The 57,671-nt window shown below is 40.0% G+C and carries 55 protein-coding genes, 3 tRNA genes, 1 rRNA gene, 1 pseudogene and 1 other annotated feature; of the genes and pseudogenes, 39 read left to right on the top strand and 21 right to left on the bottom strand.

Annotated features, from left to right (window positions below):
- Positions 1-73: 73 nt before the first annotated feature.
- The 6 genes from HFK82_RS07970 to mnmA all read right to left on the bottom strand — a co-directional run bounded on the left by HFK82_RS07970 (position 74) and on the right by mnmA (position 7,570).
- A complete protein-coding gene (locus tag HFK82_RS07970; RefSeq protein ID WP_154455094.1) occupies positions 74-346 on the bottom strand; it encodes a Veg family protein in 273 nt (90 codons plus the stop codon).
- A gap of 27 nt (positions 347-373) precedes the next feature.
- Entirely contained in the window at positions 374-1,738 is a 1,365-nt protein-coding gene (gene dnaB, locus HFK82_RS07965; protein WP_154455093.1) for a replicative DNA helicase, read from the bottom strand.
- Positions 1,739-1,774: 36 nt separating this feature from the next.
- The gene (rplI, locus tag HFK82_RS07960) at positions 1,775-2,227 is read right to left on the bottom strand and encodes a 50S ribosomal protein L9 (RefSeq protein ID WP_154455092.1); all 453 of its coding nucleotides are present in this window, start codon (positions 2,225-2,227) and stop codon (positions 1,775-1,777) included.
- The gene (locus HFK82_RS07955; protein WP_168261384.1) at positions 2,224-4,203 is read right to left on the bottom strand and encodes a DHH family phosphoesterase; all 1,980 of its coding nucleotides are present in this window, start codon (positions 4,201-4,203) and stop codon (positions 2,224-2,226) included. Before HFK82_RS07955 ends, rplI begins: the two co-directional genes overlap by 4 nt.
- A gap of 84 nt (positions 4,204-4,287) precedes the next feature.
- The gene (mnmG, locus tag HFK82_RS07950) at positions 4,288-6,192 is read right to left on the bottom strand and encodes a tRNA uridine-5-carboxymethylaminomethyl(34) synthesis enzyme MnmG (RefSeq protein WP_168261383.1); all 1,905 of its coding nucleotides are present in this window, start codon (positions 6,190-6,192) and stop codon (positions 4,288-4,290) included.
- Positions 6,193-6,448: 256 nt separating this feature from the next.
- A complete protein-coding gene (mnmA, locus tag HFK82_RS07945; RefSeq protein WP_154455089.1) occupies positions 6,449-7,570 on the bottom strand; it encodes a tRNA 2-thiouridine(34) synthase MnmA in 1,122 nt (373 codons plus the stop codon).
- A gap of 237 nt (positions 7,571-7,807) precedes the next feature.
- Here mnmA and sdaAB point away from each other — a divergent pair, with 237 nt between their 5' ends.
- The 3 genes from sdaAB (at position 7,808) to HFK82_RS07930 (ending at position 10,089) form a co-directional block, all read left to right on the top strand.
- A complete protein-coding gene (gene sdaAB, locus HFK82_RS07940) occupies positions 7,808-8,479 on the top strand; it encodes an L-serine ammonia-lyase, iron-sulfur-dependent subunit beta (RefSeq protein ID WP_154455088.1) in 672 nt (223 codons plus the stop codon).
- A gap of 11 nt (positions 8,480-8,490) precedes the next feature.
- Entirely contained in the window at positions 8,491-9,363 is an 873-nt protein-coding gene (gene sdaAA, locus HFK82_RS07935) for an L-serine ammonia-lyase, iron-sulfur-dependent, subunit alpha (protein ID WP_154455087.1), read from the top strand.
- Positions 9,364-9,450: 87 nt separating this feature from the next.
- Complete coding sequence (locus HFK82_RS07930) at positions 9,451-10,089, top strand: HAD hydrolase-like protein (RefSeq protein WP_154455086.1); 639 nt, start codon at positions 9,451-9,453, stop codon at positions 10,087-10,089.
- A gap of 104 nt (positions 10,090-10,193) precedes the next feature.
- Here the strand turns inward: HFK82_RS07930 and apf are convergent, their stop codons facing one another.
- Complete coding sequence (gene apf, locus HFK82_RS07925; protein WP_154455085.1) at positions 10,194-10,760, bottom strand: aggregation-promoting factor; 567 nt, start codon at positions 10,758-10,760, stop codon at positions 10,194-10,196.
- A 155-nt stretch (positions 10,761-10,915) separates the two neighbouring features.
- Here apf and HFK82_RS07920 point away from each other — a divergent pair, with 155 nt between their 5' ends.
- The 12 genes from HFK82_RS07920 (at position 10,916) to HFK82_RS07870 (ending at position 19,762) form a co-directional block, all read left to right on the top strand.
- Entirely contained in the window at positions 10,916-11,701 is a 786-nt protein-coding gene (locus tag HFK82_RS07920; protein ID WP_168261387.1) for a phage/plasmid primase, P4 family, read from the top strand.
- Positions 11,702-12,001: 300 nt separating this feature from the next.
- Positions 12,002-12,196 carry a hypothetical protein gene (locus tag HFK82_RS07915; protein ID WP_168261382.1) on the top strand — a complete coding sequence of 65 codons (195 nt, stop codon included), beginning with the start codon at positions 12,002-12,004 and terminating at the stop codon, positions 12,194-12,196.
- A gap of 178 nt (positions 12,197-12,374) precedes the next feature.
- Positions 12,375-12,857 (top strand): hypothetical protein, encoded by a 483-nt coding sequence (locus HFK82_RS08770; protein ID WP_206151171.1) that lies wholly within the window; start codon positions 12,375-12,377, stop codon positions 12,855-12,857.
- Positions 12,858-12,881: 24 nt separating this feature from the next.
- Entirely contained in the window at positions 12,882-13,664 is a 783-nt protein-coding gene (locus tag HFK82_RS08765) for a ParB/RepB/Spo0J family partition protein (RefSeq protein WP_204984884.1), read from the top strand.
- Between the two features lie 247 nt (positions 13,665-13,911).
- Positions 13,912-14,199: an ArsR/SmtB family transcription factor gene (locus HFK82_RS07905; RefSeq protein WP_168261381.1), complete on the top strand. Its 288-nt coding sequence runs from the start codon at positions 13,912-13,914 to the stop codon at positions 14,197-14,199.
- Between the two features lie 121 nt (positions 14,200-14,320).
- A complete protein-coding gene (locus HFK82_RS07900) occupies positions 14,321-15,322 on the top strand; it encodes a permease (RefSeq protein ID WP_168261380.1) in 1,002 nt (333 codons plus the stop codon).
- A 17-nt stretch (positions 15,323-15,339) separates the two neighbouring features.
- Positions 15,340-15,684, top strand: a complete 345-nt coding sequence (locus HFK82_RS07895; protein ID WP_168261379.1) for a thioredoxin family protein — start codon at positions 15,340-15,342, stop codon at positions 15,682-15,684.
- Positions 15,685-15,687: 3 nt separating this feature from the next.
- A complete protein-coding gene (locus HFK82_RS07890; RefSeq protein ID WP_168261378.1) occupies positions 15,688-16,095 on the top strand; it encodes an arsenate reductase ArsC in 408 nt (135 codons plus the stop codon).
- 142 nt (positions 16,096-16,237) lie between these two features.
- On the top strand, positions 16,238-17,746 hold the full coding sequence (locus tag HFK82_RS07885) for a recombinase family protein (protein WP_168261377.1): 1,509 nt from the start codon (positions 16,238-16,240) through the stop codon (positions 17,744-17,746).
- Between the two features lie 64 nt (positions 17,747-17,810).
- Positions 17,811-18,287 (top strand): hypothetical protein, encoded by a 477-nt coding sequence (locus HFK82_RS07880; RefSeq protein WP_239472551.1) that lies wholly within the window; start codon positions 17,811-17,813, stop codon positions 18,285-18,287.
- 199 nt (positions 18,288-18,486) lie between these two features.
- Positions 18,487-18,690 (top strand): cold-shock protein, encoded by a 204-nt coding sequence (locus tag HFK82_RS07875; protein WP_154454453.1) that lies wholly within the window; start codon positions 18,487-18,489, stop codon positions 18,688-18,690.
- A gap of 523 nt (positions 18,691-19,213) precedes the next feature.
- Positions 19,214-19,762 (top strand): hypothetical protein, encoded by a 549-nt coding sequence (locus tag HFK82_RS07870; RefSeq protein WP_239472550.1) that lies wholly within the window; start codon positions 19,214-19,216, stop codon positions 19,760-19,762.
- 21 nt (positions 19,763-19,783) lie between these two features.
- Here the strand turns inward: HFK82_RS07870 and HFK82_RS07865 are convergent.
- Positions 19,784-20,305: pseudogene (locus HFK82_RS07865) on the bottom strand (IS3 family transposase); the annotation flags it as partial.
- Between the two features lie 29 nt (positions 20,306-20,334).
- On the opposite strand from HFK82_RS07865, the gene HFK82_RS09210 reads away from it, so the two are divergent.
- Complete coding sequence (locus HFK82_RS09210) at positions 20,335-20,655, top strand: restriction endonuclease subunit S (protein WP_168261386.1); 321 nt, start codon at positions 20,335-20,337, stop codon at positions 20,653-20,655.
- Between the two features lie 460 nt (positions 20,656-21,115).
- On the opposite strand, the gene HFK82_RS07855 is transcribed toward HFK82_RS09210, so the two are convergent.
- From HFK82_RS07855 to yfmF, 7 genes are all read right to left on the bottom strand, one after another.
- Complete coding sequence (locus tag HFK82_RS07855; RefSeq protein ID WP_168261376.1) at positions 21,116-21,910, bottom strand: energy-coupling factor transporter transmembrane component T family protein; 795 nt, start codon at positions 21,908-21,910, stop codon at positions 21,116-21,118.
- Positions 21,903-22,745 carry an energy-coupling factor transporter ATPase gene (locus HFK82_RS07850; RefSeq protein WP_168261375.1) on the bottom strand — a complete coding sequence of 281 codons (843 nt, stop codon included), beginning with the start codon at positions 22,743-22,745 and terminating at the stop codon, positions 21,903-21,905. The genes HFK82_RS07855 and HFK82_RS07850 overlap by 8 nt, the downstream gene beginning before the upstream one ends.
- Complete coding sequence (locus tag HFK82_RS07845; protein ID WP_168261374.1) at positions 22,721-23,563, bottom strand: energy-coupling factor ABC transporter ATP-binding protein; 843 nt, start codon at positions 23,561-23,563, stop codon at positions 22,721-22,723. The genes HFK82_RS07850 and HFK82_RS07845 overlap by 25 nt, the downstream gene beginning before the upstream one ends.
- A complete protein-coding gene (pgsA, locus tag HFK82_RS07840) occupies positions 23,560-24,102 on the bottom strand; it encodes a CDP-diacylglycerol--glycerol-3-phosphate 3-phosphatidyltransferase (RefSeq protein WP_154455081.1) in 543 nt (180 codons plus the stop codon). Before pgsA ends, HFK82_RS07845 begins: the two co-directional genes overlap by 4 nt.
- A gap of 13 nt (positions 24,103-24,115) precedes the next feature.
- Positions 24,116-25,060 (bottom strand): helix-turn-helix domain-containing protein, encoded by a 945-nt coding sequence (locus HFK82_RS07835; RefSeq protein ID WP_168261373.1) that lies wholly within the window; start codon positions 25,058-25,060, stop codon positions 24,116-24,118.
- A 67-nt stretch (positions 25,061-25,127) separates the two neighbouring features.
- Complete coding sequence (gene yfmH, locus HFK82_RS07830; protein ID WP_168261372.1) at positions 25,128-26,420, bottom strand: EF-P 5-aminopentanol modification-associated protein YfmH; 1,293 nt, start codon at positions 26,418-26,420, stop codon at positions 25,128-25,130.
- Positions 26,421-27,665 carry an EF-P 5-aminopentanol modification-associated protein YfmF gene (gene yfmF / locus HFK82_RS07825; RefSeq protein WP_168261371.1) on the bottom strand — a complete coding sequence of 415 codons (1,245 nt, stop codon included), beginning with the start codon at positions 27,663-27,665 and terminating at the stop codon, positions 26,421-26,423.
- An 87-nt stretch (positions 27,666-27,752) separates the two neighbouring features.
- Here yfmF and yaaA point away from each other — a divergent pair, with 87 nt between their 5' ends.
- The gene (yaaA, locus tag HFK82_RS07820) at positions 27,753-28,124 is read left to right on the top strand and encodes a S4 domain-containing protein YaaA (RefSeq protein WP_154455077.1); all 372 of its coding nucleotides are present in this window, start codon (positions 27,753-27,755) and stop codon (positions 28,122-28,124) included.
- A gap of 1 nt (position 28,125) precedes the next feature.
- Positions 28,126-29,229, top strand: a complete 1,104-nt coding sequence (recF, locus tag HFK82_RS07815; RefSeq protein ID WP_154455076.1) for a DNA replication/repair protein RecF — start codon at positions 28,126-28,128, stop codon at positions 29,227-29,229.
- A gap of 43 nt (positions 29,230-29,272) precedes the next feature.
- On the opposite strand, the gene HFK82_RS07810 is transcribed toward recF, so the two are convergent.
- The 3 genes from HFK82_RS07810 to trpS all read right to left on the bottom strand — a co-directional run bounded on the left by HFK82_RS07810 (position 29,273) and on the right by trpS (position 33,073).
- Positions 29,273-30,139 carry a GRP family sugar transporter gene (locus HFK82_RS07810; RefSeq protein ID WP_168261370.1) on the bottom strand — a complete coding sequence of 289 codons (867 nt, stop codon included), beginning with the start codon at positions 30,137-30,139 and terminating at the stop codon, positions 29,273-29,275.
- 200 nt (positions 30,140-30,339) lie between these two features.
- Positions 30,340-31,821 (bottom strand): IMP dehydrogenase, encoded by a 1,482-nt coding sequence (guaB, locus tag HFK82_RS07805; RefSeq protein ID WP_168261369.1) that lies wholly within the window; start codon positions 31,819-31,821, stop codon positions 30,340-30,342.
- 229 nt (positions 31,822-32,050) lie between these two features.
- Entirely contained in the window at positions 32,051-33,073 is a 1,023-nt protein-coding gene (gene trpS, locus HFK82_RS07800; RefSeq protein WP_168261368.1) for a tryptophan--tRNA ligase, read from the bottom strand.
- Between the two features lie 55 nt (positions 33,074-33,128).
- Positions 33,129-33,329 (bottom strand) — a binding site (T-box leader).
- 161 nt (positions 33,330-33,490) lie between these two features.
- Between trpS and HFK82_RS07795 the strand changes: the two genes are divergently transcribed.
- From HFK82_RS07795 to HFK82_RS07785, 3 genes are all read left to right on the top strand, one after another.
- Positions 33,491-34,363, top strand: coding sequence for a YitT family protein (locus HFK82_RS07795; RefSeq protein WP_154455072.1), 873 nt, complete (start codon positions 33,491-33,493; stop codon positions 34,361-34,363).
- Between the two features lie 83 nt (positions 34,364-34,446).
- Entirely contained in the window at positions 34,447-36,069 is a 1,623-nt protein-coding gene (locus HFK82_RS07790; RefSeq protein ID WP_154455071.1) for an ATP-binding cassette domain-containing protein, read from the top strand.
- An 81-nt stretch (positions 36,070-36,150) separates the two neighbouring features.
- Positions 36,151-38,742, top strand: coding sequence for a YfhO family protein (locus tag HFK82_RS07785; RefSeq protein ID WP_168261367.1), 2,592 nt, complete (start codon positions 36,151-36,153; stop codon positions 38,740-38,742).
- 104 nt (positions 38,743-38,846) lie between these two features.
- On the opposite strand, the gene HFK82_RS07780 is transcribed toward HFK82_RS07785, so the two are convergent.
- Positions 38,847-38,920: transfer RNA gene (locus tag HFK82_RS07780), tRNA-Asn, on the bottom strand.
- A 26-nt stretch (positions 38,921-38,946) separates the two neighbouring features.
- Positions 38,947-39,018: transfer RNA gene (locus HFK82_RS07775), tRNA-Glu, on the bottom strand.
- Positions 39,019-39,180: 162 nt separating this feature from the next.
- On the opposite strand from HFK82_RS07775, the gene HFK82_RS07770 reads away from it, so the two are divergent.
- Positions 39,181-39,254, top strand: a tRNA-Arg gene (locus HFK82_RS07770).
- Between the two features lie 41 nt (positions 39,255-39,295).
- Here the strand turns inward: HFK82_RS07770 and rlmH are convergent.
- The gene (gene rlmH / locus HFK82_RS07765) at positions 39,296-39,775 is read right to left on the bottom strand and encodes a 23S rRNA (pseudouridine(1915)-N(3))-methyltransferase RlmH (RefSeq protein ID WP_154455338.1); all 480 of its coding nucleotides are present in this window, start codon (positions 39,773-39,775) and stop codon (positions 39,296-39,298) included.
- Between the two features lie 225 nt (positions 39,776-40,000).
- Here rlmH and HFK82_RS07760 point away from each other — a divergent pair, with 225 nt between their 5' ends.
- The 17 genes from HFK82_RS07760 to HFK82_RS07680 all read left to right on the top strand — a co-directional run.
- On the top strand, positions 40,001-41,227 hold the full coding sequence (locus HFK82_RS07760; protein WP_206151178.1) for a S1C family serine protease: 1,227 nt from the start codon (positions 40,001-40,003) through the stop codon (positions 41,225-41,227).
- A 75-nt stretch (positions 41,228-41,302) separates the two neighbouring features.
- Entirely contained in the window at positions 41,303-42,085 is a 783-nt protein-coding gene (locus HFK82_RS07755) for a ParB/RepB/Spo0J family partition protein (RefSeq protein WP_168261365.1), read from the top strand.
- Positions 42,086-42,316: 231 nt separating this feature from the next.
- A complete protein-coding gene (gene dnaA, locus HFK82_RS07750) occupies positions 42,317-43,669 on the top strand; it encodes a chromosomal replication initiator protein DnaA (protein WP_154455340.1) in 1,353 nt (450 codons plus the stop codon).
- Between the two features lie 155 nt (positions 43,670-43,824).
- On the top strand, positions 43,825-44,961 hold the full coding sequence (gene dnaN, locus HFK82_RS07745; protein ID WP_168261364.1) for a DNA polymerase III subunit beta: 1,137 nt from the start codon (positions 43,825-43,827) through the stop codon (positions 44,959-44,961).
- A gap of 84 nt (positions 44,962-45,045) precedes the next feature.
- A complete protein-coding gene (locus tag HFK82_RS07740) occupies positions 45,046-45,243 on the top strand; it encodes a DUF951 domain-containing protein (RefSeq protein WP_168261363.1) in 198 nt (65 codons plus the stop codon).
- A gap of 130 nt (positions 45,244-45,373) precedes the next feature.
- A complete protein-coding gene (locus HFK82_RS07735) occupies positions 45,374-45,727 on the top strand; it encodes a helix-turn-helix domain-containing protein (protein WP_168261362.1) in 354 nt (117 codons plus the stop codon).
- Between the two features lie 82 nt (positions 45,728-45,809).
- The gene (ychF, locus tag HFK82_RS07730; RefSeq protein ID WP_168261361.1) at positions 45,810-46,925 is read left to right on the top strand and encodes a redox-regulated ATPase YchF; all 1,116 of its coding nucleotides are present in this window, start codon (positions 45,810-45,812) and stop codon (positions 46,923-46,925) included.
- Positions 46,926-46,993: 68 nt separating this feature from the next.
- Positions 46,994-47,563: an aminoacyl-tRNA hydrolase gene (gene pth, locus HFK82_RS07725; RefSeq protein ID WP_154455345.1), complete on the top strand. Its 570-nt coding sequence runs from the start codon at positions 46,994-46,996 to the stop codon at positions 47,561-47,563.
- Between the two features lie 4 nt (positions 47,564-47,567).
- Positions 47,568-51,065 (top strand): transcription-repair coupling factor, encoded by a 3,498-nt coding sequence (gene mfd / locus HFK82_RS07720; RefSeq protein WP_168261360.1) that lies wholly within the window; start codon positions 47,568-47,570, stop codon positions 51,063-51,065.
- A gap of 119 nt (positions 51,066-51,184) precedes the next feature.
- Positions 51,185-51,457 (top strand): RNA-binding S4 domain-containing protein, encoded by a 273-nt coding sequence (locus tag HFK82_RS07715; RefSeq protein ID WP_154455347.1) that lies wholly within the window; start codon positions 51,185-51,187, stop codon positions 51,455-51,457.
- A complete protein-coding gene (locus tag HFK82_RS07710; protein WP_154455348.1) occupies positions 51,444-51,815 on the top strand; it encodes an FtsB family cell division protein in 372 nt (123 codons plus the stop codon). Before HFK82_RS07715 ends, HFK82_RS07710 begins: the two co-directional genes overlap by 14 nt.
- A 3-nt stretch (positions 51,816-51,818) precedes the next feature.
- Positions 51,819-51,938: an SP_0009 family protein gene (locus tag HFK82_RS07705; protein ID WP_168261359.1), complete on the top strand. Its 120-nt coding sequence runs from the start codon at positions 51,819-51,821 to the stop codon at positions 51,936-51,938.
- A gap of 18 nt (positions 51,939-51,956) precedes the next feature.
- The gene (locus HFK82_RS07700) at positions 51,957-53,243 is read left to right on the top strand and encodes a serine hydrolase (protein WP_168261358.1); all 1,287 of its coding nucleotides are present in this window, start codon (positions 51,957-51,959) and stop codon (positions 53,241-53,243) included.
- Position 53,244: 1 nt separating this feature from the next.
- Positions 53,245-54,513: a tRNA lysidine(34) synthetase TilS gene (gene tilS / locus HFK82_RS07695; RefSeq protein WP_168261357.1), complete on the top strand. Its 1,269-nt coding sequence runs from the start codon at positions 53,245-53,247 to the stop codon at positions 54,511-54,513.
- 4 nt (positions 54,514-54,517) lie between these two features.
- Entirely contained in the window at positions 54,518-55,063 is a 546-nt protein-coding gene (hpt, locus tag HFK82_RS07690) for a hypoxanthine phosphoribosyltransferase (protein WP_154455354.1), read from the top strand.
- A gap of 17 nt (positions 55,064-55,080) precedes the next feature.
- Positions 55,081-57,060, top strand: a complete 1,980-nt coding sequence (ftsH, locus tag HFK82_RS07685) for an ATP-dependent zinc metalloprotease FtsH (protein WP_168261356.1) — start codon at positions 55,081-55,083, stop codon at positions 57,058-57,060.
- Positions 57,061-57,395: 335 nt separating this feature from the next.
- Positions 57,396-57,671 (top strand): 16S ribosomal RNA (locus HFK82_RS07680); the annotation flags it as partial.

Below are 57,671 nucleotides of genomic sequence, written 5' to 3'. Positions count from 1 at the left end.
CTTCTCCTGTTCTCCTACGTTTAGCTATGAAGGCTAATTCTAAAAACTCTTACCACTTACTAACTATCAATGATTAATCAAAATAATGAATCAATGTTTTTTCGGTCAGAATATCTGAGTAGGTGTATGATTCAACGTAAGAATTGTTGATGGCACCTGGAACATCTGAGTTTTCATTGTATTCCACGATGAACAACGATGGGTAAACTTCTGTCAAACGACCGATTTTATTTTTTTCACGTTTGCGACCATTTTCTAGTGTCAATTCAACCAATTGACCTTCATGGGCTTTGATTTCTTCTTTGATTTTTTTCATTTTGGCTACATCTGCAAATGCATCACTCATTTTATTACCATACTCCTTTTAAATGGTTTAATTGCGTTCCTCAAATGGTGCAATACTCGAAAATTTATTGTATTCCTTTTGGAAGATTAGTTTGACTGTTCCACGTGCACCTGAGCGGTTTTTCTCTAGGATAACCTCGATGGTGTTATCCTCAACAGCATCATCTTGCTCTTCCCCTTCACGACGGTAGTAATCATCACGATAAAGGAAAGCCACGATATCAGCATCTTGCTCGATAGAACCAGATTCTCGAATGTCTGACAAAACAGGACGTTTGTCTTGACGTTGCTCAACACCACGAGATAACTGACTCAAGGCAATAACAGGAACTTTTAATTCTTTTGCTAAAATCTTCAATTGACGTGAGATGTCAGAAACCTCTTGTTGTCTGTTTTCAGGACGAGTTCCTGTGATGAGCTGTAGGTAGTCAATGACAATCAAGCCCAGCCCCTCATCAAATTCTTGCGCCAATTTTCTAGCACGCGCCCTGATTTCAGTGATTTTAATCCCTGGTGTGTCGTCAATATAAATAGGTGCCTCGGCTAAAGCACCTTGAGCAATCGTTAGGTTATTCCACTCTTGATCAGTGAGTTGCCCAGTTCTTAGATGGTGTGAATCGACCATGCCTTCTGCTGCTAGCATACGATCGACCAAGCTTTCAGCTCCCATTTCCAAGGAGAAAATAGCAACTGGCTTTTCTTGTTTCGTTCCAACATTTTGAGCGATATTCAAGGCAAAAGCCGTTTTCCCCACCGCAGGACGAGCCGCTAAAATGACCAGTTGATCTGGATGTAAACCTGTTGTAATCTTATCCAAATCACGAAAACCTGTTGGCAAGCCCGTCACCTCGCTAGTCTGATGCGAACGCGCTTCAAGGTTTTCATAATTCACCTTCAAAACCTCTGAAATACGTCGGAAACCACTGCGATTGCTATGCTCATTGATATCAACCAAGGCTTTCTCAGCTCCAGCAATAAGTTCTTCCGAATCAGTCGTTCCATCATAAGCAAGGTTTACAGTTTCTGTCAAGCGTGCGATGATATTACGCAAAGTGGCTTTTTCAGCCACAATCTTTGCATAATATTCCGCATTGGCACTGGTCGGTACACTATTGACCAACTCAACAATGTAGGATAAGCCACCGATATTTTGCAAGTCCCCTTGATTGTCTAAAATCGTCCGAACGGTTGTCGCATCAATGGCTTCATTGCGATCAGAAAGAGCAATCATGGCTTTAAAAATAATCTTATGGGCGTACTTGTAAAAGTCATCTGGGCTCACATACTCACGAACGGTAATCAGTTTGTCTGGAGAAATAAAAATGGAACCTAAAACCGATTGTTCTGCCAGTAAATCTTGTGGCTGAACCCTTAATTCAAGATTCTCCGCCAATGTTTTTCACCTCCCCGTGCCTTTTTCAACAACCGATTACATTTCTTTGATGTTCAATTTGATATCTGCACTGACTTCTTTGTGCAATTTAACAGGAACTTCGATCATGCCAATCGCACGAATTGGGTGGTCTAATGCAATAGCACGTTTGTTAACTTTCAGACCGTATTGTTTTGCCAATTCTTCAACGATTTTTTTAGCTGTGATAGAACCAAAAGTGCGTCCGTCAGGACCAACTTTTTCAGAAAATTGCACGACTGTGCTTTCTTTTTCAAGTTCGACTTTCAAAGCTTTGGCTTCTGCTAAAATTTCAGCTTGCGCTTTTTCTTCTGATTTTTGTTTGCCTTTTAATTCGCCAATGGCTTGGTTTGTTGCTTCTTTAGCAAGGTTCTTTTTAATCAAAAAGTTTTGAGCATAGCCTGTTGGTACTTCTTTGATTTCCCCTTTTTTCCCTTTTCCTTTAACGTCTGCTAGAAAAATAACTTTCATCTTGCAACCTCCATATTTTCTTTTAAATCATTATCAATAACGGTAATCAACGATTGCTCGGCTTGAGCAACCGTAACATCTGACAGTTGACAGGCAGCTAGGGTAAAGTGACCTCCGCCCCCCAATTCTTCCATCATGCGTTGCACATTAATCTTGCTCCGACTGCGGGCTGAAATAGCAACCTTGTCAGGTGCAACTTTTACAATCACAAAAGTGGCTTCAATACCAGCCAAGGATAACATGGTATCTGCAGCTTTACTAGCTGTAACCTTACTGTAAATCGTTCCCTCTTCACCACTTGCAATGATGATATTATCATACAACTTACGCCCTCGAAGAATCAATTCATTTACCAAACGATATTCTTCAAAATCAGTTTGAGAGATGTTTTGAATTTCGACGGTATCGCTACCTTGAGATCTGAGGTAACTAGCCACATCAAAGGTTCGGCTGGTTACGCTAGCTGAAAAATTCTTCGTATCTAACATGATACCAGCCATTAAGATACTAGCTTGAAACTTACTAAGTCGTCTCTTTGAATTCTGAAATTGAATCAGCTCACTCACCAATTCACTCGCGCTGCTTGCACCACTTTCAATGAAAGATAGTATCGCATTCTCTGGGAAATTACTATCTCTGCGGTGATGGTCCACAACAATCACATCTGTAAACTTCTTGTAAAGTCTATCTGACAAGGTCAAATCTACTTTGGAGTGATCCACCATGATTAGAAGGGACTTTTCCGTTACCATGTGAAGAGCCTGATCCACAGTCACCAATTTCGTTCTACCCTCTTCCTGCAGCCGTTTAATGGCACGCTTGATGTCGGGGCTCATCTCGTTGGGATCGTAAACTACGTAAGCCTCTTCGATGATATTGCTGGCAAAAAATTGCATCCCAACAGCAGCTCCAAGAGCGTCCATGTCCAAGTTTTTATGCCCCACTGTAAACACACGGTCAACACCTTTAATCTGATCAGAAATAGCAGTCATCATGGCACGTGTCCGTGTCCGTGTTCGCTTAACTGTTGATACCGAACCACCTCCAAAATAAAGGGGTTTTTTATATTCACCATTTTCGCAAACAACAACTTGGTCACCCCCACGAACAAGGGCCGTATTAAGATTTTGAAGGGCTATTCTACCGATTTGCTCATGGTTATCATCTCCATAAGAAACCCCCATACTCAAGGTCAGAGGCAATTTATACGATTCTTTTACCTGCTTTCGAAAATCTTCTAAGACGGTAAATTTGTCTTCAATTAAACTGCTCAAAACAGCATAATCTGTAAAGAAATAAAAGCGGTCCATATCCACTCGACGGTAAAAGATATTCTTTGTCTTTGTAAAATTCGATATGAAATTAACGATAAAACTATTGATTTGTGACGTTTCGGCATCTGATAAATCATCCGTCACATCATCATAGTTATCAATCGAAATAATCCCAATTACAGGACGCAACAAAGCAGCATCCCCCAACTGGCGATTTCCCATCGAACTGTCAAAAAAGTAAAAAATACCAGACGACGAATCGATATAAGAAGAATACTTGTTACCATTAAGCTCAAAGGTTTGACTGGCATCTCCTTCACGTTTGTTGCTGATAATCTCTTGAATGAGATCTGCCTCAAACTCCCCTTCCTCACTAGTAAAAATCAACTCAGAATAGGGATTAAACCACTCCACCTCATTGGTTTCTTGGTCAAATTGAACCACACCAACAGGCATTTGTTCCAACAAATTCTTTAAATTGACCTCAGTCTGGTCATTTAATAGCTCAACTTGTTCCAACTCTGAAAACTCATAGCTTTCTTTTTGGTAATACAAAAGCGCAACAAGTGAAAGCACGACCAAAAAACTAGCGAGCAAAATAGGTGTTTGTGTATGAGCAAGCCTAATGCAAATCGCTAAAATACTAAATAAAATGAAGCCTATCATCACCAAATGAATGGTTGCAAATCGAAATCTTTTCATTGAATAACCTCTTAGTATGTTATTATACCATAAAACAGCCCTATTTAGTAGAGCTGTTAGGCTAAGAGATTGAAAAATATAGTCTTAATTTTGTGAGTGTTTATAGCGTTTTTGTTTGCCTTCCAGATATACCATCAAAATAGAAATATCAGCTGGATTCACCCCTGAAATACGACTAGCTTGACCGATGGTTTCTGGATTGATTTTCTTGAATTTTTGACGGGCTTCTGTCGCAATAGAATCAATGTCATCCCAATCAATATTGGCTGGAATGCGTTTTTCTTCCATTCGTTTCATCTTTTCGACTTGGTCGAGAGCTTTATTGATGTAACCTTCATACTTGATTTCAGTTTCTAACAGTTCAATAACTTTGCTATCCAATTCTTCCTCAGCTGGTCCGACAAAGCTTGTGGCAATGTCATAAGTGATTTCAGGACGACGCATGAATTCTTTGGCTGTTAAGGCATCTGTTAAAGGTTTAAATCCTAATGCTTCAATGCGTTCGTTGGTTTCTTTGATAGGTTTTAATTTAACAGTTGACAATCTTGTCAACTCGTTGTCAAATTGACGTTTACGCTCTTGGAAACGTTGGTAACGGTCATAATCTACCAATCCAACACGATGACCGATTTCTGTCAAACGCATATCAGCATTATCATGACGCAAAATCAAGCGGTATTCTGCACGGCTAGTCAACAAACGGTAAGGTTCCAAAGTCCCTTTTGTAACCAAATCATCAATCATAACGCCAATGTAGGCGTCACTGCGTTTCAAAATCAATTCTGGTTTTCCTTGGACTTTCAAGGCAGCATTGATACCAGCTACAATTCCTTGCCCAGCGGCTTCTTCATAACCAGATGTTCCGTTAGTTTGACCTGCTGTAAACAAACCTGAAATGGTCTTTGTTTCAAGGGTTGCACGTAATTGGTGTGGCAAAACAATATCGTACTCAATCGCATAACCCGTGCGCATCATTTCTGCATTTTCAAGACCTTTGATAGAATGCACCAAATCCTTTTGAACATCTTCAGGCAGACTGGTTGACAAGCCTTGAATATACACTTCCTCTGTTTCACGACCTTCTGGTTCTAAGAATAACTGATGGCGTTCTTTATCCGCAAAACGCACAATCTTATCTTCAATAGATGGGCAATAACGAGGTCCCACCCCTTTGACAATTCCTGAGAACATCGGTGCACGATAAAGGTTTTTATTGATAATATCGTGACTGTCTTGGTTGGTGTAGGTCAACCAGCAAGGAATTTGGTCTTTCAGGTAATTTTCATCCTTAGACATAAATGAGAAATGATTTGGGTTCTCATCTCCAGGTTGAATCTCGGTTTCATCGTAATTAATAGAACTTGCCTTCACACGCGGTGGTGTTCCTGTTTTGAAACGTCCAATTTCAAGCCCAAGTTCTTTCAAATTATCCGCCAACCCAACAGAAGCCAAGCTATTATTTGGACCAGATGAATATTTCAACTCTCCTAAAATAATTTCCCCACGAAGAGCAGTTCCTGTTGTGATGATCACAGCCTTAGCTGAAAATTTCTGATTTGTCGCTGTACGCACCCCAACAACTTTGCCATCTTCAACCAAAATTTCCTCAATCATCGATTGACGCAATGTCAAGTTTTCTTGTTGCTCAACGGTATGTTTCATTGTTTGAGAGTAAAGAGCTTTGTCCGCTTGGGCACGAAGGGCACGCACAGCAGGACCTTTACCTGTGTTGAGCATTTTCATCTGAATATAGGTTTTATCAATATTTCGTCCCATTTCACCGCCAAGAGCGTCAATTTCACGGACGACAATCCCTTTTGCAGAGCCACCAATGGCAGGGTTACATGGCATAAAAGCCAACATCTCTAGGTTAATGGTCGCTAGCAGGGTTTTACACCCCATACGAGCTGATGCCAAACTCGCTTCAACACCAGCATGCCCAGCACCAACAACAATTACATCATAATGTTCAGAAAATTCATGTGTCATGGTTCACCACAATATCACGTAAACATCCTTCAGCAATGTTTACAAAAAGCTTTCCTTTCCAACTAAAATCAAATGACTAAAAACACAAAAAACAGCCAAAGCCTCGAAAATCGCACGTCAAAAAACGTACCATTCTCATGAGCTTTGACCATCATGAATATTGTTATGGTTATTGTATCAAATCAGTTTCAAATGTCAAATATCTTGCTGATTATTTTAACCATTTTGTTAGCAACTTACTTTACAGACTTGTCAACTAAATGTATTGGCAAGCAACGCCATTTTTATAGGCCATATCAATGATACCGCCGCCTAGGCATTCTTCACCGTCATAGAAAACAACGGCTTGGCCTGGTGTGATGGCACGTTGTGGTTCAGCAAAGACAACTTCTGCCTTGTCCCCTTTTACATGAACCGTCACTTTTGAGTCTGGTTGACGGTAACGGAATTTGGCCGTCACTTCCATTGTAAATTCTTCAGGCATTTCACGTGTAAAATGAACGCTTGAAGCGTCAAGGCTAGTTGACATGAGTGATTCATGGTAGAAACCTTGACCAACGTAAAGAATGTTTTGTGACAAATCTTTTCCGACAACAAACCAAGGTTGGTTATCGCCACCTTGTTGTCCACCGATACCAAGGCCGCCACGTTGACCAATAGTATAGTACATCAAACCAGCGTGTTCGCCCATATCACGACCATCAACTGTCATCATACAACCTTTTTGCGCTGGCAAATAATGACTAAGGAATTCTTTGAAGTTCTTTTCACCGATAAAACAAATGCCTGTTGAATCTTTTTTCTTGGCTGTGGCAAGTCCTGCACGTTCTGCAATTTTACGAACTTCAGGTTTTTCCAAATGCCCAAGAGGGAACATCACTTTTTGCAATTGTTCTTGTGATAATTGACTCAAGAAGTAAGTTTGGTCTTTGTTATTATCGGCCCCACGTAGCATATGAACAGTACCGTCTTCATCACGAGAAACTTGGGCATAATGTCCAGTTGCTACATAATCAGCTCCAAGCGTCATGGCATAATCAAGAAAGGCCTTAAATTTAATTTCCTTGTTACACATCACGTCTGGATTTGGTGTGCGTCCTGCTCGGTATTCTGCTAAGAAATACTCGAAAACGCGATCCCAATACTCTTTTTCAAAGTTTACAGAGTAGTAAGGAATGCCGATTTGGTCAGCAACAGCTGCTACGTCTTTGTAATCTTCGGTTGCCGTACAGACACCGAATTCGTCTGTGTCGTCCCAGTTTTTCATGAAAACACCAATAACATCATAACCTTGCTCTTTTAAAAGCAAAGCTGTCACTGACGAATCAACGCCTCCACTCATACCGACAACAACACGTGTTTTTGAATTATCTGTCATGATAATCCTCCCATCAAGATATTTTTTTCCAACATAGGCTTGAAGGGCCCAGTTTTTCAAAAATCGATTTGAAGGTCGATTTTGAATGCGTGAAACCACGCAACTTCTATTATACCATGAAATAGTATTTCTGTAAGTCTTTTGCCCTTAATGACAAAGCTTTTCTCTTTTAACATCGTTTACCCTTTTTCATTCCTCTGTTATAATAAGAAAGCATAGATTAACAAAGGAGTTCGCATGAAAAACCTTAAATTCCAATCTGTATTTGATATTATTGGTCCTGTGATGATTGGTCCTTCAAGTAGCCACACGGCTGGGGCTGTTCGTATTGGAAAAGTCGTCAACTCGATTTTTGGAGAAATTCCTGACACAGTGACCTTTCATCTGTACAATTCATTTGCCAAAACCTACCGTGGACACGGAACAGATAAAGCTTTAGTAGCAGGTATTCTTGGAATGGATACCGACAATCCTGACATTAAAAACTCACTAGAGATTGCGCATCAAAAAGGTATCCGCATTTATTGGGATATTCTCAAAGATAGCAATGCGCCACACCCCAACACAGCGAAAATCACTGTGGAAAAAGGCGATAAAACCATGAGTATTACGGGTGTATCCATCGGCGGAGGAAATATCGAGGTCACCGAGCTAAATGGTTTTTCGGTATCTCTGAAGATGAACACACCAACCTTGATTATTGTTCACCAAGACATTCCTGGAATGATTGCCAAGGTTACCGATATTCTCTCAGCCTATCATATCAATATTGCTCAAATGAACGTGACGCGTGAAAGTGCGGGAGAAAAAGCTATTATGATTATTGAAGTGGACTCACGCGACTGTCATGAAGCCGTTGAGAAGATTCAACAAATTCCACATTTACACAATGTTAATTTCTTTGATTAAAAAGGAGAGGTATGTTTTATTCTATAAAAGAACTGGTCGAACAAGCTAACAGTCGTTTCGACGGTCATATTGCCGAATTGATGATTGCTACGGAAATGGAATTGAGCGGTCGCAGTCGTGACGAAATTTTGCATATCATGACACGCAACCTCGAAGTCATGAAACAATCTGTCATCGACGGCTTAACGCCAAGCAAATCCATCAGCGGATTAACTGGGGGAGATGCCGTCAAAATGGACGCCTATCTCAAATCTGGTAAAACTCTATCTGACACCACTGTTCTGACAGCCGTTCGCAATGCCATTGCCGTTAATGAACTGAATGCCAAAATGGGACTGGTTTGTGCCACACCGACTGCGGGGTCTGCTGGTTGTTTACCAGCTGTTTTAACAACAGCGATTGACAAACTCAATCTTTCTGAAAAAGAGCAGCTAGACTTCTTGTTTACGGCTGGAGCTTTTGGCCTTGTTATTGGAAATAACGCTTCTATTTCAGGTGCCGAAGGAGGGTGTCAAGCGGAAGTTGGCTCTGCCTCTGCCATGAGTGCGGCTGCCTTGGTTCAAGCTGCTGGTGGTTCTGCCTTTCAAGCCAGCCAAGCGGTTGCCTTTGTCATTAAGAATATGCTTGGGCTTATTTGTGACCCTGTTGCTGGTCTGGTAGAGGTTCCTTGTGTCAAACGTAATGCTCTAGGTTCTAGTTTTGCCCTCGTTGCCGCTGATATGGCCTTGGCTGGTATCGAATCACAAATTCCAGTGGATGAAGTTGTCGATGCCATGTATCAAGTTGGTTCAAGCCTACCGACAGCTTTCCGTGAAACTGCAGAAGGCGGTCTAGCAGCCACACCAACTGGACGACGCTTACAAGCTCAGATTTTTGGGGATTAAGTTAGATATTTTAGTATTTCGATACCAAAACATCTAACTTGACATAGTTGTCAATACAAAGTTGACACAGTTTACAAAGGAGTAAATATGACATCTGTTTTATTCGACCTCGATGGAACATTGGTAAATTCTAGTCCTGGCATTCTTGCTGCCTTTCATTTTGCTTTTGAACGATTACAGCTTCCTTTACTAACAGATAAAGAATTGTCAACATTTATTGGTCCACCTTTGGAAGTCACTTTTGCCCAATATTTCACAGAAAAAGATGATATTGACCGTGCCATACAAACGTTTCGTGAGTACTATAATCAAAAAGGTGTCCACCAAGTTTCACTTTATCCTGGGATTGCTGACTTGTTGGAGGAATTAAATCGCCTAGGCTACTCCTTATACGTCACAACCAGTAAGCATGAACCCATGGCCCAACTCATGTTGACAGAACTTGGCATTATGAAGTATTTCAAACAAGTTTATGGCTCTACGCCTGAACATTTTCATAAAGCTGATGTGATTGCAACCTGCCTCAAAGACCACCAACTCCCACTTGATACAACGGCTATTATCGGGGATACCAAATTTGATATGATTGGTGGAAAAGAAACAGGTATCCGTACTATTGGGGTAACTTGGGGCTTTGGTAGTAGCGAGAGTTTGAAAGAACATGATGCAGAAACCATCTGCCAAACGCCACAAGATGTGCCAAAAGCTCTTCAAGATTTACAATAATAGTTAAAAGCAACCTTTTCTTAGGTTGCTTTTTTGTAACATTATCAATAGCAAAAAAAGAAGGTTGCAATAACCTTCTTTTTGATTTATCTATGATACTTATCTTAGTACCAACCGTTAGCATTCCAGAAAGCCAAGGCTGCTGACCATGAACCGTAGCGGCTTGCTACATAAGCGTCTGCAACGCGTTCTTGGTTTTCAGGTGAAAGGTCACCGTTAAGATAAGATGAAGTCAATTGGTAACGACCATAGTATTGTCCGTTTTGTGCTGTGTAGCTACCGCTTGATTCACGTTGTGCGATTGTTTCTTTCGCTGCTGCATCTGATGAGCTAAGTGATGATGAGTAGCTTGAAGTTGTTGTAGTTGCTGCAGGTGCAGATGCTTCAACAGCAGGTGTTTCGCTAGCTGTTTGTGCAGGCGCTGCTGCTGCGTCCAATTCAATTGTTTGACCAACAGTGATGAAGTGGATATCAGAAATACCGTTTACTGATGCCAAGTAGTCAACTGTTGTGTTGTGTGCTGAGGCAATCTTAGAAAGAGTATCTCCTGATTGAACAGTATAAGAATCAGCTTTAGCTACTGATGGGGCCAATAAAGCCGCTGCGAATGCTGCACCAGCAACTCCTAACTTAACTGATTTAGATTTTGTTTTTAAAATATTGTTTTGCATTATATGCTCCTTTTGATTTCTAACTTAGTACAGGATATATAATACAGGGTTTATGTTACCTCCGTTTTAGTCTTTTGTTAAGAATGTTACAAAAAGATTGATATAACATAAAGAAAACGCATTCAAAAACAGGTTTTAGCTTTACTTAAGGAAAAATAGCTAGTTATAAAATTGATGAAAAGAATGGGCGCTTTGATACTTCTATTCTTATTGGTAAGTCTGTAGTTATTGGTGATGACGTTCAAAGAGACGTGATTATAAAAGATACTTCTATTGTGTTCAGTCTTGCAACAGGTGACCCGATTAGGATAGAGGATAAAGGGAAAAGACCATATACCACGCGCTTGAAAATGACCGTTGTCCAGTCATCTAATGGTTTTCCAAGAATGAACGCAGATAAAAACGCCATTGACAGACGTTTTAGAGTGTTGTCATTTAGCGAACTAAAAGGGAAACCAGATAAGAGAATTAAGAATAATTATATTAATCGCCCCGAAGTGTTAGAATACCTTGTCAAGCTTGCTATTGAAACACCATTTAAAGACATTGAGCCCCAAAGGTCAATAGATTTTCTTAACGAAGAATACAAAGAAATGAACCCAGTGGCGGACTTTGTAGATAGATTTTTCAATGATGACGTTATTCAATGCAAGTATGTACCTAATGGATATGTTTTTGAATGCTTTAAAGCGTATTGTAAACAACACCAAAACAGTAAGTACTTTCTAAACGAAGTCTCTTTACATAAACAGATAAAAACATTGTTACCTAAGTCCTTTAGACCCAAAGAGGTAACTATCCCCAAAGAAAAAAAATTTCATAATGATTTTAACCCTAAGTTGGTTTTAAACCCTTGGCATTTTGGGGAGTATTACAATGGTAGAGAGCACGAAAAAAACCGAAAGAAAAGTAAAAAAGAGCGCGGGTATGGAAGGGTTTAATTTTAGCACGGTTCTAGCACAGGTTTAGTACAGTATAAAAAATTAAAAAGCCTTTAATATCGATACTTTAGTACACTTAGCACAGTTAGTACACTAAAAAATAATATTAATACATAAAAATAAAATAAATAAAAAAAGTATGCGGGAAAAACTTTTTGAAAAAAAGTGTGTTTTTCGTGCTAACCGTGCTAAACCCTTGATACATCAGCGTTTATTTTTTAGTACAGTAGTTTTACAAGTGGGCTAACCGTGCTAAAAATACTAAAAAAGAATAAATACAAACAGAAAGGACAAAAACAAATGAAAATCAAACTATTCAAACATGAGGTAATCTCTGAGGGTTTTTACAGCAATGGCATAGCAAAATCTAGAAGAGAAAATAATGAGGAACTAGAAGTCAGAGTAAATGAGTTCATGGCTGACAAGAAAGTGAGCAGTGTACAAGCTTATGGTGATAATATCATGGTTACATATGAGGAGGTAAGCAACGGTTGACAAGGGCATACACGATAAATTTACAAAAATTGAACTGCCAACCTTATACAAAGTACCGCCCAAACGAGACTACGGGCGGTATTTTTGTATCTTGGTAAGAAAGGAGGAACTACCCCACCGGGGCCTGATGAAAAGTCAGGTCCCTTTTTTCATGCCCAAAATCAGGAGGTAAACGTGTATGCCAGATGATAAAACCACAAAAGCCCCGGAGACGGCAACGCCTGACACCGGGTCGGACAAGCCCCCGGAACAGGCTCCCGTCAAGGAACCTGTGAAAGCTGAACCGCTCACCCCGGAACAGAAGCCTCCGGAGCAGGCCGCAGACAAATCCACCCCACCAAAGGGGAAGGTGGCTTCCACTCCCGAGAAAGCAGGTGCAGAGAAAGGCCCAAATGTTTCCATCTACAACTTTTCGGAAATTATGGCCGAGAAAAAGGCGGCGGAAAAAGGAAAAACGCCGGATAAGTCGGCCCCTGTCCTGGATAAGGGAAAGGAACCCGAAAATCCAGATAAGGCTGTAAAGAAGGAGCCTGACAAAACAGCGGAGCCGCCGAAGCGCAGGGGCCGTCCTCCGAAGGAGGCACAAGCGAAAGCTCCGGCGGACAAGAAAAAGGCCGCTCCGGCAAAAGAGCCTGCGGACAAGAAGAAAACTTCCATCTGAAAGGAACCGGCGGACAAGACCGCCGTGGGCAAGGAAAAAGCCCCGAAAGCTGCCGCTCCGAAAAAGGCAACGGACAAGGGCTCTGCCACTGTGAAGCCTCCGGCCCCGGAACAGCCGAAGCCACAGGAGCCGCCCAAAGAGGCGCCCCGCCGTGGGGAGGAACAGATCGTCTATATCAAACTGAACGAACTCCACGCTTTTAAGAACCACCCGTTCCAGGTTCGGGATGATGAGGAAATGCGGGTGATGGTGTCAAGCGTCAAGGACAAGGGTGTCACCCAGCCCGCTATTGTCCGTCCACGGGAGGATGGCGGCTATGAAATTGTCTCCGGCCACCGACGCCAGAAGGCCAGCGAACTTGCTGGGTATACCGATATGCCCTGTATCGTCCGCAACCTGACGGACGACGAGGCCATCACGCAAATGGTTGAGGGCAACTTAAACCAGCGTGAAGAAATCCTTCCCAGTGAGCGGGCAAAGGCGCTGAAAATGCAGCTTGAAGCCATCAAGCACCAGGGCTCCCGCACTTCGAGCCAGATTGACCCGAAGGACGCGGGCAAACGCTCCAATGAGATAGTGGCCGAAAGGAACAAGATGGCGGTCAAGCAGGTACAGCGGTATATCCGGCTCAATGAGCTTGTCCCTGACCTGATGGCTCTCATGGACGCAAAGAAGCTGGGTTTCACGACTGCCGTGGAGCTCTCCTATATCAGCAAGAAGAACCAGAACTATATCGCCGTTGCCATCGACAGCCAACAGTCCTCCCCGTCCCAGGCGCAGGCAAAGAAGAAAGAAATGGAGCGTTGAGGGTATGAGAAATAAGGAGCAAAGCGACGCGATCACTTCGGGCCAATATGGCCCGAAGCTACCGGGTTTGGGGCGGACCCCAACAAGCGGCGTTTGTGGTCTGTGGCCATAAAGACATTGCTTGCCATTTAGCGACTCTGCCCCAATATTGCATATTTTGAAAATTTTGGCGACAAAAACCTCTTGACAATCTGGTATTAAGTGCATACAATGGTCATATCAAAATAATTTGATGTGAGGTGAAAACATGGGAACAGAATATCAGGAGCAAGCGAAAGTGTTTAAGGCACTTTGTGATCCAAAACGCCTTGCAATTCTGGAACAGTTGAGAGGCGGCGAAAAATGTGCCTGCGTTTTACAGGAGCCGTTAGACTTAACTCAGTCTGGCCTCTCCTATCACATGAAAATTCTCTGTGACTCCGGTATTGTTGTCAGTCGGCAAGAGGGAAAATGGACACACTACTGTTTGAGTTCTTCTGGCAGAGACAAGGCGGTTGAATTGCTGAAAAAATTAACAACTCCTGATAATGAATAAAAGACAAACTGTCCCTATTGCGGATAGAAAACGCCATCTAAATACGGATGGTGTTTCTTTTGGGAAAATACATCAAAAAATTTTGATACATTTTTCAACAAATAGAAAGTGAGGTTTTTATATGGGCGTATGGGAATTTATTCAAGACCAGGTGCTCGGCATGAAATGGCTCAATCAACTCATCGGAATGGGGCTATCGGCGCTGGGGTTAGACGTCAATGGACGTGTAGGCGGCAGCGTTCATTTTTTCATCTATGATGTCCTGAAAATTACAGTTCTGCTTTGTGTATTGATTTTTGCTATCTCATATATTCAGAGTTACTTCCCTCCAGAACGAAGCAAACGTATTTTAGGACGATTTCATGGAATTTGGGCAAATATAATTTCTGCCCTACTGGGAACAGTAACACCATTTTGTTCCTGCTCGTCTATTCCGTTGTTCATCGGGTTTACTAGTGCCGGACTTCCGCTAGGAGTGACATTTTCGTTTCTTATTTCTTCCCCGATGGTTGATCTCGGAAGTCTTGTGCTGCTTATGAGTATTTTTGGTGCAAGAGTAGCGATTGTTTATGTGGTGCTCGGGCTTGTCATTGCAGTGATCGGCGGCTCACTCATTGAGAAACTACACATGGAAAAGCATATTGAAAGTTTTGTTCTTACGGCAGGGAGCGTAGACATTGACTCTCCTAATTTGACAATACGTGAGCGTTTAACCTATGCAAAAGAGCAGATGTTTGATACATTTAAGAAAGTGTTTCCTTACATTTTAGTTGGTGTTGGTATCGGTGCTCTTATTCATAACTGGATACCAGAAAGCTGGATAGAAGCAGTGCTTGGCAGTAACAATCCCTTTGGTGTTATTCTCGCAACTATCGTGGGTATTCCCATGTATGCGGATATTTTTGGAACAATTCCTGTTGCGGAAGCGTTACTTGCTAAAGGAGCACAACTTGGGACAGTGCTGTCATTCATGATGGCCGTTACCACTTTGTCTTTGCCTTCCCTCATCATGCTCCGTAAAGCCGTTAAGCCTAAATTACTGGCTTTATTTATTTCAATCTGTGCGATTGGTATTATAATCGTCGGTTATCTGTTCAATGCGTTACAATTTATTTTAGTATAATTTAAGGAGGTTTTATTATGGGACTGTTTGGTAAGAAGAAAGAAGAACAAAAAAGCTGTTGCTGTGGGAGTGGCTGTACGCCTGAGAAGATGGCGCAGGCAGAAGCCACAAAAGGAACTGTCGGCGTTAAAGTGCTGGGATCTGGCTGTGCTAAATGCCATGCGTTAGAAGAAGCCACTCATGCGGCACTGGAGGAATTGAACATGGACACAACCATAGACCATGTGACAGATTTTTCTCAGATTGCCGCTTACGGAGTTATGACCACGCCAGCTCTTGTCGTAGACGGCAAAGTCGTTTCTTATGGCAAGGTGTTAAAGAAAGACGAAGCTAAAGCACTCATTCAAAAGGTCAGAGGTTAACAGATGAAAGCAAAACCAAAAGTAGCATTTATCTGTGTTCATAATTCTTGCAGAAGCCAGATTGCCGAAGCTCTTGGAAAATATTATGCTTCTGATGTATTTGAAAGCTATTCCGCAGGAACTGAAACAAAACCAGAAATCAATCAGGATGCTGTACGCATTATGAAACAGCTCTATGGTATTGATATGGAAAAAACACAGCGAAGCAAACTCTTGTCGGATATTCCTCCGGTAGATGTTGTGATTACAATGGGATGTAATGTGAATTGCCCATATTTACCTTGCAAATATAGAGAAGATTGGGGCCTGGATGACCCCACCGGAAACACTGATGAAGTATTTATTGAAGTGATTAAAAACATTGAGAAAAAAATATTCAAACTGAAGGAGCAACTCAATGACGTAAGGTAATAGTAAGGAGCTGTGTCTATGCGGCGATCCCCCTTTTGAACCGCCTCCCCCGGGAGGAATACCACCGAATAAAATACCGCCACCTGTCAATAGTATAATATAAGCATAAGGTTGGCAGTTCCTGCGAACAGGAGGAACCGCCATGATAAACCGAATAAATGCAGTTTACGGGAGACAGTCCGTTGACCGTAAAGACAGTATCAGTATTGAAAGCCAGATTGAATTTTGCGAATACGAATTGAAGGGGGAAAACTATAAGGCATATACCGACAAGGGCTATTCTGGAAAGAATACAGACTGCCCGAAGTTTCAACAGCTTATGGCCGATATTCAGAGAGGACTGATTAAGAAAGTGGTCGTTTATAAGTTAGACCGTATCAGCCGGTCTATTCTGGATTTCGCAACCATGATGGAGGAATTTCAAAAGTACAATGTAGAGTTTGTTTCTTCCACAGAGAAGTTCGATACCTCAACACCTATGGGGCGGGCAATGCTCAATATCTGTATTGTGTTCGCTCAGCTTGAACGAGAGACAATCCAAAAACGAGTGACAGACGCTTATTATTCCCGGTGCTTGAAGGGATTTCACATGAGCGGGCCTGCTCCCTATGGATTTTCCCTTGCTCCTACCAGGCTGCATGACGTAAGAACAAAAATGTTGGTAGACGACCCCGAAACAAAGAAATACGCTTTACTGATGTTTACTATGTATGCCGAGCCGCTAACTTCCTTCGGGGATATTACCCGCCACTTTTCGGAGGCCAGTATCAAGATATACGGTAAAGACCTTACACGGGGATTTCTCTCACAGCTTTTACGGAACCCTGCTTATGTGATTGCAGACCTTGATGTTTACGAGTTTTTCAAAAGCCAGGGCACATACATAGTCAATGAGGCGGCAGATTTTGAAGGAGGAAACGGCTGTTATCTTTCTCAGGGCCGGGACGTGGCTGAAAACAAGAACACCCAGCTCCGAGATCAGATACTTGTACTTGCCCCGCATAAGGGTTTTGTCCCTTCCTCTATCTGGATGAAATGCCGTAAGAAGCTGATGAACAACACTACTTTCCAGTCCGGGCGCAAAACCAGAAACACATGGATGGCTGGAAAAGTAAAATGCGGGCGCTGTGGATATGCTCTAATGAGTGTCGGCAATTCCACAGGAACTCAATACCTTAGATGCTCTAAACGGGCCGATAGCAAAAGCTGTGAAGGCTGCGGCAAGCTGAAAACCCATGACTTCGAGAGTTTTATTTTCGGAGAAATGGCAAAGAAAATGAGTCAGTTTGAAAGCCTGATAGGTGGTAACGAGGACAGAGTAGACCCGAGGATAACAACCCTTCAAATTGAATTGGCAAAAGTAGATGAAGAAATTGAAAAGCTGCTTGATACGTTGAGCGGCGCAAACCCCATTCTTCTATCCTATGCCAATAGCAAAATTGAAGCACTGGACACAAAGCGTCAGAACCTTGTAAAAGAGATTGCCGACTTGTCGGCAGAGGTCATGTCTCCGAGGCAGATTAGAGAGCTTTCCAACCACATTCATAACTGGGAAAATATCAGCTTCGAGGACAGGAGAAAAGTCATTGATGGCCTTATAACACAAATCAGGGCCACAAGCGAGTATGTGCAGATTGAATGGAAAATCTGAATGTTTTCCATTCAGCACTTTTTAATTGCGTCTTGTGTACCCTTGTCAAGAGATGTAAACTAATATGACTAACACAAACAAATCAACAGCACCAATGCTCCTAACAGAACTCAAAGCATGGGTAGAAGAAACATGCGAACTATCAACGCTATTACAGACCAAAGACTATAGGAGCTATCTTCCTGAAGAGAAACAAGAAGAATTTGAAGCAATCGCTTTTAGTGTTTTCAATTGTTTGGAAAGCTTCTTGATGATGTCAGAAGATAATGAATTACATTATCAACCAAAGCCAATCGAGGAAGAAAGTGACTTGGATAACCAAGCCAACGAGATGGCACAGTATAATGAGCTGGTAAAAGAAGTAGAGGATAGAGACAAGGGAGCGCGTGAGATTGCTTATGATGATACTATTCATGAGTACATTGACAAACGAACAGAACAACTAATAATACAGAGGAGATATTACAATGACACGAACATTAAAAGAAATTACAGAAAAACTGACAGAACTTTGTTCCGATTAAAACGCAAAGCACTCTAAGAATTAGCTAAGCAGATTTAAAATATATCACTCAATGGTTATCTATAATTTGGTAAATGAGAGTTTAGTCTTGACTTATAGTGACTTTACTGTTAAAGTAATGAATGTAAATAAGATTTGGGGTTTAAGTAATAAGTGGTATCTTTTTGTTTTTCCTCTTGAATATTTTTACAAATTTATATAAAAAAGAGGTAACTCAATGGTACAAGGTACAGTAAAATGGTTTAATGCGGATAAAGGTTTTGGCTTTATCTCTCAAGAAAATGGGACTGATCTGTTCGCACACTTTTCTAAAATTAAATCTAATGGTTTTAAATCTTTAGAGGACGGTCAGAAAGTTCAATTTGACGTTGAACAAGGAGAACGCGGACTTCAAGCAGTCAATATTATTAAAATTTCTTAACGTTTAAGGGGAGCTATTTTGATAGCTTCTTTTTTATTCGGAAATACCCTTAAATTTTTATCGGGATATATTGTTGTTCGGATATAACAACGCTGCCCTCTTTTGCGCGTGATTTTCCCTTTTTGATTTTTCTAGCACGTCCGAGAACCCTCCTAAAATCCCCTGTATGGCGTTTTAATACTCGGGAATATAATTATATTATCCAAGTGTTTAAATGACCCCCGCCCCCTATCTCGTGCTAAGGAGAGCCACCACAAGGTGTCCGCTTGTATCACGCGCCATTTTTTCAGATTTTTAAGGGGTGTCATATAACCTCAAAAAACCTCAGTTTGATTGTTTTTTGTTTACCAGTTAACTTTCTATTTGTTCCGCTGTTAGATTGCATAAAAAAAGCCTATAGGACGAACCTATAAGCACTCACGCAAGCTTTTGTGGTATGAATTCGTTATGACTTATTATAACATAACCGCGCCCGCCATGGTATAATATAACTAGTGATTTAAAAGGATTGTGGGGGGCTTTCATGGAACAAAAAACACTATTGAAGAACAAGAAAAACCAAGGAAATGGTGGGGAGACTATGGCAAAAAGAGATGATTCAGTTAAAAAGAAAGTTCCTGAATTGCGATTTAAAGGATTTACGGATGATTGGGAAGAGCGTAAGTTAAAAGATGTTTTGTATATATCTAAAGCAAGAAACAAATCCCACAAATATGGAAAGGAGGATGTTCTGTCTGTATCTCGTGAGGTTGGAACTGTTAATCAAATTGAATATCAAGGACGTTCTTTTGCCGGATCTGACATTTCTAATTATAAGGTCGTCCAAGGCGGTGAGCTAATTTATACGAAAAGTCCACTTAAAGGGGCTCCCTATGGAATATTTCAGGTGGCAACACTAGAAGGTATTCTGTCACCCTTGTATGCAGTTTATAATTCTACGGATAAAGCCTATACGCCATTTGTAGCTATGGCATTGAAAATCGATAGTATCGCAACGCACTATCTAAGTCCATTAGTCGCAAAAGGAGCAAAAAACACTATTAATGTTACTGAAAAGGCAACACTTTTCTGAACAATTTTTATAAAGTGCTTTTTAAGCGATAATTCGTTTGGTCATGGGCGTTTGGTAGTTAATACTACCATGAATGCGATGATAGTTCCACCAGTGAACATAATCTTTCGTTTTGAGGACTAATTCTTCTAACGACTGAAAGGTTTCTTGGTTGATAAACTCCAGTTTGAAGGAACGATAGGTACTTTCAGCGACGGCATTATCATAGGGACAACCAGCTTGACTGAGGGAACGGGTGATTCCAAAAGCTTCAAGCATCTCATCAATCAGCTGATTGTCAAACTCCTTGCCACGATCAGAATGGAACAACTTGACCCTGGTTAGTGCATAAGGGATGCTTTGAATGGCTTGTTTAACGAGCTCCGCAGTCTTGTGCCAGCCAACGGACAATCCTATGATTTCACGATTAAAGAGGTCAATGATGAGACAAACGTAAGCCCAGCGCCTATCCACACGGACGTAAGTCAAGTCGGTCACCAGGGCTTCCAGTGGTCTTTCTTGGTCAAATTGCCTGTCTAGGCGGTTTGGAATAGGAGCTTCGTTCATTTCAAGGTGGCTTTGCTTGGTCAGATATTGAAGGAATTACATCGCCAGCATACACGGTTCTAGATTATAAAGAGCCTAATCGATATAATTCTGATTTTTGGAAGATTGTTTTAACTAGTCCAACATTTATTACTAGACTTGAAACTGTTACTTACGGAATTCGTGATGGCCGTAGTATAAGTTATACAGATTTCTCATCTCTTAAACTTACTGCTCCTTCCCTCGCCGAACAACAACAAATCGGTGCCTTTTTCGCCCATTTAGACACCTTAATCTCCCTTCATCAACGTAAGTTAGATTTGTTGAAAGAACAGAAAAAAGGCTTTTTACAAAAGATGTTTGTTTGATATTTCTTTGTCTGTTTGTTTTCTTATTGTATAAAAAATTGTTTTCAAAAAAATAAAAGATGAAAAAAAGCAAAAAAAATAATGATATTTTAGTCTTTAATTCCGATTAATTCTGTGGTGTTCTTAATAAGTCTCATAAGTTCTTCCTAATGATGGTTTGGTTGCTTTTCATTATAGTTCTTATGAGACTTTTTGTGTACACTCAAAAAGCTCTATAATCTCTACAATAGTTTTACCCACTACAGAAATTATATAGCCATATAATAAAGAAACTAGGCGAGGACAACTAAAAAAAAGCACCTTACTGGTGCTATTTTCTTGCCCGCTGAACCCGTATTTTTTAATGTGTTTTAATGTAACTACTACATTAAGTTGGTAATTTTATATGTTTTTGTATTTTCACAATAATAGCGATAAACGTTGATACAACGGGCTTTGTTTATGTTAGTATTTTTGTGCGTTAGTTTGAAAATAAAAATAAGGCTATTCCCAAGGCAAATAATACCATTAACGCCATGGTATCACGACTTTGCCATTGCAAGATACGGTATTTGCTTCTACCTTCTCCTCCTTGATAACCGCGTGCCTCCATCGCCAAGGCCAGAGCATCCGCACGTTTAAAGCTAGAGGCAAACAAAGGAATTAAAATCGGAATGATGGATTTTACCTTTTGGAGAAGGTTTCCTTCACCAAAATCCACCCCACGCGCCCTCTGAGCGTTCATAATACGTGTGGTATCGTCCATCAAAGTTGGCACAAATCTCAAACTCAAAGACAACATCAAGCCAATTTCGTGAGCAGGTACCTTCAAACGTGCAAAGGGCTTCAAGAGTGATTCTACCGCATCAGCTAGACTCAGTGGCGTTGTGGTTAAGGTCAAAAGAGTTGAAAAACAGATAATCAACACAAAACGAATGAAAATCAAAATTGCTTGACTAAGCCCGTAACTGGTAATCTTTAGAAAACCAAGTTGAAAGTAAGTTTCACCACCATGAGTGAAAAACATCTGAAATAAGGTAGTAAATAGAATAATACCAATCATAGGCTGAATGCCCTTTAAAAAGAAGCTTAATTTTAACTGCGATAGCAAAATGATAACCAAAGTAAAGCCAATCATGATGGCATTGGTGACGACATTATTCGCCCAAAAAACGATAATGACATAAGCAATCATAGCCAGCAACTTACTTCTTGGGTCTAGTCGGTGAATCAACGAATTTCCTGGGACGTAGCGTCCTAGTATCAATTTATCCATGTGTAATAACCTCTACAAATTCCTCTATCGTAATCGGAAGATTCTCCAATTTTAGCCCCCTATCCACTAAATCTTGGGCAAATTGAGTGATTTTAGGGACTCCTAGTTGTTTGCTCTTCATAAAGGCAACATCTTGAAAAATAGTTTTAGGATGCCCTGAGCGGACCAAGTACCCACCTTCTAGGATATTAACATGGTCAGCGTAGTTAGCAACGTCATCCATTAAATGAGTCACAAGGACAATTGTCATGCCATTTTGGTGTAAGGTTTTAAATAGGGTCATTAATTCACGGCGTCCTTTGGGGTCAAGACCAGCTGTTGGTTCATCCAAGACCAAAATATCTGGTTCCATAGCTAAAATACCTGCAATCGCCACGCGCCTCATCTGACCACCTGAAAGTTCAAAAGGATTTTTATCAAAAAATTCCTGACCGATACCCACCATGGCTAATTTATCACGTGCGATATCTTCGGCTTCTTCTTTTGACACACCAAAATTTTGCGGACCAAAAGCGACATCTTTGAGAACGGTTTCTTCAAAGAGCTGACTTTCTGGAAATTGAAATACCAAGCCCACTTTTTTACGAACAGACTTGATCTCTTTGTTTTTAGAATCGGCTGTTATCTTAACATCATCCACTAACACACAGCCCTTAGTGGGGACATTTAAGCCATTTAGCAACTGCATAATCGTTGACTTTCCTGAACCTGTATGACCAATGAAAGCGGTATAAGAGCCCTCTGTAATGCTTAAGTTAACGTTAAAAAGGGCACGTCCTTCAAAAGGTGTCCCCGCTTGGTATGTATAATCTACGTTTTCAAGAGTAATTCCCATAATTGATCCTCTAAATCTTTTTCTGTCAGGTAGTTTTGGGTAAAATCAAAGCCTTTGTCTTTTAAAGCTGAGATGAGATTTGTCGAAAATGGAACATCAAGCCCCAAGGTTAGCAAGTCATCCCCTCTATTAAATAATTCTTCTGGGGTTGAGCTAGATTCCACTTTTCCTTTTTTCATGACCAAGACGCGGTCACTTAAAGCCACCTCATCCAAATCATGCGTGATAGAAACCACTGTCATCTGATATTGCTTGCGAATCCCTCTAATCGTTTTGATGAGCTCTAGGCGACCTTCTGGATCCAACATACTCGTCGCCTCATCCAAAATAATAATATCAGGCTGCATGGCTAGAGCTCCAGCGATAGCCACACGTTGTTTTTGACCACCTGAAAGACGTGACGGCTCTCGGTCAGCAAATTCAGACATGCCAACCAAGTCCAAAGCCTTTGCCACGCGTTCCTTCATCTCATCCAAGGGAATGCCTTTGTTTTCAAGACCAAAAGCCACATCGTCTTCAATCGTAGCGCCGACAAATTGGTTATCTGGGTTTTGAAACACCATGCCTATCTTGTGGCGAATATCCCAGACATTGTCTTCGGTCAATAAATCACCTTCGATAAAAATCTGCCCAGATTCTGCAGCCAATAAACCGTCTAATAAACGTACCGTGGTCGATTTTCCTGATCCATTATGCCCAATAATAGACAACCACTCCCCTCGTTTCACGTGAAACGATAAATCATCCAAAGTGTTGTGTTCTTGATTAACATCGTATTTGAAGGTCAAATGCTTCACGTCAATGCTATTTGATGTCATTTAAACGTATCCTCAAACAGGAATCCTGCTTTTCTGAAATAATCATACCCTGAGTAAATGGTGAAGATAAGAGCAACATAAAGTAAAATGGTTCCTATCAATGTGAAGTGACATAATAGGAAAATAATAGAAAACATTTGTGTAAATGTTTTGATTTTCCCAGGCATTTCTGCCGCCAAAACCGTTCCACCATTTTCAACTAATAACAAACGCAAACCTGTAACTGCCAATTCACGGCACACAATAATAGCTGCAATCCAAGCTGGTACCATATTCATAGCCACCAACATGATAAAGGCTGTCATGACTAGCATCTTATCTGCTAATGGGTCAGCAAATTTACCAAAATTGGTCACAACTTTCCAGCGTCTTGCCAAATAACCGTCTAAATAGTCTGTGATGCTCGCGATGGCAAAGATTGCCGCAGCGACAATATGACCAGTCATGTTATTCCAAAAAACCAAAACCAGAATAAACACAGGTATCATGACGATACGCGCCAAGGTTAGTAGATTGGGGATATTTTCTTTTTTTATCATGTTCATTTTCATCCTATTGAATATTAAGTGTAATATAACTCAAAGTTGTGCTTGTGATGGCTGAAGTATCAACTTTTTGTCCGTTAATTGTTACTGTAACACCTTTTGTCACTCCTAGAGTAATCACTGATGATTTAGTTCCTGAAGCAAGGGTTGCAGAGTAACTTGTTGTACCTGTTGAAGAAAGGAGAACCCCTGAATCTCCTGAGGCTGAGTTGGTAACAGATACCCAACTGCTGTCAGCTCCTGATAACGAAATATCAACCGTCACAGTGTCTGGTACATTTGATAGATTCACAGTCAAATTGCTACCACCACCTTCTGTCGTCATTTTCAACTTGTTGTCAGACGATGATGAACTTGTTGACGTTGATGTTGATTCAGAAGAGCTTGAACTACTTGTCGACGATTTGCTATAAACGACAGAATAATCGGTATTCGCAGTGCGGCGGTCGCTTTGCAATTGATTCCACGTTACCAATGACACAAATGCCAAAATTCCCAAAGCCACCAAAGAAAGGAGGATAATCGGAATATAAGACGCTGTCACTTCTTCATTTTTATGACGGCTTGAACGTGAGCCAACTACCATATCATCTGTTCTCACGTTTTGAGAAACACGTTGTGTGCTTGTTGGTGTTTCTGTTTTGTAAGGGACTGCTTTAGAAGTAGGTGCAGCTTGTTTTGGTGCTGGTGCCTTTTTGTCTTCCTTAACAAGTTTAGCTGCTCTTTGCTTACGGTATTTCGCCAATAAATCAGCCGTATCCAAATGAACACATTCCCCATACTTTTGTATGAAATCTTCAATCTGATTTTCAGGAATTAATTGAAACTGCTCCAATTCCAAGGCTAACAGATAAGACGATGAAATGGAGGTTTTTTCTTCAACTTCTTCTAATGTGAGATGTTGTGCAACTCGACTTTCTCTTAAAATATCACCAATCGTTTGTTCTTTCATGTAAAGTTATCCTTTAATAAAAATATAATCAGTTCTATTATAGCAAAATTTTCACAGTATTTCGCTTTTATTTTGGCAAGATTGTGAATTCTGTGACGTCAGCTGTTTTCAGAAAATGCATTCCTGTTTCCACTACTTCTGTGAAAGTAAGACTTTCCAAGAGCGTTGGAATAGTAAAATAATCGCCCTTACCAAGATAATTCACAAACTGCATCCCCAACTGCTCAATAGAATCCAATTCTCTAAAAAATGTCCCGTATAATTCTCTTTTGACAATCGTAAAATGTTCTTCTGACAAGTCAGCTAAGGCTGCGCTGTCATGACTAACCTTATCCAAATGCTTTCTGATTTGATTGAGCATGGCAATCGGTTCTAAAGTATCTAGCGACACCATGACAAATTGAAAGGCTGAGTGGATTTCCATTTCAAAATCAAACGAATCGTCGATATAACCTTTTTTATAAAGGTCTTGATAATAATGGGAAGTCCAACCAATCACCATACCAAAAAAGAGTTTTAAAGCCAGTTTTTGTCGCAAAACAGATTGGTGGCTCTCAAGCGGTTGCCCACGAAAACCAATAGCAATCTTAGGCTGCGTAATATCCATTTGAATATTGCTGCGTGGCACGACAGGGTGGTAAGCTAACGCCTCTTTTTCAATCACGCTCTTATCAGCAGGCGTTTTTTCCTCATCTTTTTCAGTCAAAGAAGCCAAAACAGCGTCTTTATCAAAATGACCGACCAAAACTAAGGTCATATTGTCAAGTTTATAAAACGTTTGATGACTCTCCTGCAAATCAGCCAAGGTCATTTTTTCCAAACTAGCATTGCTACCTGCGATATCTGTCGCCAAGGCTGTATTGGGGTAAAGATTTTCAAGAACACCTTGATATAAGCGATAATCAGCATCATCTTGATACATGGCAATCTCTTGCCTGATAATGTCTTTTTCCTTTAAAACCGATACTTCTGTCATAGAAGCTTCTAAGATAAAGTGCCGCAACACATCAAGGTTTTCATTGACCTTATCAACGGTTGAAAAATAGAAACACGTTTTATCAAAAGTCGTAAAGGCATTGACCTCAGCACCTAAATCAGTGAACTGAGTTGTAACGTCCTTTCCTTCTGCCATTTCAAATAATTTATGCTCTAAAAAGTGAGCCAAACCTTCTGTATCTTGTTTCAAATGGTTATTACTAATGAATTGGGTATCCATCGAACCATATTGAACGCTGAGTAAAGCAAAGGCTTCCTTAAACTCATTTTTTGGAATCAAATAGACGGTTAGACCATTTTGCAAAGTGGTTGAATAAACCGTTTCTTGACTATCTAAAAAAGTGTGTTCATTTAAAGTAACCATCTATTTTCCCTCCAAAAAGTAGAGTGCTTGCAAGACTATCTCTTTTGAATAAGCTACAACATCTGCTTTACAAACATTGTCAACCTCTTTGACTAAAGTGTCAACACCACGACTATCTATGCCATGATAGTCATTATACACCCGCTCAATAGTCGCTTTAGGCGAATCGCCAGATAGGACAACGTTTGTTTTTATCAGTTCTTTCGTACGGTTCAAAAAGGTTTCTGAGAATCGTCCTGATTTCAAATGGGACAATTGCTTGTTGATAAGTTTTAAAACCTTCATCTGATTCTCAGCGTCAATCCCAGCGTAAACATTGAGTAAACCCGTGTAAATATCAAAGCAACTGCCAATCGTATAGGCCAAACCTTCTTTTTCACGTAATTCCTCAAATAAACGCGAATGTGAAAAACCGCCAAATAAACCATTGAAGACTAATAAAGTCGCGTAATCTTCATCAAAATAGCGTGTTGGAAAATAATACCCCAACTGTAAGACCGACTGGCTGACTTCTCTCGTTTCTACCTGTTCTCGAATAACATTGCTCTTGTCTTGGTTGTAAGCAAAACGCAAGGTTTTGTCACGATTTTCAAACGGGAATTTATTGAACAACTGCAACATACGGTAGTCATCAAATTCTCCCAGTAAAAAGATGTCCAACTGGTCTTCTCTAAGCATTTTTTGAAATTCTTGGTAGGCGGTGTAGGAATTTTCAGCAGCAACCAAATCAGCCGTACCATACTTAGACACTTGAAAAACAGGGCTATCGTAGAAAATCTTCTTCAAGCCTAACTCACTACTGTAAAAACTATCATCATTATCCACTCGTAAATACTGAATCAAATTGGCTTGCTCAATGTCAAAAAGCTTCGTCTGGTACTGTTCAACAGTGATAAGAGGCGAAAACAAGGTGTGATACAAAAAATCAATAATATCTTCTAAAATATTTTCTCCTGTCTTGACCAGACGATTTTTCAAGAAAGAGATTTCGATATCCACGATATGCACTAAGCCTTTGGTTGAAACCTTAGTTGACAAACTAGCCCCGTAAAGACTAGCCAAACGTTCTCTGAATCGCTGAGCTGTCGGATAAGTCGCATTTGCCGTTGCTAAAATCTGTGCCACCAAGACACGTTTTGCTACGGTTTCCTGCTGAAATTCTCCCGAAAAGCGAAAGGTTAGGTGGTTCATTTTAAATTGTTCGTTTTGGATTAGGTGTAACGCCACGCCATCAACTAATTTCATGATAAATTCCTTACTAAAAAACCTTAATTACCTAAAATTATACCATGTTTATGTTATAATTACTTGGACTACAGAATGGAGAATGCAATGAAATATACATTATTTGATGATTTTATCACCTTACAAGCCTTGTTAAAAGAACTTGGCATTATCAAAAGCGGAGGTGCTGTCAAAGGCTACTTGGCTGAAACCGCTGTACTTTTTAATGGAGAGGATGAAAAACGCCGTGGAAAAAAACTTCGTGTTGGTGATGTTATTACAATCCCACACGATGCCCTTGAAATTGAAATCGTAGAACCAACACCTGCTGAAAAAGAAGAACACCAACAAGAAATGGCTGAAAAAAAACGTGTGGCTGACTTGGTTAAAACCTTGAATAAGCAAGCAAAAACCAAAACCAAGAAAGACCAACCAAAACAAAATAAAACACGCAAGCCAGTTCGTTTCCCAGGAACTTAACATGTGGATTCAAAAAATCACTTTAAAAAACTACCGCAATTACACTCAAGAAGAATTGACCTTTTCTTCTGGTTTGAATGTCCTTCTTGGTAAAAATGCCCAAGGAAAAACGAATTTCCTTGAAGCCATTTATTTTTTAGCTCTGACCAGAAGCCACCGCACACGAACAGATAAGGAACTCATTCATTTTCAACAGCAAGACCTTTCGGTATCAGGTTTGTTGCAGCGTTCCAACGGTCGAACAACCTTGGATATTCAGCTGTCAAGCAAAGGGCGCTTCACCAAGGTCAATCACCTCAAACAAGCCAAACTGTCTGATTACATCGGAACAATGACCGTTGTTTTGTTTGCTCCTGAGGATTTACAACTTATCAAAGGGTCACCTAGCTTGCGTCGTAAGTTCGTAGATATTGATTTGGGGCAAATTAAACCGATTTACCTATCTGATTTATCCCAGTACAACCATGTGCTAAAGCAGCGCAATACCTATCTCAAAACAGCAGCAAAAGTGGACGCTCAGTTTTTAGACGTTTTGGATGAGCAATTAGCAGAATTTGGTAGCCGCGTCATCCAGCAACGGTTGCAATTTATAGCCAGTATGGAACAAGAAGCTGACCGCTACCATCACACCATTTCAAACCAAACAGAGCACCTGAAAATACACTACAAATCTTCCATTCCATTTACAGAAACAACGAACTTAAAAGAACATTTTTTACAAGCTTTGCAAAAAGCACGCCAACGTGATTTACTCAAAAAAACGACCAGCGTTGGACCACATCGGGATGATTTAGCCTTTTTTATCAACGATATGCCCGCTGGTTTTGGCAGTCAGGGACAGCATAGAAGCCTAATCTTGTCTCTTAAAATGGCAGAGGTGGAACTTATCCAACAAAATACAGGCGATTATCCTATTTTATTACTTGATGACGTGATGAGTGAGTTGGACAATTACCGTCAAACAGAATTGCTCAAAATGATTATTGAAAAGAACGTTCAAACCTTCATCACTACGACAAGCCTTGACCATCTTACCCAAAAACCAAAAGACCTAAAAGTCTTTACCGTTACTAACGGCGTGATACAAGAAAAAGCTGAGTCTTAAGACTCAGCTTTTTTATTGCTTACGTTGACAAAGTTGTCAAGGCTTAATATGATTTAACAAATCCAAGTAAGACTGCTCCGACGATGAAGCAAGCAATACCAATGGTCAACCAACGCATTTCCTTGCGTGTTTTGGTTTCTCCCAAGAACAAGATACCACCAACGATAGAAATGACAACCCCTAATTGTGAGAAACTAAAGGCAATAGCCAATCCTGCTTTAGCAGCAGCTAAAAGCATAAAGATGTTACCAACTCCCCACATCAAACCAACCAAGGTATTTTTAAGAACAACTGGTTCAAATTGAATTCGGAATTTCATGAAAATCATAGCTCCCAAAACCATACCAACTGACATTGGGAAAATAACAGCTAGTGCGTCAAATTTCATGATGTTGTTAAACAAAATCGTGTATGACAAATAACCAACAGTTGAGTAAGTTAAGGCACGGAAACCTTTACCAAAGTCTGTCATTTCATTTGTTTCAGCGTTGTCAGAATCACGTTTACTTGTAAAGTAGAATCCGATAACCAATAAGATTAGGGCAATGATACCAAGTGTGTATTGAATTGGTTTGCTCCATTCACCAAAGACAATAGCACCAATCAAGCTACCAAATACCAATTGGGCACCACTAGACAATGGATTCCCGACAGAAACCCCCATATACTGCATGGCATGGAATTGACCGTTTTGCCCCATAGACCAAAGCATTCCCCCAATGATACCGAAAACCCAGAGGGAAACTGACATTTCTGGTCGAACAAACAACCAAACCACAAATGCAAACAAAAGGGCACCTAATGTCATCCCTAACGTTTGTTGATTGGGTTTACCACCAATTTTATTACTAACAAAACCAATACTTCCCCATGCGAACATAGGAACTAATGCATATAAAATACCTTGCATGTCTTCTCCTTTATTATCTTGATTTACAAATAGTTTAAAAAGTATCCGTTTACATTATGATGAAAATTTTTTAAACTTTTTTTGTAAACATAGTTATATATTTTACCATAATTTTCATTATTTTGTAAAGGAAATAATGGATTTATGTCAAATAAAAAGAGAGGACGCTTGTCCTCTCTAGTATCATCGTATTTTTTAAATTAGTGAACTGAATAGTTTGGTGCTTCGTTTGTGATTTGCACATCGTGTGGGTGACTTTCAATCAAACCTGCACCTGACATTTCAACAAATTGTGCTTTATCATGAAGGGCAGCAATGTTTTCAGCTCCCACGTATCCCATACCTGAACGAATACCGCCAAGCATTTGGAAGACGATATCAGCTACGGCACCTTTGTAAGCCACGCGACCTTCGATTCCTTCTGGAACCAATTTGTTTGCTTCGTTAACTGAACCTTGGAAGTAACGGTCGCTTGAACCTTTCTTCATAGCTGCAATTGAGCCCATTCCACGGTAAGTTTTGAATTTACGACCTTGGTAAATTTCAGTTTCACCAGGTGCTTCGTCAGTACCTGCAAACATTGAACCAAGCATAACCGCATTACCACCAGCTGCCAAGGCTTTCACAATATCACCAGAGTATTTGATACCACCATCAGCGATGATTGTTTTACCATATTCACGCGCAACTGCTGCTGCATCGTAAATAGCAGTAACTTGAGGAACACCGACACCGGCAACCACACGCGTTGTACAGATTGAACCAGGACCGATCCCGACTTTAACCACATCAACACCTGCTTCGTAAAGAGCGCGTGCACCTTCTGCAGTTGCTACGTTACCAGCAATCAATGTGCGTTCTGGGAAGTGTTGACGAATTTCAGCGATTTTACGAAGAACACCAGCTGAGTGACCGTGTGCTGTATCGATAACGATAGCATCTGCGCCAGCTTCAAAAAGAGCTTCTGCACGTTCAAATGTATCTGAAGTAACACCAACAGCTCCAGCAACCAAAAGACGTCCAAATTCATCTTTTGCTGCGTTAGGGAATTCGATAACTTTTTCAATATCTTTGATAGTGATCAATCCTGATAGGCGACCTTCTTCATCAACTAAAGGTAATTTTTCAATGCGATGTTCGTGAAGGATACGCTCTGCTGTTTCCAAATCTGTTCCAACTGGAGCAGTCACCAATTCTTCACTTGTCATATGTTTTGAAATTGGTGTGTGGTAATCTGAAATAAAGCGCATATCACGGTTGGTAATGATACCAACCAATTTACGATTTTCAAGTGTTTCAACAACTGGAACACCACTGATACGATAACGTTGCATCAATTCTTCAGCTTCTGAAACAGAATGCTCAGGTGTTAAGAAGAATGGGTCAATAATAACGCCATTTTCAGAACGTTTTACCTTGCGAATTTCTTCAGCTTGTTCTTGAATTGACATGTTTTTATGAATAACTCCAAGACCACCTGCGCGTGCGATGGCAATTGCCATTTTACTGTCAGTTACAGTATCCATAGCAGCTGTCACGATAGGAATGTTCAATGTCAAATTTTTTGCAAGTTTGGTTTGCATGTTAACTTCGTTTGGAAGAACATGACTCTCAGCAGGAATAAGCAATACATCATCAAAAGTGTAACCTTTTTTCAAAAATTTAGTGTCCCAATTTGACATTTATTAACCCTCTTTTCTATGCTAGTACTTAGGGAATTCCAATCCCAGCTTACTTTTGTTGTTACTATCATATCATGCTAAAATCATTTGTCAATAAACTAAATTCAATTTTTTAATTTAACTATAAACGTTAAAAAAGGATGTTAAAGCCTTTTTCCCTGAAAAAACAAAAAATCCAAAAGCCTGATGACTTTTGGATTTAAACTGCTAATAGCCTGTCTAACAATGATTAAAAATAGTTGATACCCATAGCTGCTTTGACTTCTGATAGGGTCTGACCAACCACTTCACGCGCTGCTTCGCTGCCTTTTTCTAGCATGCGGAAAACTTCGCCCATGTCTTTGGCATATTCTAAGCGACGTTCGCGAATAGGAGCTAATTCACGTTCCAAGATTTCTAGCAAGTAACGTTTGGTTTTAACATCCCCAAGACCACCACGTTGGTAGTGTTCTTTCATGGCTGCAATATCGGCTTGATCTTCCTCGCGTCCAAAAATATCAAGGTAATAAAAGACCATATTGCCTTCAATTTGACCTGGATCCTCCACACGCACGTGATTAGGATCAGTGTACATGCTCATCACTTTTTTACGAACAGTATCCGCGTCATCAGACAAGTAAATGCCATTGCCAAGTGATTTAGACATTTTGGCATTGCCATCTAAACCTGGCAAACGTCCAGCTACTTCGTTTTCTGGGAAAATCCCTTCTGGTTCTACCAAAATATCGGTTTTATAGGTATGATTGAAACTGCGTACGATTTCACGTGTTTGCTCAATCATCGGTTTTTGGTCATTTCCAACTGGCACATAATTGGCTTTAAAAGCGGTAATATCTGCAGCCTGAGAAATTGGGTAAACCAAGAAACCTGTTGGGATAGAGCTACCAAAGCCTTTTTGGGCAATTTCACTTTTAACGGTTGGGTTGCGTTCCAAACGTGCTAGTGATACCAAATTCATGTAATACATGGTCAATTCAGCCAATTCTGGGATTTGACTTTGAATGAAAATGGTTGATTTAGCAGGGTCAAGTCCCACAGATAAGTAATCCAAAGCTACGTTTCCGACAGATTCTCGAATGATTTCTGATTCTTTGGCATGGTCAGTCAAAGCTTGTTGGTCTGCCAAGAAAACAAACATGTCGTACTTGTCTTCATTTTGCAACAAGACACGATTTTTTAGGCTTCCAACATAATGTCCCAAGTGCAATTTTCCTGTTGGACGGTCGCCTGTTAAAATAATAGGTTTAGTCATTTTATCACCTCAATATTTATTGTAAACATAAAAATAGCCTCACGTAGCATCACTACGTGAGGGCGTCATGGATACGCGGTACCACCTCAATTGATAGAAAAGCTTATCATCTCTTTACCACTATGCAAGATTTACAACCGTGTAAATCCCTTTTGTCAAACATCAGCCCATTCATACAAAAAGACTACTGATTCTCAGCACCATCAGCTCTCTAAAAGTCCCACTTTGTATTACTTTTCTGAATCTTCTTTATTCTATGAAATTATCCTTTTTTTGTCAAGTTGAGCGACGCTTTCCACTAAAAATGGAAAAACGGATTTTACACCGAATTGAGGCGACAAATCTTGACGCGGTGACACTTCTTTGTCATAATAGAAACGCTTGTATATCAGGCTATTTCGCTTTTGAGGAGTTCTAATGAAAAAGAGATTGATAGATATTGGATTGGTGACGACTGGGTCACTGATTGCCGCTGTTGGCTTTAACACTTTTTTCCTAGAAAATCACATCGCTTCTGGTGGCGTTGTGGGACTTGCAGTCAGTTTTAAAGCCTTGTTTGGTTGGAATACAGGGGATTTTGTGCTCTTGTCCAATTTCCCTTTGTTACTGGCTTGTTGGTTCTTTTTGGGTCGCGAAATCTTCTTTAAAACGGTTTATGGTTCTTGGATTTATTCCATCTTTGTCAAATTAACCGAAGGACTTCCAAATCTGACGGACAATACCTTGCTCGCGGCTATTTTTGGAGGCATTATTTGTGGTTTTGGGTTAGGTGTTGTTTTTTGGGGTAATTCATCAACAGGGGGAACAGGTATTCTCACACAAATCTTGCACAAATACACTCCCCTTCCTCTTGCAGTTGCCATGACCATTGTTGATGGTTTTAGTGTGGCTATGGGCTTTATTGCCTTTGATATTGATACGGTCATGTATTCTATTATCGGCCTGCTTGTCATTGGTTACGTGGTCAATAGCATGCAAATTGGGGTGACTTCGTCACGTAATGTTATGATTATTTCCCCAAAAAACCAAGCCATCAAAGAATACATTGCTACTAAGGCAGATAGAGGGGTTTCTGAAATTCCCATCACAGGTGGCTACTCTGGGAAAAATAAAACCATGTTGATGACTACGGTTTCTATTCAGGAAGTATCACGACTAGAAAAGAATATTTTAAGCATTGACCCAACAGCTTTTGTGGTCATCATGCCAGCCACACACGTCAGAGGACGCGGCTTTAGTCTGAAAAAACAGTACGCTCTTGACGATGAAGATTTGATTTTACCAATGTAGGATAAGGCTTAATTTTCGCACATTGAAAATTAAGCCTTTTTCATGTACAATGAAGGTCATAGATAAATATTACGAGGTGACAAATGCTTACAGTTTCTGATGTATCATTGCGTTTTAGTGATCGAAAATTATTTGATGACGTTAACATCAACTTTACAGCTGGAAATACCTACGGCTTGATCGGGGCTAACGGTGCTGGAAAATCAACATTTCTAAAAATTTTAGCTGGAGATATCGAGCCAACGACTGGACATGTTTCACTTGGACCAAATGAACGCTTGTCTGTTCTTCGCCAAAATCACTTTGACTACGAAGAAGAACGTGTCATTGATGTAGTTATCATGGGAAATGAAAAACTTTATAACATCATGAAAGAAAAAGATGCTATTTACATGAAAGCTGACTTTTCTGATGAAGACGGTGTTCGTGCGGCAGAACTTGAAAGTGAATTTGCTGAACTTGGTGGTTGGGAAGCTGAAAGCGAAGCCTCACAACTTCTACAAAACCTTAACATTTCAGAAGACCTCCACTACCAAAACATGAGCGAATTGGCAAACGGGGACAAGGTTAAGGTGCTTTTGGCTAAGGCTTTATTTGGGCAACCTGATGTGCTCCTTCTTGACGAGCCAACCAACGGTCTTGACATCCAATCTATTTCTTGGTTAGAAGATTTCTTGATTGATTTTGAAAATACCGTTATCGTGGTTTCCCATGACCGTCACTTCCTAAACAAAGTGTGCACGCACATGGCTGACCTTGACTTTGGTAAAATTAAACTTTACGTTGGTAACTACGACTTCTGGAAACAATCTTCAGAACTAGCTGCTCGTTTGCAAGCTGACCGTAATGCCAAAGCTGAAGAAAAAATCAAAGAATTGCAAGAATTTGTGGCACGTTTCTCTGCCAACGCTTCTAAATCAAAACAAGCCACATCACGTAAGAAAATGCTTGATAAAATTGAGTTAGAGGAAATTGTTCCTTCTAGCCGTAAATACCCATTTATCAAGTTTAATGCAGAGCGTGAACTCGGTAAGGATTTGCTAACAGTCGAAAACCTATCTGTTAAAATCGACGGTGAAACGGTTATCGACAATATCAGCTTTATTTTACGACCAGGTGACAAGACTGCTTTCATCGGGCAAAACGATATCCAAACAACTGCTTTGATTCGTGCCTTGATGGATGACATCGACTACGAAGGTACTATTAAATGGGGTGTGACAACTAGCCGCTCTTACCTACCAAAAGATAATTCACGTGATTTTGCATCTGGCGAATCTATCTTAGAATGGCTACGTCAATTTGCTTCAAAAGAAGAAGACGACAATACCTTCCTTCGTGGTTTCCTTGGACGTATGCTTTTCTCTGGTGATGAGGTTAACAAGTCTGTCAACGTGTTGTCAGGGGGAGAAAAAGTGCGCGTGATGCTTTCTAAGTTGATGCTATTGAAATCAAATGTTCTCGTGCTTGACGACCCAACTAACCACTTGGACTTGGAATCTATCTCAAGTTTGAACGACGGCTTGAAAGACTTTAAAGAATCAATCATTTTTGCCAGTCATGACCATGAGTTTATCCAAACCCTTGCTAATCACATCGTTGTGATTTCTAAAAATGGGGTCATTGACCGTATCGACGAAACATATGATGAGTTTCTTGAAAATGAAGAGATTCAAGCCAAAGTCCAAGAACTTTGGAAAGATTAACAAAATCACATTTCACATCATTTTGATACTTATAGAAGGAAACAGGTTGGGATTAGTATCTCAACCTGTCTTACTAAAGCCATGACACTAAAATCTTTAAAACCAAATCGTAATACCCTTTATTACCTCATTGCCTTTATCTTGCCTGTTGCTATTTTAGGTGTGACCCTATTTTCCAAAGATATTTTCATCAACAGCAAAACGACTATTTTAGCCAGTGATGGTTTTCATCAGTATGTCATTTTTGCTGAAAATTTACGGAATATTTTACATGGATCAGATAGCCTCTTTTACACCTTTACCAGCGGTCTAGGTTTAAACTTTTACGCCTTGATAAGTTATTATTTAGGGAGCTTCTTCTCGCCGCTCGTTTATTTCTTTAGCTTAAAAACAATGCCTGATGCTATTTATATCTTGACCTTGCTCAAGATTGGTTCTATGGGGCTCTCTTGTTTTTACAGCCTAAGACATCTCTATCCCAAAGTGTTAAAACCACTGAGCATTATCTTATCAACATCTTATGCCTTGATGAGTTTTGCGATAAGCCAAATTGAAATCAATATGTGGCTGGATGTTTTCATCCTTCTCCCTTTGATTATTTTAGGGTTAAATCGCTTGTTGGCTCAGCAAAAATACGTTCTTTACTACGTCAGCTTAACCATTCTCTTTATCCAAAATTACTATTTTGGTTACATGGTTGCTATCTTTCTTACCCTTTATTTTCTCGTTCAACTCAGTAAAAACTTAAAATGGCGAGTGGTTGGACGTCAATTTTTAGACTTTACAGTGATGTCAATCGCAGCAGGTTTATCAAGTTGCATCATGCTACTGCCAACTTATTTAGACCTTTCAACACACGGGGAAGAATTTTCATCCTTTACAGGCTGGTTGTCTGACTCTTCTTGGTTTTTAGATATTTTTGCTAAAAATTTCGTTGGTGCTTACGACACTACAAAATTTGGTTCCATTCCGATGATTTATGTCGGTATTTTCCCCCTCATTTTAGCTCTTGTTTTCTTTAGCATTAAGTCAATTAAGTGGCAAACGCGCCTTGCTTACGGGCTTATGATAACTGTTCTTATCACTAGTTTCTACCTTGAACCCTTGGACCTTATTTGGCAAGGGATGCATTCGCCAAATATGTTTCTTCATCGCTATTCTTGGACCCTCTCTATCCTCGTGATTTTATTAGCAGCTGAAACACTGTCACACTTAGAAGAATTAAGCTTAAAACAATACCTTGTTGGAATCATTCCTGTTACTATTGGATTGATTGCCACCGTGGTACTAAAAAGCCACTACAAGTTTTTAGAAACGTCACAGATTGTGATTACATTTTCTTTTTTGCTAGCCTACATAACCCTTTTGGTTAGCTATGCGAAAAATAGTCTTTCCTTAACTATTTTTGTTGGCTTTACACTCTTGTTTACACTCTTTGAAATTTCGCTTAATACCTACTATCAGATCAATGCTCTCGGCAACGAATGGGTCTTTCCTTCACGTCAAAGTTATGAACGCTATTTGACAGACATTGACAAGCTTGTCAAGAAGACCAAGTCAGAAAATAGCAACTTTTACCGTATGGAAGAACTTCTTCCTCAGACAGGTAACGACAGTATGAAATACAATTACAACGGCATCTCGCAATTTTCATCTATTCGAAATACCGCTTCTAGCAGCACCCTAGACCGTCTAGGTTTCAAATCAACTGGGACCAACCTCAATCTGCGTTACCAAAACAATACCTTGCTAATGGATAGCTTATTTGGCATCAAGTACAACCTCGCTGAAATTGGGGTTAATAAGTACGGCTTCAATTACAATGACGGCTCTGGCAACGTCATGCTTTATGAAAACCAAAACGCTAGTCAGCTGGCTATCTTAACCAATGGCATTTACAAAGATGTCACATTTACCGTCAATACACTGGATAACCAAACCAATTTCATCAATCGTTTGACAGGATTATCAGAGAAATTTTATACCCGCTTACCTTCTCAACTCATTAGTGGGGCAAATCAGCTCAATAACCGTGTTACAACAACTTACGAGGGGCAAGTAACCACAGCAGTTACTTACCAAGTAACCGTCCCCGACAATACGCAATTATATGTCAGCGTGCCTAATATTACTTTCTCTAATGAAAATAACGAATCTGTCCAAATAACCGTCAATGGACAGACAACTAATTACACCACAGACAATGCTTATAGCTTATTTGACCTTGGTTATTTTTATCTAGGACAAACCATTGATATTACCTTCCATTTCCCTGAAAATGAACAAGTTTCCTTTGACCAACCTAACTTTTATGCCCTTGACATAAACAGTTACCAAAAAGCAATGGATAAACTCAATCAGCAAGAGGTTCAAGTGACCACTTCTAAAAACACCATAACAGCCACCTACACTGCTGACAAGGACAGTTCTCTCCTCTTTACCATACCTTATGATAAAGGATGGACAGCCACTCAAAACGGCAAGAAAATCGCTCTAACAAAAGCTCAAGACGGCTTTATGAAAGTCAACGTCAAAGCAGGACAAGGTCAAGTCACATTAACTTATGTCCCTGAAGGGTTCCAATTAGGTGCCTGCCTATCCCTAGCTGGTGTCTTAGTATTTAGTGGTTATTATATCATTAGAAAGAAAAAACGCCCTGCAGGCGCTAAATAAGCCTTTAAAAAGAGATTAGGTTTTTCCCTAATCTCTTTTATGTGCTTTACAGTATCGGAATAAAAAACGTCCCAAGCCAAAACTTAGGACGGGGTGTCTTATCACTCCGGCAGTAGGACTCGAACCTACGACATCATGATTAACAGTCATGCGCTACTACCAACTGAGCTATGCCGAATAAAGAAAAAAACTGCAGAGCAGCTATAGTCCGTACGGGATTCGAACCCGTGTTACCGCCGTGAAAAGGCGGTGTCTTAACCCCTTGACCAACGGACCAAATCATCATTACTTTTATTATTATAGCAGATATTTTAGATTTGTCTATAGTTTTTTTCAAAAAAAGTAAGATATTTTTGATCAATACTTGGTAACAGCTAAAGGATCTGGTTTCTAGTTGACAAATCAGGCGTTTTTTTGATAAAATAACAAAGTTGATACGGTCTCATAGCTCAGCTGGATAGAGCATTCGCCTTCTAAGCGAACGGTCGCAGGTTCGAATCCTGCTGGGATCATAAAACGAAGCCTGAAAAAGGAGGACACTAGTCCTCCTTTTTTATTTGTGATAGGGACTGCCTTGTTGAATCATAAAGGCACGGTAGATTTGCTCTGATAGCACCAAACGCATCAATTGGTGAGGTAGCGTCATCTTGCCAAAACTCAACTTTAGATTAGCTTTTTGCTTGACCTTGTCCGCTAAACCTAGACTACCACCAATCACAAAGGCAATGCTAGAATAACCTCGCACTGTCGCATCTGAAATGACCTGACTAAAGGCCTCAGAACTCAACATTTCCCCTTCGATGGCTAAAATAATCACATAATCACGCTCAGAAAGCTTCGCTAAAATACGATCGCCTTCTTTTTCCATGATTTGCTGATTTTGCGCTTCGCTAGCCTTATCTGGCGTTTGTTCATCAGGCAATTCAATCATTTCAAACTTTGTGAACCGACTCATGCGCTTACGGTATTCAGCAATACCATCTTTTAGATACTTTTCTTTTAATTTTCCAACAGCAATAATTTTAACTTTCATACCTTACATTTTACCACATATTCACAAGTTTTTAACACCTTATCCACATGTTATTAACTTTTTTAGTCCCCTTAGATCCTTTTTATTTCAGGGAAGATATTCACAGTTTTAAAAGTTTTCCACAGGTTGTGTATTACTTTCTTTTTCGCATTATTTAAGTTATAATTAAGTTGATTTTTATATTCTAAGTGAAAAATTGGAGGTGGCTAAGTGAAAAACATTAAACTGCCTAAAGGGCGTTTCAAAAATTGGCTAAAACCATTAGCTATTGTGCTTGTTAGCTTTGTTGCTGGGATTTTAGGTGCGATTTTGGTATTAAATCGTGCGGGAATCTCCCTATCTAACGTGAGTGGTTCAGGTGCCAAAACAACTACGAGTAGCGTGACTTATACCAATTCGACTGATGTCACAAAAGCTGTGGAAAAAGTTCAAGGAGCGGTCGTTTCCGTAATCAATTACCGTTCAGATTCTTCTTCAGGAAATGACATTTACAGTCAGATTTTTGGTAATGACGATTCGATTAACCAGTCAAATAACAGCGGTGATTTGTCAGTTTACAGCGAAGGTTCAGGGGTTATTTACAAAAAAGATGGTGACTCAGCCTATGTTGTAACCAATAATCACGTGGTCGATGGCGCAGAACAAATTGAAATCATGCTAGCCGACGGTAAAAAAGTTGTCGGTGAATTGGTCGGAGCTGACACTTACTCTGACATTGCTGTCGTGAAAATTTCGTCTAAAGATGTCACAACTGTTGCCGAATTTGCCGATTCTAATAAAATCACTGTCGGTGAAACAGCCATTGCTATTGGTAGCCCACTTGGAACAGAATACGCAAACTCAGTAACGCAAGGTATCGTTTCTAGTCTAAGCCGTACTGTAACAATGACTAATGACAATGGTGAAACCATTTCAACCAATGCCATTCAAACAGATGCTGCCATTAACCCAGGAAACTCTGGTGGTGCGCTAATCAATATTGAAGGGCAAGTCATCGGTATTAACTCTAGCAAGATTTCATCAACTTCAAGTTCTGGTGAGTCGGTTGAAGGTATGGGCTTTGCTATTCCGTCAAATGATGTGGTGAAAATCATCAATCAATTGGAGGAAAACGGAAAAGTTATCCGCCCTGCGCTTGGTATTTCAATGGTTAACTTGTCTGATTTGTCAACCAATGCTATTGCACAACTTAATATTCCAACAAGTATCACAAACGGTGTGGTTGTTGCCTCAGTTCAATCTGGCATGCCTGCTGAAGGAAAACTTCAAAAATATGATGTCATCACAGAAGTCGATGGTCAAGAAGTGACATCAACCTCTGACCTACAAAGCGTTCTTTACGGCCATTCTGTTGGAGACTCTGTCAAAGTAACCTTCTACCGTGGTACAGACAAGAAAACTGTGACAATTGATTTAAGTAAAACAACACAAGACTTATCAAGTACAAACTAAGGAAAAAATATGATAGACCAAAAGTGAAGCTGAGACGGTCTCAGCTTCACTTTTTAGAGTTTAGGATGAGAGAAAATGAAAGAGAAACTACAAGTTATATCCATTGAAGATATTTCGCCCAATCCCTACCAACCTAGGCTGGATTTTAAACCAGAAGAACTGGAAGAATTAGCCCAATCAATCAAGTTAAACGGGCTTATTCAGCCGATTATCGTCCGACAATCATCTGTTTTTGGCTACGAGCTTATCGCTGGCGAACGTCGTCTAAAAGCATCTAAACTAGCTGGTCTTAGTGAAATTCCAGCCATCATCAAAACCATTTCTGACCAAAAAAGTATGCAGCTTGCGATTATTGAAAATTTACAGCGCTCGGATTTAAATCCCATTGAAGAAGCAAAAGCTTACAAGCAATTGCTTGAAAAAAATCAGATGACGCATGAGGAATTGGCTCAGTTCATGGGCAAATCGCGTCCCTACATTACCAATTGCCTACGATTACTAAATCTTCCGCCCAGCCTTTCACGCGCGGTGGAAGAAGGAAGCTTGTCGCAAGGTCACGCTCGTTTGTTGTTGACCTTAAAGAGCAAAGAAGAACAGGAGCAGTGGTACCAACGCATTTTAAGCCAAGATATTAGTGTCCGAAAACTGGAGCAACTCCTAAAACCCAAACCAAGTGCTCCCAAAAAGAAAGCGAAGAAGGATATTTTTAAAAAACACCATGAAGACATCCTAAGTCAAAGTCTAGGACTGCCCGTTAGCATTTCGTTTGCTAATAGCAAAAGCATTCAAAAAGGAGAAGTGGTTTTGCATTTTCAGTCGGAAGAAGACTTTAACAGAATTATCAACAAGTTCAAATAGCGTGTGGATTTCCCTTTTTTCTTTTCTGAGTTTTCCACAAGAAAAATACCTTGTAAAAACTTTAGTTTATACCAATACAAGAGTTTTCCACTGCTTGTGGAAAACTCTTTTTCACATTGTGGAAATCTTTCAAACACCCTGTGGATTTCTACTTTTGTCCTGTTGTGGAAAACTTTTTTTTGTGTTAGAATAGGGTAAGATTATCCACAAAATAAAAAAAGGAAAACTACTATGACTGAGAATGAACAATTATTTTGGAACAGAGTCTTAGAGTTAGCCAGAAATCAATTGAAGCAAGCCACTTATGAATTTTTCGTCTTAGATGCACGGCTGCTCAAAATTGAAAATCATACGGCTTTTATTTATCTCGACCCTGTCAAGGAAGTGTTTTGGAATAATAATCTGAAATCCATCATTCTAGCAGCTGGTTTTGAAATTTTTAATGCAGAGATTGTCATCCAATACGTTTTTGAAGACGATTTAAACGTGCAAACACCAGCTCAGGACAGCACACAAACGGTAGAAAAACCACAAAGCACACTACCACAGATGCATTCTGATTTAAACCCAAAATACACGTTTGATAATTTTGTCCAAGGTGATGAAAACCGCTGGGCTTTTTCAGCGTCTTATGCCGTAGCTGACGCTCCTGGAACAACCTACAATCCTCTTTTCATTTGGGGAGGACCAGGACTTGGAAAAACCCATCTGCTCAATGCCATCGGGCACGCTGTTTTAAAAAATAATCCTAATGCGCGTGTCAAATACATCACCGCTGAGAATTTCATCAACGAGTTTGTGACGCACATTCGTCTAGACACGATGGAAGAGCTTAAGGAAAAATTCCGCAATCTGGATGTTTTGTTGATTGATGACATTCAATCCTTAGCTAAAAAAACCCTATCCGGAACGCAAGAAGAATTCTTTAATACCTTCAATACCTTATACGATAATAATAAGCAAATCGTCCTTACTAGCGATCGTACACCTGACCACCTCGATAACTTGGAACAACGTTTAGTCACGCGCTTCAAATGGGGACTTACCATCAATATCACGCCGCCTGATTTTGAAACTCGCGTTGCGATTTTGACCAATAAAACCCAAGAATATGACTATGTTTTCCCGCAGGATACCATTGAATATTTAGCAGGACAATTTGATTCCAATGTGCGTGACCTTGAAGGAGCGCTTAACGATATTAGCCTTGTGGCTAGCGTCAAAAAAATCAAAACCATTACCGTGGACATCGCAGCAGAAGCCATTCGAGCACGTAAGCAAGATGACCCTAAAATGACCGTCATTCCAATCGAGGACATTCAAACGCAAGTTGGGAAGTTTTACGATGTGACAGTTAAGGAAATCAAGGCGACCAAACGCACTCAAAACATCGTTTTAGCACGTCAGGTGGCTATGTACCTCGCACGGGAAATGACCGATAATTCGCTACCGAAAATTGGAAAAGAATTTGGCGGACGGGACCATTCTACCGTCCTACACGCCTACAACAAAATCAAGAATATGTTGGCTCAAGATGATAGCTTACGCATTGAAATTGAAACCATCAAAAATAAAATCAGATAAGCCTTGTGGATAAATCTAGATTTTTAAAAAGAGTTATCCACAATTTGTGCACAACTCTTTTCCCTGTTTTTTTGCTGCTTTTTGTGACTTTTCCACAGCTTCAACAAGACCTACTACTACTACTAAATTTATTATCATAACTAAAGGAGATTCCAATGATACAATTTTCCATCAATAAATCCTTTTTCCTTCAAGCTTTAAATGCAACCAAAAGAGCCATTTCTTCTAAAAATGCTATTCCGATTTTATCAACCATTAAAATTGAAGTGCATGCGCAACATATTATCCTAACGGGGTCTAATGGTCAAATATCTATTGAAAATACCATTCCAGTTTCTAATGAAAATGCAGGTCTTTTGATTACCTCACCAGGAGCTGTTTTACTAGAAGCAAATTTCTTTATCAATATTATCTCAAGTCTACCTGATGTGAGTTTGGATTTTACCGAAATTGATCATCACCAAATCGTGTTAACAAGTGGCAAATCAGAAATCACCCTAAAAGGAAAAGATGTGGATCTCTACCCACGTTTGCAAGAAATGACGACTGAAAATCCGCTAGTTCTTAAAACCAAACTGTTGAAAAGTATTATTTCAGAAACAGCTTTTGCAGCTAGTCTTCAAGAAAGCCGTCCTATTTTGACTGGAGTCCACATGGTGCTTAGTGAGCAAAAAGAATTTAAGGCAGTAGCGACGGACTCTCACCGCATGAGCCAACGCAAATTGACTTTGGAAAATACCTCAGCAAACTTTAACATGGTCATTCCAAGCAAATCTTTGCGTGAATTTTCAGCAGTTTTCACAGATGACATTGAAACCGTTGAAGTTTTCTTTTCAGATAGTCAAGTTTTGTTTAGAAGTGACTACATTAGTTTTTATACCCGTCTTTTAGAGGGAAACTACCCTGATACCGACCGTTTGTTGACCAATTCTTTTGAAACAGAAGTAACCTTTAACACCGCAGCCCTTCGTTCAGCTATGGAGCGTGCTTACTTGATTTCAAATGCGACACAAAACGGAACGGTTAAATTGGAAATCACCAGCGATAGCATTTCATCTCACGTTAATTCACCAGAAGTGGGGAAAGTTAACGAAGAGCTAGATAGCATCAGCCAGTCTGGTAGTGATTTAACCATTAGTTTTAACCCAACTTATCTGATTGAAGCGTTGAAAGCCTTGAAGAGTGAAACAGTCATGATACGTTTTATTTCTCCTGTTCGTCCATTTACCTTAATGCCTGGTGATGATACTGAGAATTTTGTTCAACTGATTACACCAGTTCGCACCAATTAATCCTTTTTGTGAGAAAAGTTGACCGAGTCCTTGTTTAAGGCCTTCTAAAACTTTTCTTTTTCATTTCGTTTTAGAGGAGAAGTTATGTACGTTATTGGCAGTTATGTTGAAATGAAAAAACCTCATGCTTGCACCATTAAATCAACTGGTAAAAAAGCCAATGAGTGGGAAGTTATCCGAATTGGTGCAGATATTAAAATCCGTTGTACCAACTGTGACCACGTTGTCATGATGAGCCGTCATGATTTTGAACGAAAGATGCGAAAAGTATTACCAAAATAAAGCCGCAACCAAGAAAAGCCTTTAATATTAGGATTTTTAGCTATTTGCAACTAGGAGTTGCTTGAAAAAGTGCTCGATTATCCCAGAGATTTTTGCTATCCTGTGTAAAAAAAGAAAGTAGGGATACCAAATGACAATCTTTGCAAAACAATTAAAACAGCTTCGTCAAGAAAAAGCTTTCTCACAAGAAGGTTTGGCACAGGAACTTTTTATCTCACGTCAAGCTATTTCAAAATGGGAAACGGGTGAAGCAACACCAGATATGGAAAATTTAGTGAAGTTGGCTACTATTTTGGACGTTAACTTAGATGAGTTGGTTCTTGGAATAAAACCTGAAAAAAAGATTGAGCGTGTGGTGGAAGTCAGAGAAAACAAGACCATGAATGCTTGGGAATTCTTATCTCAGTACTGGTGGATTATCTTAGCTATCGGTGGCTTTTTGTCTTGGTTTCTTCCAAACACTTTTCCAAAAATTTTTGGTTGATTTGGTTTGCCTATGGGCAAGCCTTTTTTACTTTTTTTTGGTATAATAGTAGTGATTGAATATTTTGAATGGAGATAAAAACATGGCTTTAACAGCAGGTATTGTTGGTTTACCTAACGTTGGGAAATCAACGCTATTTAATGCGATTACCAAAGCAGGAGCAGAGGCTGCTAACTATCCATTTGCAACGATTGACCCAAACGTGGGAATGGTTGAAGTGCCAGATGAACGCTTGCAAAAATTAACGGAATTGATTACACCGAAAAAAACAGTTCCAACAACTTTTGAATTTACAGATATTGCAGGTATCGTAAAAGGGGCTTCACGTGGGGAAGGTCTTGGAAATAAATTTCTTGCCAATATCCGTGAAGTCGATGCGATTGTACACGTGGTGCGTGCTTTTGACGATGAAAATGTCATGCGTGAACAAGGACGTGAGGATGCTTTTGTTGACCCTCTTGCTGATATTGATACCATTAACCTAGAATTGATTTTAGCTGACCTAGAATCGGTTAATAAACGTTATGCGCGTGTTGAAAAAATTGCTCGCACGCAAAAAGATAAGGATTCCATTGCAGAATTTAACGTTCTTCAAAAAATCAAGCCAGTGCTTGAGGACGGAAAATCAGCGCGTACCATTGACTTTACAGAAGATGAACAAAAAATCGTGAAACAATTATTCCTTCTAACGACAAAACCTGTCCTTTATGTGGCAAATGTCGATGAAGACAAAGTTGCAAACCCAGATGACATCGAATATGTCAAACAAATTCGTGAATTTGCGGCAACTGAAAATGCAGAAGTGGTTGTCATCTCAGCACGTGCCGAAGAAGAAATTTCAGAACTAGATGATGAAGACAAAGCTTTCTTCCTTGAAGATTTAGGCTTAACAGAATCTGGTGTTGACAAATTGACTCGTGCGGCGTATCATTTACTTGGTCTTGGGACTTACTTTACAGCAGGGGAAAAAGAAGTGCGTGCTTGGACCTTTAAACGTGGTATTAAAGCTCCTCAAGCAGCAGGTATCATCCACTCAGACTTCGAGCGAGGATTTATCCGTGCCATCACTATGTCTTATGATGATTTGATTGCTTATGGCTCAGAAAAAGCAGTCAAAGAAGCAGGTCGTCTTCGTGAAGAAGGAAAAGATTATGTGGTTCAAGATGGCGATATCATGGAATTCCGCTTTAACGTATAAACTAAATGACAGATAAGCAAGGTTGGAAAAAGTATTTTCCAGCCTTTTGGTAGTTGAAAGGAAAACATATGGTAAAAATGATTGTTGGTCTGGGAAATCCAGGCAGTAAATACCATGATACACGACATAATATTGGTTTTATGACGATTGACCGTTTGGCTCAAGCGTTTCAAGTAACTTTTTCAGAGGATAAGAACTTTAAAGCAGAAGTCGGGTCTTGCTTTATCAACGGGGAAAAGATTTATTTGGTAAAACCAACCACATTTATGAATAATTCAGGTTTGGCGGTTCATGCTTTGTTGACCTACTTTAATATCGATATTGCTGATTTTGTGGTTATCTATGATGATTTGGATATGGAAGTGGGACGTTTGCGTTTGCGTCAAAAAGGCTCTGCGGGCGGTCATAATGGGATTAAGTCTATTATTGCTCATACAGGTACGCAAACCTTTGACCGTATCAAAGTCGGTATTGGACGTCCTAAACAAGGGCGCACCGTGGTGGACCATGTCCTTGGGACATTTGATGTAGATGAAAAGATTACGGTTGAGCAAGCTCTAGATAAAGTGACAGATGCTGTCCAATTTTATTTGCAAGAAGCCGATTTTGCCAAAACCATGCAACGATTTAATGGGTAGTACAATGAATATTATTGATTTATTTAGCCAAAATAAGCTCATTCAAGATTGGCAGGCTCACGTTTCCCAATTGGAACGCCAGCTAATCATGGGCTTGTCTGGCTCTAGTCGCGCCTTAGCCATTGCTTCAGCTTATCAAGCCAATAAGGGCAAGTATGTTGTTATCACTTCCACTCAAAATGAGGTGGAAAAACTAGCCAGCGATTTGTCGAGTTTGATTGGGGAAGAGCAAGTTTACACCTTTTTTGCAGATGATGTCGCAGCGGCAGAGTTTATTTTCTCTTCGATGGACAAGGTCAATTCGCGCTTGGAAAGCCTTAATTTTTTGCAGAATGCAGAGCAAACAGGTGTTTTGGTGACTAGTTTAATGGGGACACGGGTACTATTACCTAACCCTGCAACGTACGCTCATAATCAACTGCATTTTGAGTTAGGGCATAGCTACGAATTGGACGACGTGGTCAAAACACTAGCTTTACTTGGTTACCAACGTGCCAACCAAGTTCTTAACCCAGGAGAATTTAGCCAACGTGGTGATATCATTGATATTTATGAAATTACGGCTGACCGTCCTTACCGTTTGGAATTTTTCGGAGATGAGATTGATGGCATTAGGCAATTTGAGGTAAGCAGTCAAAAGTCTGTTGATACCCTTTCTCATGTCACTATTTTTCCAGCAGATGATTTATTGTTGTATGAGGAAGATTTTGCCAGAGCGACCAAGTCTTTGGAAAAGTATTTGGAAACGGCAAAAGAGGAGCAACATGCTTATTTAAGCGAGGTTTATGAGTCTACCAAGGCAGGCTATAAGCATGCTGATATCAGACGCTTTGCTTCTATCTTCTACGCGAAAGAATGGACCTTATTGGATTACATTCCAAAAGAAACGCCTGTTTTCTTTGATGATTTTCAAAAGGTCATCGACCGTAATGCCAAGGTGGATTTGGAAGTTGCCAACTTATTGACAGAAGATTTACAACGTGGTAAAGCTGTGTCAAGTTTGGTTTACTTTGCAGATAGCTATAAAAAACTGCGTCAGTATCAGCCTGCGACCTTTTTCTCTCATTTTCATAAGGGTCTTGGAAATCTCAAATTTGCCCATCTCTACCAGCTCACGCAGTATCCGATGCAGGAGTTTTTCAACCAGATACCGCTAGTGATTGAAGAAGTGCATCGTTATCAAAAATCAAAAGCGACGGTTATCATTCAAGCAAATTCACAACATGGTGCGGAACGTTTACAGAAAGATTTACAAGAATACGGTTTGCAATTGCCGATTGTAGCCAGTGATGACGTTGAGCCAAAACAAGCTCAGCTTTTGGTTGGCAACTTATCCAACGGTTTTTACTTTGCGGATGACAAATTGGTGGTTATCACTGAGCGTGAAATCTACCATAAAAAGATTAAACGCCGTGTTCGTCACTCCAATATCAGCAATGCGGAGCGTTTGAAAGACTATAATGAGCTTTCAAAGGGCGATTATGTGGTTCACCAAATCCACGGAATTGGCCAATTTTTAGGTATTGAAACCATTGATATTCATGGGGTTCACCGTGATTATCTCACTATTCAATACCAAGATTCGGCCACCATTTCTTTGCCAATTGAACAAATTGAAAGCCTATCAAAATACGTTTCAGCTGACGGCAAGGCCCCAAAAATCAATAAACTTAATGACGGGCGTTTTCAAAAGACCAAGCAAAAAGTGTCTAAACAAGTGGAAGATATTGCTGATGATTTGCTGAAATTATATGCTGAGCGTAGCCAATTAAAAGGTTTTGCTTTTTCACCAGATGATGATTTGCAGCGCGAATTTGACAATGATTTTGCCTTTGTCGAAACAGAAGACCAATTGCGCTCTATCAAAGAAATTAAGCAGGACATGGAAGAAGATAAACCAATGGACCGCTTGCTAGTGGGAGACGTCGGTTTTGGTAAGACAGAAGTTGCTATGCGAGCCGCTTTTAAAGCGGTCAAAGACCACAAGCAAGTCGCGGTTTTGGTACCTACAACCGTCTTAGCCCAGCAACATTACACCAATTTTTCAGAACGCTTTGACAATTATCCTGTCAAGGTGGAAGTGCTCAGCCGTTTTCGCAGCAAGAAAGAGCAAAATGAAACCTTGGAGCAACTCAAAAAAGGGCAAATTGATATTATCATTGGTACTCACCGTCTTTTGTCTAAGGATGTTGTCTTTGCTGATTTGGGTTTGATTATCATCGATGAAGAGCAGCGTTTTGGAGTTAAACACAAGGAAAAACTCAAGGAGCTAAAGGCCAAAGTGGATGTATTGACCCTAACGGCAACACCTATTCCTCGAACTCTTCATATGTCAATGCTGGGCATTCGTGATTTATCGGTTATTGAAACTCCACCAACCAACCGTTATCCTGTTCAAACCTATGTTTTGGAAACCAATCCTGGCTTAATTCGTGAAGCTATTATCCGTGAGATTGACCGTGGCGGACAGGTCTTCTACATTTACAATAAAGTTGACAGTATTGACCAAAAAGTCGCAGAACTGCAAGAATTGGTTCCTGAAGCTAGTATCGGTTTTGTGCATGGTCAGATGAGTGAGATTCAATTGGAAAATACCCTCATGGATTTTATTGACGGTGTTTACGATGTTTTGGTGGCGACCACCATTATCGAAACAGGAGTTGATATTTCAAATGTCAATACCTTATTCATTGAAAATGCAGACCATATGGGCTTGTCAACCTTGTATCAACTGCGTGGACGTGTGGGGCGCTCTAATCGTATTGCCTATGCTTATCTCATGTATCGACCAGATAAGATTTTGACAGAGGTATCTGAAAAACGTTTGGATGCTATCAAAGGATTCACTGAACTGGGTTCTGGTTTTAAAATTGCCATGCGGGACTTGTCTATCCGTGGCGCAGGTAATATTTTAGGGGCTTCACAAAGTGGCTTTATTGATTCGGTTGGATTTGAGATGTATTCGCAACTTTTAGAGGAAGCCATTGCCAAAAAACAAGGAAAATCCCAAGTGCGTCGTAAGAGTAATGCTGAGGTTAATCTCCAAATTGATGCTTACCTTCCAAGTGATTACATTGAAGACGAGCGCCAAAAAATCGAAATTTACAAGCGTATTCGCGACATCGCTAATCACAGCGACTACCAAAGTTTGCAAGATGAGTTGATTGACCGTTTTGGTGAGTACCCAGACCAAGTGGCTTATTTGCTTGAGATTGGCTTAGTAAAAGCTTATATGGACAATGCTTTTGCTGAATTGGTCGAGCGAAAAGACACCAATGTGTTGGTGCGTTTTGAAAAAGCGTCGCTGCAACATTATCTGACCCAAGATTACTTTGAAGCTCTGTCAAAAATGAACTTGAAAGCCCGCATCAGCGAAAATCAAGGTAAAATCGAAATTATCTTCAATGTCCGTGGTAAAAAAGACTACGAGATTTTAGAGGAATTGCAGCACTTTGGTCAGATGCTGGCGGAAATCAAGGCTCGCAAGATAGACAAAAACTAGCTGACAACAGTATCTTTAAGTTTGTTGATGCCTTTTATTACAGTATTTTAACAAACTCATTTAAGCCAGCTATTTTACACAAAAAATGATAAAATAAAACAGTTACGAGGTAAATGATTATGAGACTTGATAAATATTTGAAAGTATCCCGTATTATTAAACGTCGTCCAGTGGCGAAAGAAGTCGCAGACAAAGGACGTATTAAAGTCAATGGCATCTTAGCCAAATCATCAACCGATTTAAAAATCAATGACGAAGTGGAAATTCGTTTTGGAAATAAATTGCTAACGGTGCGTGTTTTGGAAATGAAAGACAGCACCAAAAAAGAAGATGCAGCCAAAATGTACGAAATCATTAAGGAAACAAGGATAGAAGCGGATGGAGAAGCCTAATATCGTTCAATTAAACAATCAGTACATCAACGACGAAAACACCAAAAAACGCTATCTTGAAGAGGAAAATCGCAAACGGCATCGTTTTATGGGGTGGATTTTGGTGGTCGTGATGCTCTTGTTTATCTTACCGACCTATAATCTGGTCAAAAGTTACCAGACTTTACAGGAACAAAAAGCCAAGGTCGTTTCCCTGCAAAAAGACTACGACAAATTGGTCGTTGAAGCCGATGCAGAGAAAGTTCTTGCCAATCGCTTAAAAGACGATAATTATGTCGCTAAGTATGCGCGTGCCAAATACTACTTATCGCGCTCGGGTGAAACGGTTTACCCATTACCAAATCTATTACCAAAATAATTTATGGAACATTTAATTAAAACAATTGAAAAATTTCTAGCTTATTCTGATGATAAGTTAGAAGAACTCGCTAAAGAAAATCAAGCTTTAAGAGAAGAAAATCATCATTCATCACAAAAATAGTAACGGAAGGAGAAACCAGTGAAAAAACTATTTGCAGTAATGCTAATACCATTTTTTTTGGTCTCTCTTCCAGTTATTAGTACAGAAAAAGACATGGATTTAAGCAATGAGGAAAAGTATCACCTCAATACGACAGTTGTGTCATCCTCAACCTATTTTGATGCCATTCCTCAAAATCCAATTCTCATCCAAGATAGCACGACTTATAAAGATGCGGATTTGACCGTTGCTGCGGATACCTTATCAGCTAACACACCGTTAACCATCACAGATTGGCTCGTCAATGACGCCACTATCTCTGTTTTTAAATTATCAGACGGTAGTTATATTGAAGCCAGTCGACAGGTGGTTAGTGATGATGTGGTTCTTAGTCAAGAAGCCATTACTCAAGATTTTTGGCTAAACGATGGCTTTACCGTTTATCAAACGCCTTATGTAACAGGAACGAAATCGGTCAAGACGGATTTAACGCCTTATAGCAAGGTCACCGTTACTCAAAAAGCCGTCACAAGTCACGGCACTTATTACAAGGTTGATGGTAAAGGTTGGATTGCTGCGACGGATTTGTCTGAAACGGATAATCGTATGCAAAAAGTGCAAGCCATGCTCAACCAAAAATACAATAAGAGCAATTATTCGATTTACGTGAAACAATTAGGAACGCAAGTAACCGCAGAAATTAACGCCGATACGGTCATGTATTCTGCTAGCGTTGCCAAATTAGCGACCCTTTATTATGTTGAGGCTCAATTGCAAAAAGGAGCTATCACGTCAGACGATAAGTTGGTCTACGTAGATGCGGTCAATCATTTTGATAAGTCCTATGAGCCAGGTGGCAGCGGGAAAATGAGCAAGTCAGCTGACAATAAAGAATACACGGTTGATACTTTGCTAAAAGCTGTCGCTCAGTATTCTGACAATGTCGCAACAAACATTTTGGGTTACTACGTTGCGCATCAATATGACGATGATTTCAACAATACCATCACGGCTGTCGCAGGGACACCGATTGACATGAAAGAACGCAATATGTCTGCCAAGACAGCAGCAAATCTGATGGAAGCCATTTACAATCAAAATGGCGAAATCATTTCTTACCTGTCGTCAACTGATTTTGACAGCACTCGTATTTCAAAAGATATTGATGTGCAAGTGGCGCATAAAATTGGAGACGCATACGACTACAAGCACGATGTTGCAATTGTCTATGCCGACCAACCCTTTATTCTATCGATTTTTACCAATAATGCTTCTTATGACGATATCACCAATATCGCCAATGACGTTTATAGTATTTTAAAATAAAATGTACGAACCATTAGTCAAAGAGATTCAAAAAAAGGCTTATTTTGCCAAGCATAAAAAAGTATTAATAGCAGTATCAGGTGGAGTAGATTCGATGAATCTGCTACACTTTTTGTATATTTACCGACATCAACTGGAAATTGAGATTGGCATTGTTCATGTCAACCACAAGCAGCGAGCAGCTTCAGAAGAAGAAGAGGCTTATTTGAGAAAATGGGCAAGGGAGCACCATATTCCGATTTTTATGTCGGCTTTTTCAGGTGTTTTTTCAGAAAAAGCTGCGCGTGATTTCAGGTATGCTTTTTTCAAGAAAGTCATGACAGAACAAAACTACACTGCCGTAGTCACTGCCCACCATGCAGATGACCAGTCTGAAACGATTTTGATGCGTTTATTGCGTGGTAGCCGCCTTCGCTATTTAGCGGGAATGCAGGCGGTTAGCTCCTTTGGAACGGGAGAACTCATTCGCCCATTTTTGACCATTTCAAAGGCTGATTTACCAGATATTTTCCATTTTGAAGATGCCTCTAACGCTTCTTTGGACTACCTGCGTAATCGCATTAGAAATCAATACCTCCCAACTTTAGAGCAAGAAAATCCAAAGTTTAGACAAGCTCTTCGGCATTTAGGCGAAGAAAGTCAGACGCTTTTTCAAGCTTTGCAAGATTTAACGGCAACCATTGACAGAACAGATTGTTCACAGTTTTTAGCTCAAAGTAAGGCCGTGCAATTTTTCCTTTTTCAAGATTATCTGAGCCAATTTCCTGATTTGCAAGTATCTCATGCTCAGTTTGAAGAAATGCTTAATCTATTGCGTCAGCGAAAAAATCTGGATTATCACATTAAAAATGATTATCGACTAATTAAAGATGCCAAGCAATTTCACATCACAAAAATCAGCCCTAAGACCGATGGGGAAATACCTCAAAAAATGCTAGAATATGGCGGTATAGTCAGATATGGTCAGTACCAATTTCACTTTAATAATGAGAGGAATAACAAAGGCATTCCTTTGTATCATGTGACTCCCCTTAAATTAAGGCACAGACAACCAGGTGACTATATTGATTTTGGTGCTTTTTCCAAAAAATTACGGCGGCTATTTATTGACGAAAAAATCTCCTTGCAAGACCGTTCAGAGGCAATTGTGGGAGAGCAAGACGGTCAAGTGATTTTTGTACTAGTTGCCGGTAAAACTTATTTGAGAAAAGCTCCCAAATATGGTATAATGGAGGGCACATTGCATATTGAAAAAATTAGAAACAGGTGATGTCATGCTTGAACAAGATATTGAAAAAGTTTTGTACTCAGAGGAAGAGATTATTACTAAAACGAAAGCATTAGGCGAACAATTAACAAAAGATTATAATGGTAAAAATCCTCTTTTGATTGGTATTTTAAAAGGCTCAGTTCCTTTTATCGCGGAATTGATAAAGCATATCGATACCAAAGTGGAATTGGATTTTATGGTTGTGTCTAGTTACGGCAACCAAACAACAAGTAGCGGTGAAGTAAAAATTCTCAAAGATGTCGATACCAATATCGAAGGTCGTGATGTTATCTTTGTTGAAGATATCATTGATACAGGACGTACTTTGCTCTACCTACGAGATATGTTTAAATACCGTAAAGCCAATTCTGTAAAAATCGCAACCCTTTTTGATAAACCAGAAGGTCGTGTGGTTGATATTGAAGCAGATTATGTGTGCTACGATGTGCCAAACGAGTTTATTGTTGGTTTTGGTCTTGATTATGCAGAACATTATCGTAATTTACCATATGTAGGAGTCCTTAAAGAAGAAATTTACTCAGATAAATAGAGGGTTAAAATTATTGTATGAAAAATAATAGAAATAATGGCTTTGTTCGAAATTCCTTTATTTATATTCTTTTGATTATTGCAGGGATTACAGCCTTTCAATATTACTTAAGGGGATCAAGTACACAAAGTCAACAAATTAATTACTCGACTTTAATGCAACGCATTAAGTCAGGGGATGTTAAGTCTATCACTTACCAACCAAGCGGCAGTGTGATTGAAGTTAGTGGTGAATACACCAAAGCACAATCAACGAAAACAAGTGCCAGCTTGCCATTTTTAGAAGGTCGAAAAACAGCTGAAGTAACCGAATTTACGTCAATTGTTTTGCCAAGCGATTCTTCTGTTGAAACGTTAACCAAGGCTGCTGAGGATGCAGATGTTTCTATAACAGTCAAACAGGAAAGCTCTAGCGGTGCTTGGATTACTTATATCATCACTTATGTACCACTTATCTTGATGGTTGTCTTCTTCTTTATGATGATGAACCAAGGCGGAAATGGTGCACGAGGAGCGATGAACTTTGGTCGAAACAGAGCCAAATCTCAGAGCCAAGGCAACGTGAAAGTACGTTTCTCTGACGTTGCCGGTGCAGAAGAAGAAAAACAAGAACTAGTTGAAGTTGTTGACTTCTTGAAAAATCCGAAGAAATACAAAGCACTTGGTGCTAGAATTCCTGCTGGTGTCCTTCTTGAAGGCCCTCCGGGAACAGGTAAAACCCTTCTTGCTAAAGCCGTTGCCGGTGAAGCAGGTGTTCCATTCTTCTCTATCTCAGGTTCTGACTTCGTTGAAATGTTCGTCGGTGTCGGTGCAAGCCGTGTGAGATCCCTTTTTGAAGATGCTAAAAAAGCAGAACGTGCCATCATTTTCATAGATGAAATCGATGCTGTCGGCCGCCGTCGTGGTGCCGGTATGGGTGGCGGAAATGATGAACGCGAACAAACCCTTAACCAACTTCTTATCGAGATGGATGGTTTTGAAGGCAACGAAAGTATTATTGTTATCGCAGCAACCAACCGTAGTGACGTCCTAGACCCAGCTCTTCTTCGTCCAGGTCGTTTTGACCGTAAGATTTTGGTTGGTAGACCAGATGTTAAGGGACGTGAAGCTATTTTACGCGTTCACGCTAAGAATAAACCTTTGGCATCAGACGTTGATTTGAAAGTTGTCGCGCAACAAACACCAGGATTTGTTGGTGCAGACCTTGAAAATGTTCTTAACGAAGCAGCCTTAGTTGCAGCACGTCGTAATAAGAAGAAAATCGATGCTTCTGATATTGATGAGGCAGAAGATCGTGTTATTGCAGGTCCATCTAAGAAAGACCGTACGATTTCTCAAAAAGAACGCGAAATGGTGGCCTACCACGAAGCTGGACATACCATCGTTGGTTTGGTGCTTTCAAGTGCGCGTGTCGTCCACAAAGTAACGATCGTTCCACGTGGTCGCGCAGGTGGTTACATGATTGCCCTTCCTAAAGAAGACCAAATGTTGCATTCAAAAGATGATTTGAAAGAACAATTGGCTGGTTTAATGGGTGGTCGTGTTGCAGAAGAAATTATCTTTAATGCTCAAACGACAGGTGCGTCAAATGACTTTGAACAAGCTACCCAAATCGCACGTGCTATGGTTACTGAATATGGTATGAGTGATACATTAGGACCTGTTCAATATGAAGGAAACCATGCCGTCATGACAGGACAAATGTCACCAGAAAAATCATATTCTGCTCAAACCGCACAAATAATTGATGACGAAGTTCGTAAACTGCTTAATGAAGCACGTGATAAAGCGGCTGATATCATCAATAACAACCGTGAAACACATAAACTTATTGCAGAAGCCCTTCTTAAATATGAAACCCTTGATGCTGCTCAAATCAAGTCTATTTACGAAACAGGAAAAATGCCTGAAGAACAAGACAAAGATAATCAAGAAGCACATGCCCTTTCATATGATGAAGTCAAAGAAAAAATGGCTGACTCATCTGACTCAGAATAGTGCCATAGTTTTGATATAAAATAAAACAGTCAGTATTGGCTGTTTTATTTTTATCTTTTTTAAAAAAACTTTAAAAAAGTTATTGACAAGAGATCCAAGAGATGGTAAACTGTTATAGTTGTCTGATGAGAGGACAACAGCTATCAGGTTTCAAAAAAGCTTTTGAAAAAACTTAAAAAAAGTTGTTGACAAAGCGAAAGAGATTTGATAAAATATAATAGTTGTCTCGAGAGAGATAAAGACCTTTGAAAACTGAACAAGACGAACCAAACGTGCGGGTTGAGAAATCGACCTGTAAAGCAGATAAATCTGTCAGTGACAGAATGAGAACAAGATTAAATGAGAGTTTGATCCTGGCTCAGGACGAACGCTGGCGGCGTGCCTAATACATGCAAGTAGAACGCTGAAGAAAGGAGCTTGCTTCTTTTGGATGAGTTGCGAACGGGTGAGTAACGCGTAGGTAACCTGCCTTGTAGCGGGGGATAACTATTGGAAACGATAGCTAATACCGCATAATAGCTTTTGACACATGTTAGAAGCTTGAAAGATGCAATTGCATCACTACGAGATGGACCTGCGTTGTATTAGCTAGTAGGTAGGGTAACGGCCTA

Source organism: Streptococcus alactolyticus (assembly GCF_012277075.1).
In the GTDB taxonomy this organism is placed as follows: Bacteria; Bacillota; Bacilli; order Lactobacillales; family Streptococcaceae; genus Streptococcus; species Streptococcus alactolyticus.
This window is presented reverse-complemented; position numbering and strand designations above follow the sequence as displayed.

What these genes read in the sequence shown, in the direction of transcription:
- HFK82_RS07970 (WP_154455094.1), bottom strand. Translation starts at nt 346, where the DNA reads ATGAGTGATGCATTTGCAGATGTAGCCAAAATGAAAAAAATCAAAGAA.
- rplI (WP_154455092.1), bottom strand. Translation starts at nt 2,227, where the DNA reads ATGAAAGTTATTTTTCTAGCAGACGTTAAAGGAAAAGGGAAAAAAGGG.
- HFK82_RS07955 (WP_168261384.1), bottom strand. Translation starts at nt 4,203, where the DNA reads ATGAAAAGATTTCGATTTGCAACCATTCATTTGGTGATGATAGGCTTC.
- mnmG (WP_168261383.1), bottom strand. Translation starts at nt 6,192, where the DNA reads ATGACACATGAATTTTCTGAACATTATGATGTAATTGTTGTTGGTGCT.
- mnmA (WP_154455089.1), bottom strand. Translation starts at nt 7,570, where the DNA reads ATGACAGATAATTCAAAAACACGTGTTGTTGTCGGTATGAGTGGAGGC.
- sdaAB (WP_154455088.1), top strand. Translation starts at nt 7,808, where the DNA reads ATGAAAAACCTTAAATTCCAATCTGTATTTGATATTATTGGTCCTGTG.
- sdaAA (WP_154455087.1), top strand. Translation starts at nt 8,491, where the DNA reads ATGTTTTATTCTATAAAAGAACTGGTCGAACAAGCTAACAGTCGTTTC.
- HFK82_RS07930 (WP_154455086.1), top strand. Translation starts at nt 9,451, where the DNA reads ATGACATCTGTTTTATTCGACCTCGATGGAACATTGGTAAATTCTAGT.
- apf (WP_154455085.1), bottom strand. Translation starts at nt 10,760, where the DNA reads ATGCAAAACAATATTTTAAAAACAAAATCTAAATCAGTTAAGTTAGGA.
- HFK82_RS07915 (WP_168261382.1), top strand. Translation starts at nt 12,002, where the DNA reads ATGAAAATCAAACTATTCAAACATGAGGTAATCTCTGAGGGTTTTTAC.
- HFK82_RS08770 (WP_206151171.1), top strand. Translation starts at nt 12,375, where the DNA reads ATGCCAGATGATAAAACCACAAAAGCCCCGGAGACGGCAACGCCTGAC.
- HFK82_RS07905 (WP_168261381.1), top strand. Translation starts at nt 13,912, where the DNA reads ATGGGAACAGAATATCAGGAGCAAGCGAAAGTGTTTAAGGCACTTTGT.
- HFK82_RS07900 (WP_168261380.1), top strand. Translation starts at nt 14,321, where the DNA reads ATGGGCGTATGGGAATTTATTCAAGACCAGGTGCTCGGCATGAAATGG.
- HFK82_RS07895 (WP_168261379.1), top strand. Translation starts at nt 15,340, where the DNA reads ATGGGACTGTTTGGTAAGAAGAAAGAAGAACAAAAAAGCTGTTGCTGT.
- HFK82_RS07890 (WP_168261378.1), top strand. Translation starts at nt 15,688, where the DNA reads ATGAAAGCAAAACCAAAAGTAGCATTTATCTGTGTTCATAATTCTTGC.
- HFK82_RS07885 (WP_168261377.1), top strand. Translation starts at nt 16,238, where the DNA reads ATGATAAACCGAATAAATGCAGTTTACGGGAGACAGTCCGTTGACCGT.
- HFK82_RS07880 (WP_239472551.1), top strand. Translation starts at nt 17,811, where the DNA reads ATGACTAACACAAACAAATCAACAGCACCAATGCTCCTAACAGAACTC.
- HFK82_RS07875 (WP_154454453.1), top strand. Translation starts at nt 18,487, where the DNA reads ATGGTACAAGGTACAGTAAAATGGTTTAATGCGGATAAAGGTTTTGGC.
- HFK82_RS07870 (WP_239472550.1), top strand. Translation starts at nt 19,214, where the DNA reads ATGGAACAAAAAACACTATTGAAGAACAAGAAAAACCAAGGAAATGGT.
- HFK82_RS07855 (WP_168261376.1), bottom strand. Translation starts at nt 21,910, where the DNA reads ATGGATAAATTGATACTAGGACGCTACGTCCCAGGAAATTCGTTGATT.
- HFK82_RS07850 (WP_168261375.1), bottom strand. Translation starts at nt 22,745, where the DNA reads ATGGGAATTACTCTTGAAAACGTAGATTATACATACCAAGCGGGGACA.
- HFK82_RS07845 (WP_168261374.1), bottom strand. Translation starts at nt 23,563, where the DNA reads ATGACATCAAATAGCATTGACGTGAAGCATTTGACCTTCAAATACGAT.
- pgsA (WP_154455081.1), bottom strand. Translation starts at nt 24,102, where the DNA reads ATGATAAAAAAAGAAAATATCCCCAATCTACTAACCTTGGCGCGTATC.
- HFK82_RS07835 (WP_168261373.1), bottom strand. Translation starts at nt 25,060, where the DNA reads ATGAAAGAACAAACGATTGGTGATATTTTAAGAGAAAGTCGAGTTGCA.
- yfmH (WP_168261372.1), bottom strand. Translation starts at nt 26,420, where the DNA reads ATGGTTACTTTAAATGAACACACTTTTTTAGATAGTCAAGAAACGGTT.
- yfmF (WP_168261371.1), bottom strand. Translation starts at nt 27,665, where the DNA reads ATGAAATTAGTTGATGGCGTGGCGTTACACCTAATCCAAAACGAACAA.
- yaaA (WP_154455077.1), top strand. Translation starts at nt 27,753, where the DNA reads ATGAAATATACATTATTTGATGATTTTATCACCTTACAAGCCTTGTTA.
- recF (WP_154455076.1), top strand. Translation starts at nt 28,126, where the DNA reads ATGTGGATTCAAAAAATCACTTTAAAAAACTACCGCAATTACACTCAA.
- HFK82_RS07810 (WP_168261370.1), bottom strand. Translation starts at nt 30,139, where the DNA reads ATGCAAGGTATTTTATATGCATTAGTTCCTATGTTCGCATGGGGAAGT.
- guaB (WP_168261369.1), bottom strand. Translation starts at nt 31,821, where the DNA reads ATGTCAAATTGGGACACTAAATTTTTGAAAAAAGGTTACACTTTTGAT.
- trpS (WP_168261368.1), bottom strand. Translation starts at nt 33,073, where the DNA reads ATGACTAAACCTATTATTTTAACAGGCGACCGTCCAACAGGAAAATTG.
- HFK82_RS07795 (WP_154455072.1), top strand. Translation starts at nt 33,491, where the DNA reads ATGAAAAAGAGATTGATAGATATTGGATTGGTGACGACTGGGTCACTG.
- HFK82_RS07790 (WP_154455071.1), top strand. Translation starts at nt 34,447, where the DNA reads ATGCTTACAGTTTCTGATGTATCATTGCGTTTTAGTGATCGAAAATTA.
- HFK82_RS07785 (WP_168261367.1), top strand. Translation starts at nt 36,151, where the DNA reads ATGACACTAAAATCTTTAAAACCAAATCGTAATACCCTTTATTACCTC.
- rlmH (WP_154455338.1), bottom strand. Translation starts at nt 39,775, where the DNA reads ATGAAAGTTAAAATTATTGCTGTTGGAAAATTAAAAGAAAAGTATCTA.
- HFK82_RS07755 (WP_168261365.1), top strand. Translation starts at nt 41,303, where the DNA reads ATGAAAGAGAAACTACAAGTTATATCCATTGAAGATATTTCGCCCAAT.
- dnaA (WP_154455340.1), top strand. Translation starts at nt 42,317, where the DNA reads ATGACTGAGAATGAACAATTATTTTGGAACAGAGTCTTAGAGTTAGCC.
- dnaN (WP_168261364.1), top strand. Translation starts at nt 43,825, where the DNA reads ATGATACAATTTTCCATCAATAAATCCTTTTTCCTTCAAGCTTTAAAT.
- HFK82_RS07740 (WP_168261363.1), top strand. Translation starts at nt 45,046, where the DNA reads ATGTACGTTATTGGCAGTTATGTTGAAATGAAAAAACCTCATGCTTGC.
- HFK82_RS07735 (WP_168261362.1), top strand. Translation starts at nt 45,374, where the DNA reads ATGACAATCTTTGCAAAACAATTAAAACAGCTTCGTCAAGAAAAAGCT.
- ychF (WP_168261361.1), top strand. Translation starts at nt 45,810, where the DNA reads ATGGCTTTAACAGCAGGTATTGTTGGTTTACCTAACGTTGGGAAATCA.
- pth (WP_154455345.1), top strand. Translation starts at nt 46,994, where the DNA reads ATGGTAAAAATGATTGTTGGTCTGGGAAATCCAGGCAGTAAATACCAT.
- mfd (WP_168261360.1), top strand. Translation starts at nt 47,568, where the DNA reads ATGAATATTATTGATTTATTTAGCCAAAATAAGCTCATTCAAGATTGG.
- HFK82_RS07715 (WP_154455347.1), top strand. Translation starts at nt 51,185, where the DNA reads ATGAGACTTGATAAATATTTGAAAGTATCCCGTATTATTAAACGTCGT.
- HFK82_RS07710 (WP_154455348.1), top strand. Translation starts at nt 51,444, where the DNA reads ATGGAGAAGCCTAATATCGTTCAATTAAACAATCAGTACATCAACGAC.
- HFK82_RS07705 (WP_168261359.1), top strand. Translation starts at nt 51,819, where the DNA reads ATGGAACATTTAATTAAAACAATTGAAAAATTTCTAGCTTATTCTGAT.
- tilS (WP_168261357.1), top strand. Translation starts at nt 53,245, where the DNA reads ATGTACGAACCATTAGTCAAAGAGATTCAAAAAAAGGCTTATTTTGCC.
- hpt (WP_154455354.1), top strand. Translation starts at nt 54,518, where the DNA reads ATGCTTGAACAAGATATTGAAAAAGTTTTGTACTCAGAGGAAGAGATT.
- ftsH (WP_168261356.1), top strand. Translation starts at nt 55,081, where the DNA reads ATGAAAAATAATAGAAATAATGGCTTTGTTCGAAATTCCTTTATTTAT.